Genomic DNA, 57,671 nt, shown 5'->3' with positions numbered 1-57,671 from the left:
CAAACTGGAGTTGGTAAAACGCAGCTAGCAAAGGTTTTAGCACGTGAGTTATTTGATTCTGAAGAAACATTGATCAGAATTGACATGAGTGAATACATGGAAAAATTTGCAATTTCTCGTTTGGTTGGAGCGCCTCCAGGATACGTTGGATACGAAGAAGGTGGTCAATTAACAGAGAAAGTTCGTAGAAAACCATATGCCGTTGTATTATTGGATGAGGTTGAAAAAGCACATCCTGATGTCTTTAATATGATGCTTCAAGTATTGGATGATGGATATTTAACGGATAGCTTGGGAAGAAAGATTGACTTTAGAAACACCATTATCATTATGACATCAAATATTGGTGCTCGTAAACTGAAAGATTTTGGAGCTGGAGTTGGTTTTGGAACAAGCGCTCAAAAATCGCAAGCAGACGATCATGCAAAAGGTGTGATTGAAAATGCTTTGAAGAAAGCTTTTGCTCCTGAATTCTTAAACAGAATTGATGATGTAGTAATCTTTAATGCTCTAGAACGTGAGCATATTCATAAGATTATCGATATCGAAATCGCAAAATTGTACGAAAGAATCGAAGGTTTAGGATACGATTTATTATTAAGCGAAAAAGCAAAAGACTATATCGCAGATAAAGGTTTTGATAAGCAATATGGTGCCAGACCATTAAAAAGAGCGATTCAAAAATATATTGAAGACGCGCTTGCAGAAGAAATCATTACTGCAAAAATTCATGAAGGTGACAAAATTTTCATGGACTTAGATGAAGATAATGACGAGTTAACGATTAAGATTGAAAAAGCGGAAAAGCCTGCGGAATCTTAACCAACTCACTTACTCTCAAACATATAAAATCCTGTTTTTTCGAAAACAGGATTTTCTTTTTTTACCCCTTTTCGTGTCTTTTGAAGATAAAAACAGGTCGTTTATCTAAAAAGAATACTATTCATGCATAACAAATTAGTTTTTATAGCACGCTTCATAATTTAGCCAAAAATAAAATACTACCTACATGAATATTACTGGAAAAAAGTTAAGAGATGTATATACATTCGGAGATGGGAAGTTATATCTATATAACAACTTGGTCATAGGAGAGATTAATGAGGGCGTGCATGTTACTATTGATGTGATGCTTTCCTTCTTCGAATTCTTTTTAGAAAATTATAAAATTCCTTTTGGATATGTTTCATATCGAAAAAACTCCTACTCTATCGATCCGCAAGTATACAAAATGCTTCCTAAAAACGATTTGCTCAAAGGAATTGCTGTGGTATCAGACCAAAAGTTTTCTTCATTGAATGCCTATGTTGAAAAAAGTTTCTTCAATGGACGCTATGAATTATTCCCAACTATTGATGCTGCTGTAAATTGGCTAGACAAAATTGTTCCTTTAGAGAATAATGATATCAATGTTTCAGATAATTCAGTAGCCTAAGCTATAATTTTACTATACTATTTGCAAGAGAAGAAAAAAAAGTAGTGTATTTTTGTGCAGTTCATCTATTATATTAGTAGAACGAAATTAAAAATCCTATATTTAATAAAATTCAAAAAGTGCAAGTAGCAAACGGAAATAGCAACTCATTCATTAAAAAGTATACTTTACAGATAGGTGAAGTAGAAATTTATGATCAATATATGCTTGCGCAACTTAATGAAGGCATTACTTTAAATATTGAATCTGTTGGTGAAATTATTTCAATTGCCAATAAACATTTCCCAACAGAACCTTTTGCATATATCACCATACGTAAAAATTCGTATGCTGTTGATCCGATGATGTATTTAAAAGTATTTGAAATTGAAAATTTAAAAGCCATTGCTATTGTTTCTGATAAGTTTATTGACAATCATAATGTAAAGATTGAAAAACACTTCTTCAATAAGCCAATGAATATCTTCAAAACGAAAGAAGAAGCTATTCTTTGGACCAAAAACTACTTATAATTTCTTTTTTTACTTCAAACAAAAATGCTCTATTGTATTGATACTTGTGGAAGTTTTTATTCTAAATTTTAGATGGTAAATTTTAAATTACTTCGTTCTAACAAACTCTTTTGATTCAAATAACAGAACGCACTCTTTTATTGATACTTGTGTAAGTTTTTATTTTAAACTAGTCAAATAAAACCTCGTTTTCAATAACCATATCTTGTATAAATGACAAGGTATCTCTAATCGCAATATGTAATTCTCTGTCTTCATCTACAAAAGGAACTTCTGCTCTATACATCTGTAAAAATGTTTCTATGAATTCTGAACTTTTTAACGGCGCTCTAAACACCAATGCTTGTGATGCATTCAACAACTCAATTGCCAAAACACGCTCTACATTATCAACTACTTTGATTGCCTTGGTAGCTGCATTTGCGCCCATACTTACATGATCTTCTTGTCCGTTGGAAGACACAATAGAATCAATACTTGCAGGCGTAGCATATTGCTTATTTTGACTTACAATACTTGCCGCTGTATATTGAGGAATCATAAAACCAGAATTCAATCCTGGATTGTTGACTAAGAATGCCGGCAAACCTCTCAAACCAGAAACCAACTGAAAAGTTCTACGTTCCGAAATGTTTCCAAGTTCCGCCATCGCAATTGCCAAATAATCTAACGCCAATGCCAAAGGTTGTCCATGAAAGTTTCCTCCAGAAATAATTTCATCTTCTCCAATAAAAATATTTGGATTATCAGTTACCGAATTAATTTCAGTTTCAAACGTTTTGCGAATAAAAGCCAAAGTATCTTTCGTTGCTCCGTGTACTTGTGGTACACATCGGAATGAATACGGATCTTGTACATCTTTCTTCTCTTGAGAAATCAATTCGCTACCTTCCACAAACGCTTTGATTCTTCTTGCTGTATGCAATTGACCATTGTGTGGACGAATCAAATGAATTAAATCATTAAAAGGTTCAATTCTTCCATCAAAAGCTTCCAAAGAAATAGCCGCAAAGAAATCTGCATAATAAGACAACTTATACGCCTTTAATAATGAATATACACCATAAGCACTCATAAACTGTGTACCATTCAACAAAGCCAATCCTTCTTTTGCTTTCAGCGTAATTGGTTCCCAATTAAACTCCGCCAAAACCTCCGCAGCAGGCACTTCTTTTCCTTTATAATACACACTTCCCTTTCCTAAAAGTGGCAATGACAAATGTGCCAATGGCGCCAAATCGCCTGAAGCACCAAGCGAACCTAGTTCAAAAACAACAGGTAAAATATCATGATTATAAAAATCAATCAAACGTGCTACGGTTTGCAATTGCACTCCTGAATGTCCATAACTTAACGATTGTACCTTAAGCAACAACATTAACTTTATGATTTCTTGCGGAACACGATCTCCTGTACCACATGCGTGCGATGTTACTAAATTCTCTTGCAATTTGGATAAATGTTCATCTGAAATCTTCACATTACACAACGAACCAAAACCAGTATTTATACCGTAAATCGGTGTTTTTTGATCTTGTAAACGCTTATCTAAATATGCACGACAAGCACTAATTTTTTCTATAGCTTCCGCTGATAATTCCAATTTTGCATTGGTATGTAAGATTTCTTGAATATTTGTAACATCAAGAATTTGTGAACTTATTTGGTGTATCATGATGGTGTAATCAAATTATCTTTCAAAAGTCAAAATTCAATCTGTATTAACCAAATAATTGTTAATAATTTATTGATTAAAAGAAGAATCTATTACATTTGAGTAAACAAACTTTCACAAAATGAAAAAATTATTGCTATTAGTTGCAGCATTCGCAATCTTCTCATGTAAGAATGAACCTGAAGCTCCTAAAGATTACGCAACACTTTCTGGAAAAATTGAAAACCAAAACAGCGATTCACTTGTCGTTCGAAATAGAACCTATTCTAAGACGATTAAAGTCAATAAAGACGGTACGTTTAAAGATACTTTGAAAGTCGAAAGTGGCATGTACAATATTTTTGATGGAAAAGAAGGTACAAATGTATATTTAGAGAATGATTTTGACTTAAAGCTTACCTTGGATACAAAAATGTTTGATGAAACTGTTAAGTATAGCGGAAAAGGCGCAGTTCACAGTAATTTTTTAGCGGAAGACGCGTTATTACAAGAAAAATTGCTCGATGTAGATGTATTGTCAAATCTTGATGCAGCAGGTTTGGATAAAGAGATTGCTACGATTTCCAAAAAGTTAACAGACTTTTACAATGCTAAAAAAGATGTTGATAGTACCATCATCGCTGCAAAATTGAAAGATGTTGAACCTATGCTAAAAATGTACAAGCAATTTGCTGGAGAAGCAATTTCGCTGAAAACAAAATTACCAAAAGGAAAGCCTTCACCATCGTTTAACTATGAAAATCATAAAGGAGGAAAAACTTCTTTAGCAGATTTAAAAGGAAAGTATGTATATATTGATATGTGGGCAACTTGGTGCGGACCATGCAAAGCAGAGATTCCTTCTTTGAAAAAAATAGAAGCTTCATATCACGATAAAAATATTGCTTTTGTTAGTATTTCTATAGATAAAAACAAAGCAGCATGGCAAAAGATGGTTACCGATAAATCATTAGGTGGCATTCAGCTGCATTATGGAGGAGACAACACATTTACAGGTGAATATATGATTAACACTATTCCAAGATTCATCTTATTAGATCCAGAAGGAAATATTGTAAACGCAGATGCTCCAAGACCATCAAATCCAAAATTAATTGAACTATTCAATGAACTAAATATATAAGTAACCAAACATCACAAAATGAAAAAATTATTGCTATTGATTGCGGGATTTGCAATCTTCTCGTGTAAAACAGACCCAAAAATAGAGTATGCCATATTTTCAGGTAAAATAGAAAATCATAAAAAAGGAGACACCATTACAATTTCTGGTGGCGACTTTACTCATAAAATTCCATTAACAGATGACGGAGCATTTTTAGACACCTTAACTGTTGACCAAGGATACTATATGGTATATTATGGAAGAAACCGTGCTTCCCTATTCTTATCTCCTGGAGATTCGTTACATGTAACAACGAATGGACTTAAGTTTAATGACGAAATAAAGTATATTGGAAAAGGAACTGCTTCCAACAGTTATCTTGCTCAAAAAATGTCTGAAGGCGGAAACCTCAACTTTCAAGAAGTATATGCTAAGGAAGAGGCTGATTTCTTAAAGAAAATTGAAGAAATGAAAACCGAGGCTTTAAACAGAGTCACTGGAAATAAAGACTTAAGCAAAGAGTTTGTAGACTTAGAAAAAGAAAGTATTAACTACGAATATTTAGCAAACCTTGCCAGATATCCTTCGTATCACCCATATTTTGCTAAAAAAGAAGACTACAAAGCTTCCGACGATTTTCTAAAGCCGTTAGATAAGGTTGATTATGACAATGAAGAAGACTACCGAAACTTTGATTCATACCAGCAAATAGTATCGCAACATTATATGGAAGATTACTATACTGATTCTCTAAAAGCAAAAGCGTTAGAGCAGATTAAAGGTTTAAAATCACAAAACATCAAAGATGCATTAGCTGGTGAATTGGCATATGGAATCTCTCCGTCAAACAAGGAAAATGAAGCACTTTTTGGCGCTATCAAAGAAATGGCAAAGGATGAGAAATTATTAGAAAGAATCACTAAAAAATATAACAAAATCCAAAATTTAGTTACCGGAAAAGACTCTCCTACATTTAACTACGAAAATCACGCTGGTGGAACAACAAGCTTGGCAGATTTACAAGGAAAATATGTATACATCGATGTTTGGGCAACTTGGTGCGGACCTTGTATTGGAGAAATTCCTTCTTTGAAGAAAGTAGAAAAAGATTATCATGACAAAAACATAGCTTTTGTTTCTATTTCTATTGATCAAAAAGGAGCTTACAAAACTTGGAAAGAAATGATTAAAAACAAAGAACTTGGAGGCATCCAATTGATGGCAGACAACGCTTGGAAATCTAAATTTGTAACCGATTATGCTATTGAAGGTATTCCTCGTTTTATTTTAATCGATCCAAATGGAAAAATTGTAAATGCAGATGCGCCTAGACCATCAAATCCAGAATTGATTGCATTGTTCGATGAATTAAAAATATAAGCAACTTCCAAATTATAGAAACCATGAAAAAAATATTCTTATTCATTGCGAGTTTTGCTGTCATTTCTTGTGCAAATGATCCAAAGCCAGATCCTATAGATTATACGATTCTCTCTGGAAAAATTGAAAACTCAAAAAAGGGTAAAATTTTAGTTTTCAATGATAACTTTAAAAAGGAAATTACGCTAAACAAAGACGATGGTACATTTCTAGATACCTTACGTGTACAAACTGGGTATTATACACTCATGCACGATAAAGATAAAGCGACGTTGTTTCTAACCAAAGAAAAAGATGTAAAGCTAACTACGAATGCTACCAAGTTTATTGATCGCATGAAATTTGAAGGCAAAGGTGCCGCCGAAAATAACTTTCTATTAGCAAAAACTACCAGAAATAAAAGTAGAGACGCCATCGCCATTTTTTCAATGGAAGAACCTGAGTTTATCAAAACTATCAACGGTTTTGGGGAAATCACCACAAAATTGCTCACTGAAGCAACTGATTTAGACGAGGAATTTATTGCTTACGAAAAAAAGAATATCAAATATGCCAATTTGATAAATCTTTCAAAGTATCCAATGTATTATCCGCATTACTCGAAAAATGAAGACTATAAACCTTCTGAAACGTTTAATGCATACTTTGAAAATGTAGATTATGACAATGAAGAAGATTTTAATGTATACAAAAACTTTAAGGAATTAGCTATCAGACATTATTCTGAAAAGTTAAATCCATTTGAAAATATCAAAGGAGCTATAGATACATTGAAAGCTTTAAAATCACAGAGTCTCAAAAATGTTTTAGCACAAAACTTATCATTCTTTATTTCTCCTTCTGGGAAAGATTCTGACTATTTATACAAAGAACTTTCTACAATCTCTAAAGACGACGAATTCAAAAAAGAATTAACAGAAAAGTACAATACCATCAAAAAACTAGTTGCTGGAAATGCTTCTCCAAAATTCAATTATGAAAATCATAAAGGTGGAAAAACGACGTTAGAAGATTTAAAAGGAAAGTATGTATATATTGATGTTTGGGCAACTTGGTGCGGACCTTGCATTAAAGAAATTCCATCGTTAAAAAAGGTGGAGAAAAAATACCACAACAAAAACATTGAATTTGTGTCTATTTCTATAGATGACAAAGACGATCATGCTGCTTGGAAAAAAATGGTAGACGATAAAGATTTAGGTGGAATTCAATTAATGGCAGACAACGATTGGAAATCTCAATTTGTAACTGAGTATGCTATTGAAGGGATTCCAAGATTTATTTTAATCGATCCTAATGGAAATATCGTAAATGCAGATGCGCCTAGACCGTCAAGTCCAGAATTAATTGAACTATTTGATGAATTGAAAATATAAGTTTTCAAAAACATATAGATATAAAAAAAACGCTTTGGAATTCCAAAGCGTTTTTTTGTGCTTATTGTGCTTCTTCTTCTGAAGGTTCTTCGGGTTGTTTGAATAAATCCAAATATGCATCACCAATATGATATATAATATCGCTGGCAGTCAAAGCCTGATATCCTAAACCAGATAAGGCAATATCTCCCGCTTTTCCATGCATATACACGCCAAAAATAGCTGCAGGTATCGGATCATACCCTTGTGCCAACAATCCTGTCAGCATTCCTGTCAGTACATCACCACTTCCTGCGGTTGCCATTCCAGGATTTCCTGTATTATTAATATATAGATGATTATCATAAATGATAACAGTATGCGCGCCTTTAATAATTAAAATAACACCATACTTTTTTGAAAATGCTTTCGCTTTGGTAAGCTTATCAAAATCATCCGTCCACTCACCTATCAAACGTTCCAATTCCTTTGGATGCGGTGTCAAAATAGATCCTTTTGGTACAGATTTTAATAACTTTTTATGTTCTGAAAGAATATTCAAAGCATCGGCATCAATCACCAAACGATCGTTGTTCTCCTTTAAGAATTTTTCGAAAGCTTTTACAGTTGCTTCAACAGTTCCCATACCTACACCTATACCAATGGCTCTTGGGACAATATCATAATCAATATTGGTCAAATGTTTTGCGTTTTCATCGCAAATAACCATTGCTTCTGGTAATGATGTTTGCAAAGTTGTATACCCGCATTCCGGAATATACGCCGTTACCAAGCCTGTTCCAACACGCAAACATGCAGAACTCGCTAAAGTCACGGAACCTATTTTTCCAAAACTTCCTCCAACAATCAAACTATGTCCGTAAGTTCCTTTATGTCCATATTTCTCTCTTGGAATATATAAAGGTAATACTTCAAACTTATCAATCAACTGTACTTCAGTATCTGTAGTTTGTAAATATTCCTGATCGAGTCCAATATCAATCGCTTCCCATTGTTGCATATAAATACCTGTTTCTGGTAAAAAGAAACTCAATTTTGGTGCTTGACTCGTCAAAGTAAAATTACTTTTAATGACAGCTTCTTTATCTTCTGGGCCGTGATCTGGATACAATCCAGAAGGCACATCAAGAGAAACCGTATATGCTTTTGAATCATTAATATATTTAATGAGTTCTTTAACCCAATCAGAGGTTTCTCGGTTCAAACCAATTCCAAAAATGGCATCTACAATAATATCTTCTGTTTTCATTACAGGAAATTCTTCTCCTGAACTTAGCAACTTTGGCCAAACTTTAAATTCTTTAATGCGATCATAATTCACCAAAAAACCTTTCGTTCGCTTATCGCTAAAATTTACTACGTACATATGCACATTATATCCATGGTGTAATAATTGGCGTCCTAACACCAATCCCAAACCACCATTATTTCCAATTCCACAATAAATATGAATCGGAACTTGTGCGCCATGCATGCGTGTATGAAACCAATTAAACAATTGTGTTCCTGCAAATTCTAGTAAGTCATTGGACGTAATTTGATTTTTTTCGATCGTAAGATTGATTGCTTCGTAGATTTGAGCTGCTGAATATATCTTCATGTATTCTTATATTAGTGTAAGCTATTACACATTTGATGAAATTCTTTACAATTCACTATGCTTTTTTAATGCATTTTTAAAGAAATGCTACTTTCACTAGTAATCCGTAAAAAATAAATATATAGTTTGTTTATGGTTATAAAAGTAATACTTTTGAATAACATCATACGATAAAACATGCCTTTAGTAGCAACAATTTTTTCTTCAACAACAATTATTACGAGCACGCGTAGCATCGTAACTATTGCTACTACAACCCCTTTTGGGGTCTAAACAATATATTACCAGTAAGGTGTTTATACACACCATTTTCTAAATAAGAATTCAAGAAATTACCAATAATCATACAAAACAATACTCATGAACGTACTCAAATTTGGCGGTACTTCTGTCGCCAATGCGCAAAATATAAACTCAGTCTTAGACATTATTACTAAAGCTTCTCAAGATCAAAAGATAGCAGTTGTAGTTTCTGCTTTTGGAAATACAACCAACATGCTCCTGAAAACTGCAGAGTTAGCCGCTGTAAAAGATGAATACTATAAATCTTTACTTCAAGAAATTGAAAATAGACACATTCAAGTTGTAAAAGATTTAATTCCTGTTACAGAACAAAGTGCTATTATTAGTCACACAAAACGGCTGTTAAATTATTTAGAAACCTTATATGAAGGTTGTTTTTTACTGCGCGAATTGACTCCAAAAACCTTGGCTACAATTGCTAGTTTTGGTGAATTATTGTCTTCATATATCATCTCTGAAGTCATGGCTGTTCGTGAGTTAAATAGTGCTTACAAAGACAGTCGCGAATTGATCATCACTTCTGAAAGCTATGACAATGCGCAGGTTGCCATGAAAGTGACGCAGGAAAATTGTCGCTCATTTTTTAAAACGAATGAAAAACAAATTATCATCCTACCAGGATTTATTGCTGCTACTGAAAATGGAGAAACAACAACGCTTGGTCGTGGAGGTTCCGATTATACAGCTGCCATTATTGCTGCCGCTATTCATGCTGATGAATTACAAATTTGGACAGATGTAAGCGGAATATACACTGCAAATCCACGAATTGTAAAACAAGCTACACCAATTCCGCACATTTCATATCAAGAAGCTATGGAATTATCACACTTTGGTGCGAAAGTAATTTATCCACCAACCATTCAACCTGTACTCAAAAAAGAAATTCCAATTCTAGTCAAAAACACCTTTTCGCCTGAGCAAGAAGGAACACGCATCACCAAAAATCCAAATGGAAAACAACGTGCTGTAAAAGGAATTAGTTATATAGAAAACATTTCATTATTAACATTGGAAGGAAGCGGAATGATTGGAATTCCAGGGTTTTCCAAACGCTTGTTTGAAACCTTATTGTCTGAGCAAATTAACATCATCTTAATTACGCAGGCATCTTCAGAACATTCAATCTGTATCGGAATCAACGATAAAGAAGCTTCAAGAGCTAAAATGGCCATCGATGAAACTTTCGCTTATGAAATTGCTTCTGGAAAAGTAGATCCGATTCTTGTTGAACAACAACTGGCGATCATTGCATTGGTTGGTGAAAACATGAAAAATCATCAAGGATTGAGTGGAAAAATGTTTAGCATGCTTGGAAAAAACAATGTAAACATTCGCGCAATCGCACAAGGAGCTTCTGAGAAAAATATTTCTGCGGTTATCAACAGCGAAGATGCAAAAAAAGCACTAAATGCCTTGCATGAAGAATTCTTTGAAGAAAAAATAAAGCAACTCAATCTATTTGTAACTGGAGTTGGAAATGTTGGAGAACGTTTCTTAGCACAATTGTATCAACAACACAATTACTTGCGCGAACAATTGAAACTCAACGTTCGAGTTATTGGTATTTCTAACTCAAGAACCATGCTTTTTGAAGAAGAAGGAATTGATTTAAATAACTGGAAAAACAACTTAGCGAATGGCGCAAAAGCTAGCTTAGAAAAATTTCATCAAAATGTAAAATCGCAGAACTTACGTAACAGTATTTTTATTGACATTACGGCAAGTCATAAAGTATCAAAAGTATACGGAAGCTATTTACAAAACAACATTTCGGTAGTAACCTGTAATAAAATTGCTTGTGCTTCTGAATATGAAAACTATCAGAATTTGAAACGTGTTTCACAAAAATATAATGCGCCATTTTTGTTTGAAACCAACGTAGGTGCAGGATTGCCAATTATTGATACATTGAAAAATGTAGTAGCTTCTGGAGATCGAATCCATAAAATACAAGCCGTTCTTTCAGGAAGTTTAAACTTTGTGTTTAACAATTTTAGCAATGAAAATACCTTTCATGACATTGTTACACAAGCGCAAAAAGAAGGCTATACAGAACCTGATCCAAAAATCGATTTAAGTGGTGTTGATGTTGCACGTAAAATTCTCATTCTAGCACGTGAAAGTGGTTATATATTAGAATTAGAAGACATTGAAAACAATTCGTTTTTACCCGAAGAAACTCTAGCGACAGACAATAACGAAGACTTTTACGCTTCTTTAACAAAACACGAAGCACATTTTCAACAAATATTCAAAGAAGCCAATGACAAAGACTGTCGCTTAAAATATGTAGCTACTTTTGAAGATGGAAAGGCAAAAGTTGGATTGCAACACATTCCAGCCGATCATCCTTTTTACAATTTAGAAGGAAGTGATAATATCGTATTGTTCTTTACGGATCGTTATGTGGCACAACCATTACAGATAAAAGGTGCTGGCGCTGGTGCAGAAGTTACAGCCTCAGGAATTTTTGCAGATGTAATACGAATTGGAAAGTTTTAGGAATTTTAAATGTTAAATTATAAATGTTGAATTGCTGTGTCATTTTAAACTGCTCTTCTTCAAAACCTAAAACGTCACTTCGAGTGATTTTTCAAAATGAAATGAAGAAAAATTGTATCGAGAAGTACTTTGAAAATAATAGCTGGTAGTATTGAAGCTTTCTCAATTCTCAATACTAACATCTCAATACTAAAAAAAATGAACGAACTCAAAATATTCGCACCAGCAACCATTGCAAACGTTTCTTGTGGCTTTGACGTCCTCGGACTATGCTTAGATACGGTTGGTGACGAAATGGTGATACGCAAAACTGATGAAAAAGGAATTAAAATTTCAAAACTTGTCGGACAAGATTTACCATTAGAAACTGAAAAAAATGTCGCAGGCGTTGCAGGTTTGGCAATGCTTGAAAAACTAGGCATTGATCATGGTTTTGAAATTGAAATCTATAAAAACATCAAAGCTGGAAGTGGTATTGGAAGTAGCGCCGCAAGTTCTGCAGGCACGGTTTGGGCAATGAATCAATTGCTTGGAAAACCCTTTACAGATAAAGAATTGGTTCCGTTTGCTATGGAAGGTGAAAAACTTGCCAGTGGTACAGCGCATGCAGACAATGTGGCTCCTGCCCTTTTGGGCGGATTTACCTTGGTGCGAAGTTATGATCCGTTAGATATTATTAAAATTCCAACACCTGATGAATTGTATGCCACAGTCATTCATCCACAAATTGAAGTAAAAACATCTGATTCTCGTTCAGTATTGAAGCAAAATATTTCATTGAAAAAATCAATCATTCAAATTGGGAATTTAGGTGGATTAATTAGTGGATTATATACTTCCGATTACGATTTAATCAGTAGATCATTGCATGACGAAATTGTAGAACCGTTGCGTTCTATCCTAATTCCAGGATTTGATGATGTGAAACAAAATGCGATCAATTGTGGCGCGTTAGGCGCTGGAATTTCAGGTTCTGGACCTTCTATATTTGCTTTGAGCAAAGGAAAAGAAATGGCAGAAAAAGTCGCAAAAACAATGTCTGAAACTTATAAAAATCTAACTATCGATTATGACATTCATGTTTCTAAAATAAATACGAATGGTTGTCGGGTTATTTAGGTCTTGGGGCTTGGGGCTTGGGGCTTGGGGCTTGGGGCTTGGGTCAAAATTAAATATCAAACGTCTCTTCGAGTGATTTTTCGAAATAAAATGAAGAAAAATTGTATCGAGAAGTACTTGGAAACATAAAATATAAAACATCAAAGCAGTTCTCGATATACCAAATCGCAGATTTGCCACAGGAACTGATGATAAAACAACAAACAACTAGCAAACGAATACAAAAATGAACTATTACAGTCTACATCATAAAGCACCAAACGTTTCTTTCAAAGAAGCTGTAATTCGCGGATTGGCTCCCGATAGAGGAATTTATTTCCCCGAAAATATTACACCATTGTCTGAAGAATTTATTCAAAATATTGGCAACTATTCACATGAAGAAATTGCCTTTGAAGCCATTCAGCAATTTGTCGGAGACGACATTCCAACAGAAAAACTAAAAGAAATCATTGCAGAAACGTTGAGTTTCGATTTTCCTATTGTTCCGATTGAAGAAAATATTGGAACCTTAGAATTGTTTCATGGTCCAACGATGGCATTTAAAGATGTGGGCGCACGCTTTATGGCACGTTGTTTAGGCTATTTCAATCGTGATAAAGAAGAAAAAGTGACCGTTTTAGTAGCAACTTCTGGAGATACTGGCGGCGCGGTTGCCAATGGGTTTTTAGGTGTAAAAGGTGTCGATGTTGTCATTTTATATCCAAGTGGAAAAGTCAGCGATATTCAAGAAAAGCAATTGACAACCTTAGGTCAAAATATTACAGCATTAGAAGTTGACGGTGTTTTTGATGATTGCCAAGAAATGGTAAAAACTGCCTTTTTAGATGATGAAATTGAACGTACACTAACTTCGGCTAATTCTATCAATATTGCACGTTGGTTGCCGCAAATGTTCTATTTTTTCTTTGCCTACAAAGCATTGCACCAAAAACATAAAAACATTGTGTTCTCTGTGCCAAGTGGAAACTTTGGAAACATTTGCGCAGGAATTATGGCGCAAAAATTAGGTTTACCAATTCAACACTTTATTGCTGCGACGAATGTGAACGATACGGTTTCAAACTATCTAGAAAATGGTGAATATGTTCCAAAGAAATCAATCGCGACCATTTCAAACGCTATGGACGTTGGAAATCCGAGTAATTTCATTCGCATTCAGGAATTGTATGATAATGATTTAGCAACGATCAAGCAGCATTTTTCATCGTACAGTTTCACTGATGATGAAACAAAAGAAGCTATGAAATCCATCTATGATCAATTCAATTATATTGCAGATCCGCATGGCGCTGTTGGCTATTTAGGGTTAAAGAATCACGATTTACAAGATGCTTATGGTGTGTTTCTGGAGACAGCACATCCTGTCAAGTTTTTGCCTACGGTAGAATCGACTTTAAGTCTAAAACTAGATATTCCAACGCAAATTCAAGAAATCATGCATAAAGAAAAACACGTTGTAGAAGTGGCAGATTATGACGATTTTAAACGTTTTATGAATAGTTAGTACCATTGTCATTCTTCTGCAAACAGGAATCCATCTTAGTATGAAACTAGATTCCGCAATAAATGTGGAATGACAAATCTTTATAATTAAAAAGACATTCAAAAAATCTCAAAACATTCCGCATTTGTGAAAATTTAAAAAAAGTAGTGTTAAATTAAGAATGATGAAGAAATTCATCATTTTTTTAGCCCTATTTTTCATAAATTCGCAATCAATTTAAGAAAAACAACATAATGAAGGATACTGCTCTATCAAAAATTCACGAAGCATTAGGCGCTAAAATGGTTCCTTTTGCAGGATATAATATGCCTGTACAATATGAAGGCGTTAATGTTGAACACGAAACGGTTCGTAATGGCGTTGGTGTTTTTGACGTAAGTCATATGGGAGAATTCGTAATTTCTGGACCAAATGCATTGGCATTAATCCAAAAAATTGCAACGAATGACGCTTCAAAATTGAAAGACGGAAAAGCACAATATAGCTGCATGCCAAATAATGATGGTGGAATTGTAGATGATTTAATTATCTACAGAGTGAATGAAGAAAAGTATATTTTGGTCGTAAATGCTTCTAATATTGAAAAAGATTGGAACTGGATTTCGAGCCATAATGATGTTGGTGCTGAGATGAAAGATGTGTCTGACAACTATTCTTTATTGGCGATTCAAGGACCAAAAGCGGTAGAAGCGATGCAGTCTTTGACAGAAGTTGATTTAACAAATATTAAATATTATACCTTCCAAATTGCCAAATTTGCTGGCGTAGAAAATGTAATTGTTTCTGCAACGGGCTATACTGGTTCTGGTGGATTTGAAATTTACTGTAAAAATGAAGATGTTGCCGAAGTTTGGGACAAAGTGTTTGAAGCTGGTGAAGATTTCGGAATCAAGCCAATTGGTTTAGCAGCAAGAGATACATTGCGTTTGGAAATGGGATATTGCTTGTACGGAAACGATATTGATGATACAACATCTCCGATTGAAGCTGGTTTAGGATGGATTACAAAATTCACGAAAGATTTTGTGAATCGCGAAGCTATTGAAGCACAAAAAAGAACTGGAACTGAGCGCAGATTGGTTGCTTTTGAAATGCAAGATCGTGGAATTCCGAGACAAGGATACGATATCGTGGACGGAAACGGAAATATTATTGGAAATGTAACTTCTGGAACGATGTCTCCATCTATGAAAATTGGAATTGGTTTAGGATATGTTCCTACTGTTTTTAAAGATGTTGGAAGCAATATTTATATTCAAATTCGTAAAAATAGAGTTCCTGCGAAAGTGGTAAAACTTCCTTTCTACAAGAAATAATATATATAACTTATAGTTTTTACGTTATGTAAACTATAATAAACAACGAATACAAACCCAAAAGTTAACTACAATTAACGGTTTGTCACTTCGAACGCCGTCGAGAAGTCATAGATACTTTGCTTTTATTGAATCTCGACTGCGCTCGATTTGACACTTTTGCTAAGTAGGATTAGTTCAACTTATAACATATACTTTTGAATAGAATATTAATATTAGGTGCTAGCGGATATATAGGTCAAGCGATTTATAAAGAGCTTTGCTCCTATTTTGATGTATACGGAACATTTTACAGCAACAAATCGTTTGCAAAAAATCAGCATTTTTTTCGATACGATTTGGATTATGATGGTATTGATGAAATTGTATTGCAAGTACAACCTACGATCATTATTTCTGCCTTACGTGGCGATTTTGCCGCACAAATTGAAGCGCATATTTTTTTGACCGAATATGTAAAGACAAAACCCTGTAAACTCTTCTTTTTATCGTCTGCAAATGTGTTTGATGCGTATAGCAGTTATCCTTCGTATGAGTTTGACAAAACGCTGTCGGAAAGTATTTATGGGAAGCTAAAAATTCGTATTGAAAATATGTTGATGCGTTTGCCGCAGAAAAAATATGCCATCATCCGTTTGCCAATGGTTTTTGGACATAATTCACCGCGAATTCTAGAAATAAAGCAATGTTTAAAAGAGAAGATTCCCATTGAGGTTTTTCCACATTTAGTGATGAATACGATTTCAGATAAAAAACTGACGCAGCAAATTCACTATATGATCAACCGACGTAAAAGCGGAATTTTTCATCTAGGCGCAGAAGATTTAATTCATCATGAAGAATTCTTTACGGAAATCTTAAAAAGTATGAACGTTGAAAAACCGTTGTTTAAAAACGTATATACTTCCAATTTTGATCGTTTTTTAGCAGTTTTACCGAGAGATAATAAACTTCCAAAGCATTTGGCTACCACCAACCAAGAAACGCTGGAATATATTTCTGGAAAGATTAAAGAGTAAAACAGATGAATTTTTCTCTAGCTCATAAAACCATTCTTCTATCACTTTTGGTATTATGGGTTTCTTGTTCCCCTAAAAAAGAAATATCACAAGAATATACAATTATCAATTCGGTATTAGATTCTGTTATAAAAGTATCAAGACATGATAGTATTGGATTAAATCTGACTCCAATAAATCATCAAATTTCTAAAGAAATAATCCTAAATCCTGGACTTCATTTTTATGAAAATGGAAAGGCTGTCAATAAATGTCCTGAAAATAATATTGCTAGCGAACAATTCTCTAATTTAAAGTATGAAACTTTCAAATTAGATACTGTAAAACTTGACATTACACAGATAACTAATACATATATCAATACTGATTTTACACTTAAAAAACGAGCTTCCAAGAAAAAACTAGACATTTTCTACAAATACGATAATGGATTAAACAAGCAAGAAGCTACTCAATACTTATGGGAAATAGAACGCAACCAGCTTATTTATCAAATTTCTCGTCCAATTTTTTCTAATGATAATCATATTGCGGTTGTGTTTGTTGTAGCAAGAAATCATGGTGTTCAATCGTGGACATTGAAATATGTTGATTCTGAAACTTGGCACATTTTCTGTGTTGAACAAATTACCTATGAATAATTAAATTTACTTTTTCCTATTCATTTTTTTATCTTTCACTTGTTATGGAAATTATTATCAACAAAGGAGAACACAGAAATACACTGTATTGCAAAAGAGCTGATGGTACATTTACAAGCGAGAATTTAGGACCAGAAATTCCAAACCACGATATTGCACATTTTGTCGTGGAGAAAAAATTCAATCTTACTAAAGGGTTTTATGGAAATATTGCTGCTGGAATGACTATCAAAGATTTATCTAATAAGGACATTATAAAAAACCTAGATTCCGAAAGTTGGTTGGCAGAAATTATGACCCGAAATCTACAATCACTTGGCTCTGGAGCTGCAATTATTGAGGAATATATAGAATTGGTTACTTGGGAAGCGTCTACAATGAAAAATATTCAAATTCCAACGATGAATTTACCTCAAATACATGAAATGAAAGCTGAGTATGACGCACTTTGCAAGCAATGGAAGTTACTTCCGATACATGGAGAACTTCGTCTTCAATTTTAATAAAAAATTCCTAGCTGCTGTTTATATCCTGTAATACGTACTAGTTCTCAGACATTTTCAGCTTACTTTCCTACGTAATGAGCAAAAGATTTGTTAAATTCGTAACTTTACGACACTACAAATTTCATTCGCATTCATGCATACTATTTTACGTTTTATATTGCTTTTCGTTGTCACTACAACATTTGCACAAACTGAACTTTCTTTCTGCAATAAATCAAGTTTGATTTTAGACATGTTAGAAAAGAATCATTACAAACCAAAAGCAATTGATGACGAATTTTCTAGCTATGTATTTAATAAATTATTAGAACGCTTAGATGACAGACGTTTGCTGTATTCGCAAGCAGATATTGAAGAACTCACAACTTTAAAAGATAAACTAGACGATTATTTGTTAAATGGCGAATGTGATTTTATCAATGATGTCACTGTTTTTTATGAAAAACACTTAAAACAAGCCCAACAAACGATTGAAGAAATTGAAAAAACCAAACTTGATTTTTCAGGAAAAGACACGGTTACTTATGGAAGTTTCAAAGAAAAATCACTTTTCTCAAAAACACCAAAAACACTTCAAAAACGTTGGTCAAAGAAAATTCGTGTAGACATTATTCGTGATTATTTATCATTGTCAAATCCAGCAAATTTCCCAAAAATAAAAGCTCAGTTAAAACAAAAAGTCATTGCCGAAAACAAATGTTTTATTGTTGACAAACTACAAGTCGTAAATGGATTGCAATCGTATGTAGAAACGACATTTCTGGATATCATGTGTACGTATTTTGATCCGCATAGCAGCTTTTTTGATCCAACAGACAATGCTACATTTATGAGTTCTATCGGAACAGAAAACAATTCTATTGGTGTGTGGTTTTCCAAAAATAATGACGGGAAAATTGTGGTTTCTGGCTTGCAAACAGGAAGTACTGCTTGGAAAGAAAAAGAAATTAATGCAGGTGATTTGGTGCTTTCATTAGAAGCAAACGACACCAAAATTAGCACCACATGTCTTTCGTTAGAGAGTTTGTATGACTTTGTGAACGATGAAAATAACAAAACCATTACGTTCAATGTCTTGGATGATAAAAACATCAACAAAACGATTGTGCTGCGAAAAGAAAATTTAAAAATTGAAGAAAATGCAGTGAACAGTTTTATCCTAAAAGGAGAACAAAATGTTGGTTATATTTCGCTGCCAAGCTTTTATACCAATTTAGATTATGGCTTTGGAAGTGCCAATGATATTGCCAAAGAACTTTTCAAACTCAATGCCGTTGATATTGATGGTTTAATTTTAGATTTACGTGGAAATGGCGGCGGTTCTATGAAACAAGCTATTGATTTAGCTGGAATGTTTATAGACAAAGGTCCGTTGGGAATTTACCGCGATCAGCAAGACAACAAAACCATTGTAAAAGACTTTAATCGAGGAACTTTATTTACCAAACCTTTGGTCATTCTAATCAATAATGAAAGTGCTTCTGCTTCTGAATTTATTGCTGCCGCTTTGCGCGATCATAACCGAGCATTGATTGTAGGTAGTCGAACATATGGAAAAGGAACCATTCAGCAAATTGTGCCTTTGCAAGGTGAAGAAGGTTTTTTAAGAATTACCATTGAAAAAATGTATGGTTTCAAAGGAAATTCGCATCAAGCAATTGGCATTCAGCCAGATATTGAATTTCCAAGTTTACTAACGGGCATTGAAGATGGCGAAAGTGCCAATCCAAATGTCATTATAAGCGATACCATTTACAAAGATGTTTATTTTAAAATTCCGGAAGCAGCTAATTATAAAGATTTACGTGCTAAAAGTTTGGCTAGAATTGAAAAAAACAAAGCTTCTTCAACCATCAAAGAAATCAATTCCAACTTAAGAAACTACTTAAACAGCGAACGAAAATTACCGTTATCAATTAATGGTTTACAAGAAGATAGAGATACTTTCAATGCAATTTTTGAAAAATCGGATGATATCGAAATGACACATGAAACCTTTGAAGTTGTCAACTTAGCGGATTACAAAGAAATATTAGCTTACAATAAAAACAAAGCCAAAGAAAACTCACATGCGATTAAAAGTATTCAAACCGATCATGAAATTGAAGAAACCTATCGTATTGTGTCTGATTATATTAAACAACTAGCCAACTAAATCCATGAAAAAAAACTACCAAAGCCTACTTTTTGTGTTCCTCTGTGTCTTTATGTTTCAAGCTGGAACTTCTCAAAATTTTAAAAATCCGAATGAGTACTTGTCTTTTATTGGAAAAGAAAATAAAAAGATTAGCCGAAGCATGTGGAAGTATACCAAATCGGTGGCGCACAGCAAAAGTCCTCGAAGAATTGAAGGCGATCGAAAACGTTTGGTAAAATCTTTAGAACGTGCAATGATCAAAATCAAAAAAGCAAAAGCCTACGAAGGAGAAGATGCATATAAGCAGCAAGTATTGGAATATATGGATTTGCGCACCAACATCTTAAAAAATGACTATGCTAAAATTGTAGATATGAAAGAGGTTGCAGAGCAATCTTATGACTTTATGGAAGCCTATATTTTGGCACAGAAAAAGGTAGATGAGCGCATGCAAGAAGCACAAGAAAACTATACAAAAACCTTAGAAGCGTATGCTGCGCGAAACAATATTAGATTGACTGATGATGAGAGTGATTTAGGGAAAAAGATGAAAATCTCAAACGAAGTATTTGAACACAGAAATGATGTCTACTTATTATTCTTTAAAAGTAATATTCAAGAACGTTTTCTGTTAAGTGCTTTGTCTTCTGCTGATATCAGCGCCATGCAACAAAACCAAAATGCGCTTCAAACATTTGCTCAAGAAGGTATACAAGCATTAGATACAATTACCTTATACAAAGAAGATGCTACGCTAGTAAAAGCCACTAAAAAAGCGTTGGAATTTTATTTAGAAGAAACTCAAAACGAAATTCCAAAAATGATTGAGTTTTTCCTATTCAATGAAAAATTCAACGCGATCAAAGAAGCAATTGACAAGAAAAAACCAAAAGATCGTACGCAAGAAGAAATTGACAAATACAATGGTATGGTCAACGATTTTAACAAAGCGGTGACCGATTTCAACAAAAGAAATGAAGAATTAAATAAAAAACGAACCAAAATTATTAATCAATGGAATGAAGCTTCTGGAAAATTTTTAAGCCGACATATTCCAAAAGACTAATACAAAATATATATTTGTAATCCTTAAATAAAAGTACACGCATAATGGGAAGAGCATTTGAATTTAGAAAAGCACGAAAAATGAAACGTTGGTCAGCAATGGCAAAAACCTTTACACGTATTGGTAAAGATATTGTCATGGCTGTAAAAGAAGGAGGACCAAATCCTGAGACAAATTCTAGGTTGCGTGCAGTAATTCAGAATGCAAAAGCTGCCAACATGCCAAAAGATAATGTTGAGCGTGCTATAAAGAAGGCTTCTGATAAGAATACCGATAACTATAAAGAAGTATTGTTTGAAGGATATGGACCGCACGGAATTGCCGTTTTGGTAGAAACCGCTACCGACAATAATAACAGAACTGTTGCTAACGTTCGTAGTTATTTTAATAAATGTGACGGAAACTTAGGAACACAAGGTTCGGTTGAATTCATGTTTGATCATACTTGTAATTTCCGAATTCCTTCAGAAGGACAAGATCCTGAAGAACTTGAATTGGAATTTATTGATTTTGGTGTAGAAGAAGTCTTTGCAGATGAAGATGGTATTCTATTGTACGGACCGTTTGAAAGCTTTGGAGCAATTCAAAAAGAGTTAGAAAACCGAGAAATTGAAATCTTATCTTCTGGTTTTGAGCGCATTCCACAAGTCACCAAACCTTTGAATGAAGAGCAAGTAGCTGATATTGAAAAGCTATTAGAAAAGTTAGAAGATGATGATGACGTGCAAAATGTGTATCACACTATGGCTGAATAAAAACAATTTATAACTCATAAAAAAACCACGCTATTATAATGATAAGCGTGGTTTTTTGTTTTAAGAATTATGGTTTTACCCTACTAAAAATTCTCACAATTCCTTAATTTTAAGCTTATTAACTCAAATTCTTAAATCATGAAAAAAAAGAAGTTACACAAATTAGAATTGCATAAAAAATCTATTTCTAAATTACAATCACAACTGGTAAAAGGTCAATTCAACAACCAAGAGGAAGATGATAAATTTCAATCTTGGGCGTGTACATTCAATTTTGCTTGTTGGTCAATTGTATGTCCAACTGACTTATGTTCTGCTAATTGTTAGAAATTATACTATAAATACTATAAAAGAGTTCTAATTATTATGGTTACCTGTTAAATACATATAATGTTTCATTATGTATCAATCTAACCCCAAAAAAGGGGAAAACAATCTAAATAAAAAACAATACACATAATAACATATCATAAAGTCGTTTGCTAAGCAAGCGACTTTTTTTATGGTATTCCCGTAGTAAGCTGGGTTTAAGATATCATATCTTCAATCAGAATTAAATCAAACCTAAAAAATTATGAAAAAAAGAAGTCTAACATTTTTACAACTAAACAAAAAATCAATCTCTAATTTATCAATGTATAAAGGAGGAAATGAGGAACCTTCAGGACGTTCAGTAACTGTATGTACTTTTAATGATGAATGCTTTACTGTGGACGACAAAAGTAATCAGGCAACACAGTGTAGAAATAACCAATGTGTTTCTGAAATTAATAGCTGCTTCCCAGTTGCGGCGTGTACTTGGTAAGTTTTACACAAAATATTATTGTATTAAAAAACCACGCTGAAATAGCGTGGTTTTTCGGTTTATAAAGTATGTGTCTTTTATTGTTTAATGATTTTGTCAACGAATACACCTTTTTCAGAAGTCGCTTTTAAAATATACAAACCTTTGGAAAGTGATTTTAATGAAAAATTTACAGCTGTTTGATTCCCAATAAACTTTTTTGAAAGTACTAGTCTGCCTTGCAACGAATACACATCAATTGACTGAATCGAATTTTCTGCTGAAATAAATAATGTTTCTGTCGCTGGTTTTGGAAATGCTACAATACTTTCGTCTATCTGTGTTTCATTAATACTCAATGGTTCAGCAACGGTGGTCATTTCATCATTCGTAATAATTGGCGCATTGAAATCGAAGAAAATTTCAGCTTTATTCATAAAAGTATCATTTACTACCAATGTAGATTTTGTTTTTATTTTAAACAAAACATAACCGTCTAAATATTCTAAATTAGTAAATGCCTCTATACCTACAATAGAGTTGATTGACTCAGAAGATATTATCAAATTATTTACCACTTCTGCTTCACTTAGTTGTACTTGACCATCATTAAAAAAATTACCTCTACTACTTCATCGTATTCAAAGCGCAAATTTGCTTCTCCATTTTCACACTTATTTATTTACAAAAATTAGTAGTAAAAATCTATTAATAGTGTTAAAACTCAAATGCAATAGTAAAACTACGGATTCACCGTAAATAACTGATAATTAGAATATATACTTTTATCGTATAACCAACAACCTATACACCATGTTAAAAAATATTCGAAATCTAAAAGGTGCAAAAACACTGTCGAAATCTTCACAAAGAGAAATTTTAGGAGGACTAAGAAAGCTAAGACAATGCAACTCACAATCTGATTGTACTATTAATCAAATCTGTTTGAATGGTGCATGCTTTAATTGTTATGATCCATTCACAGGATCGTGGTTTTGCTAGTATTTTAAAACCGTTACTCATTTTTAAACGAAAAAATATACGGTTTTACCTTACAAAAGGTATCAGTTTATAAATCGTTTTAGTCAAAAACTAAAGTACTTTTACAGTAATATAATTAGTTTATTTAAATTTTATAGAACTTAAAATTTGAGTGTTAGTGCATAAAATATTTAAGGAGAGAAACTGTCTAGAATTTGTATCATTTTTTCATATGTGAATTATTAAGTTAATACTAAGTTTTCTTCAAATTTAATCGAGACGTTTCTCTTCTTTTTATGCTAAAATAGTACTTCGTTCTATATTCGAAGAATTCTTCTACAACAGAATAAATTCAACTTACAGTTTCATTAAAAAAAGCAGGCCGTAAGCCGAATCCTGTCAAGCCTTATCATTTATCTAAAATTACCGTTACCAATAACTTTTATCTGCCTACCCTTGAGCATCGAACGTGCCGTTCTCAAACGCTCATTTACATGGCATTGCACCTCGTAGAGTTTACCTGATTTCACTACAGCATTACCTGTACATTCTTTCTGCTGCACTTGTCCTCGCCTTACGACGGACGGATGTTATCCGCTACAATTGCACTATGGTGTTCGGACTTTCCTCTCCTTCCTAAAGAAGCAGCGATAAGGTAGCCTGCTTATCGGCAAAAGTACACAATTGCTTTAGATGACAAAATAATTATGTACTACTCTTTATCTTCTATGCCTTTTTTTAAATTAAATAAACGCCATGACGTCAATTATTGATACAATCACGAAATACGTTTTTCTTGAAATCATTCAGAATTTTATTTGTAATAATCCTAGAAGCTCTTATATAAGAAGCCAATTCATCTTGATTGATTGGAATCGTTTTATGAATCGTTTCTGCATTGAAAGGAAAAACTCCCAAACTGTCACCAAACTCAGATATGGTTTTACAAAGTCGTTTTTTAATAAATCGATTTTGTAATATCATAATTCTTTTTTCTAATAAACTATATTCTTTCCCAACACTAAAAAACAATTCACTTTTAGAAATAGCATTCGTATCTAGCATTAAATTAACATGCGATATGTAAAATTCATGAAGTACTGTGCCATCTAAAATAGCTTCATAACTATAATTTATATTGGAATCACAAAAAAACTGTGCAAATCCAAAAAATTGATCCTTCATTAAAATGATAGATGTAATTTTTTCTCCTAGTTCATTAGGATAACTAATTTTTAAAATTCCACTTTTTACAAGATATACTTTCCTAGAGTTCGTTTGATAAAAATGCTTGACGGTTTCATTTTGCGAATAGGTATTACACTTATACAAACCTTTCATTTCAAGAGCTTTAAACAATTTATGAGCCATATATATTTATTTCTGTTTTTTCGACTTATAAATGCAATACTTATATATAACAGGAATTCAGAAAATTATCCTACTTCAAACACCTACAACTCCATAGAATCGTAAGAAAAAATAAACTCAAAAAATGTTAGAATTTTTACAACACAATGAAAGATGTTGATCTAATTTTCCGCTTTATAACCAAACTTAATTACCAAAATGAAAACTATTAATTACAAGAGTTTATTACTGTTGAGCGCCGTAGTTACGGGCACTATTTTATTGATGTCACTTGTTTCAAACCCTACTTCAGAAACCGTTGAAATCAATTACAAAAACTCCGTAGTGAGTTATTATGGACCTCAAAAAGTAACAGAAAAAGAGCTGTTGAAAGCCGCTAAACTAATTGACGTTGCCGATCGTAGATTTGAAACAAAATGGGTAAACAAAGATCCTAAAGGTATTTCGGAAGAATATACCACAGAAGGAGCCGTGTTTATGAAACCAGGAAAGAAACCTAGACTGGGACGAAAAGACATTGAAAAAGAATTTTCTCTAAGCGTCAAAGATGTGGATCGTGTAGCGTTTTTTCAAGATGAATTAGAATTCTTTGGAGAAATGAACGTTGCCTTTCAAAGATGTCATATGCTAGGCTATGTAAACTCAAAAAAAGAGCACATTTTTGAAGGTTCGTATGTAATTCTCTGGAAAAAAGAAAACGGAGAATGGCTGATAGAATACGACATGTTCAATTCTGACAAATAAGCTTTCTACAGAAAATCACACACATCTTATTTAAAATCTTCAATCTAAGAATAGTTATTCAACACTACTCTTACCCATAGCTTGTACCCAAACATGAACCAAGCTATTAAAAACACTGTTACACAAAATGAATAAATCGCAAATAGTCGCTGCCGTAAACAAATACGGCACTCCAGCATACGTTTATGATGGAGCACAATTACTCACCAACTATACAAATCTTAAAAATGCTTTGCCCGATTTTGTAGATGTTTTCTATGCGTTAAAGGTAAATCCAAATGTATCTTTAGTAAAATTATTACGATCCAAAGGAGCTTGCACCGAAGTATGTTCTGTTACCGAAATGGAAATTGCGCTAAAAGCCGGATCAACTCCACAAGACATAGTATACTTAGGTCCTTGCAAAAAAGATTATGAATTAAAAAGAGCCATTTCTTTACAAATTTTTGCCATTGTTATAGAATCTGAAATCGAACTTCAGAGAGTCTCCAATTTTGCAAAAGAATTAAACACAGTTGCAAATATTGCTATTAGAATAAATCCAGATTTCTCCGCAGAAGGTTCTCCATGGAAAATGGGCGGAAGACCTACACATTTTGGAATTGAAGAACAACGCGCTGTTGAAAATTTCGGGAAGTATTTAGCAACACCTTATGTGAATATAAAAGGAATTCATGTATACAATGGCACTAATATTTTAGAAGCTTCTTCTGTATTTGAAAACACGAGATATATTTTAAAATTATATGATAAAATTGTTCAAAAATATCAGTGCAAATTTACGATGGTAGATGTTGGTGGCGGCATGGGAATTCCGTACTTCCAAAATCAAGAAGCGCTGCATCTTGGAGAATTCAAAGATCTTATGGTTCCTTTGTTTACTGAGTTTAACGAGAAATATCCAAGGACTCGAATTATTATGGAATCTGGTCGTTTTATTATCGGAACAGCTGGAGCTATGGCAGTTCAAGCAAATAACATTAAAGTAAATCACGGAAAAACGTTTGTTGTTACGGATGGCGGAACCAACTGTCATTCAGCCGCAGCTGGATCTGGAAGAGTTGTAAAAAGAAACTTTCCGATGGAAAATATTTCAGCTCATGAAACTGCGGAAACACATACCTATCAAGTTTCAGGTCCTTTATGCAGTCCTGATGATATCATTGGTAGAAATATCGTGCTTCAAGAGGTAAAGTTGAATGATATTTTACTTGTAAAACTCTCCGGAGCCTACGGTCCTACTTCATCGCCCGTACTTTTTCACAGCCATGGTTATCCATCCGAAATTCTGATTTATCAAAATGAAATACAATTAATTAGAGAAAAAGACTGCGCAGCAGACATCATAAATAAGCAGATTGAAGTCGATTTCAAAAAAAACGAATTAATCAACCACTAATGAACCTACACATGGACACACATACAATTTTAGACACTATAAAAGACGGATTGCTTGACAGTATTCCAAACATCACTAAAGACCAAATCAAATTAGATTCTCATCTCAAAAATGATTTAGGAATTGACTCACTTTCCTCCATGTTCTTCTTAACCTATCTTGAAGATAACATCCGCGGATTTGTCGTCAATGCTGATACCATTGAAGCCAGACATTTTAATACATTACAGACCATTTTTGAATATGTTTTGTCTGAAATGAACATTGAAATTCCTTCAACACTCGCATAACTTTTTATCACCACTTACTAAAAAATAATTTTCATACAACATTGTAGTCCTTAGCCAAACAAGGACTGCAATGCTTGTCATGCATTTATAATACACAAACTATGATACCAACATTGCAAAATTTCTTGGAGGCATCTGCACATACCTATTCTCACAAAACAGCAGTATCATTTTCAGGAAACTCTTATACATTTTTAGACATTCAGAAACAATCTGATATACTTGCCACTTATTTTCAAAAACAAGGCGTTCAACGAGGTGATAGAATCGTATTACTTTTGGGAAATACCATTGAAACGGTCATTTCTTTTTGGGCAATTTTAAAAGCCGGCGCGATTGTAATTCCCGTGGGAACAGAATTAAAACCGAGTAAAATTGAATACATTCTAGATGATTCTGGCGCAACATTGCTGATTACAACCAATAAAATTGCTTTACAGAACAGTACACTTTTAGCAAATTCTGCACTTACCGAAATTTTGGTCGTTGACAAATCTGAGGAACTCATACATGAGAAATTTACTAGTTATCAAAAAGTGTCAATAGCAAATCATGGGCAAAAGCAAGCTTCTCGATTAATTAGCAAAGATTTAGCCGCTATTATTTATACATCTGGATCAACAGGTGAACCGAAAGGTGTCATGTTATCTCATGAAAATATGATTGCTGCCACCAATTCCTTAAATGCATATCTAGGATATCAAAACAGCGATAAAGTCCTTTGTGCATTGCCTTTGTCTTTTGATTATGGTTTGTATCAAATGATCATGTCTATCTCAACAGGTGCAGAATTAGTCCTAGAAAAAGAATTTACGTGGCCCATTTTTCTTCTCAAAAAAATCATTAAAGAACACATAACCATCGTTCCTGCAGTACCAACCATGGTCATGCTACTTCATGAACAGAATAAAAAATATCAATTTGATTTACAAAGTGTTCGCGCGGTCACCAATACTGGTGCAGCACTTACTCAAAGTAACATTCAAATGGTGAAAGAATTGTTTCCAAAAACAAGCATTTTTTCTATGTATGGACTTACCGAATGTAAACGATGCACGTATCTTCCGCCAGCCGAAATTGATACAAAACCTGCCAGTGTTGGCATTGCGATTCCGAATACAGAATTATGGTTGGTGGATGAAAACAATCAAAAAATAACAACTCCAAATACAATTGGACAATTGGTAATTAGAGGCGCTACAGTGATGCAAGGTTATTGGAAGAAACCCGAAAAAACTGCTGAAAAGTTGAAAGAAGGCATCTATCCGAATGAAAAAGTGCTGTACACTGGCGATTACTGTACTCTTGATGAAGATGGCTATCTGTATTTTAAGGCGCGAATGGATCAAATGATTAATTCCAGAGGCATCAAAGTAAGTCCTAAGGAAGTAGAAGATTTCATTGGTGCAATTCCGCAAGTAAACTCCGTAGTTATTACCAGTGTTCCTCATAAAGATTATGGAGAAGCTTTATTTGCTTTTGTGGTGTTGAATGAAGAAACTATGATTACAAAAAGTGAGATTCTAAAAGTATGCGCAGAAAGCTTAGAAACATACAAAGTCCCTGAATATCTGAACATTATTGCATCCATTCCTAAAACACCAAATGGAAAATTCAATATTCTTTCTTTGAAAGAACAAGCGCTCGATTTTATCAATTCTGATGCAAATGCAATGCCTGTTTGATAATGAAAGAAATAGAATTTAACATCCATGGATTTGTATTGAAAGCAAAAACTTGGGGCGACAAAAACGGGCAACCTATATTAGGCATTCATGGCTGGCTAGATAATGCAAACAGCTTTGATAAAATTGCGCCGCTTTTAGCTGCAAACACCTACTTTATTGCTATTGACTTGGCTGGTCATGGATTATCGAATCATCGGAAAAAAACGAGTTCGTATTATTTATGGGATTATGCTTTAGATATTTTAGAAATTATAGAACAGCTTCAATCACAAAAAGTAAACATCATAGCCCATTCTATGGGAACTGGAGTCGCTGCAATTATTGCAGGAGCATTCCCGAAACTGATTCATAAACTTGTTTTTATTGATGGTTTAGGCGCTCCATTTGTGGTGAAAGAAGAAAATATGGTTCACAGTTTTCATCAGTCCGTTCGGCAATTAAAAATGGCTAGAAAAACCAAACTATATGGCTTTTCCTCAAAAAACAGCATTCAATTTGCCTCCAAAGAAGAAGCTATTCAAGATCGTATGAAGAATCAAATAAGTACTATTTCTTATGATGCTTCTGCCTGTTTAACAGCGCGTTCTTTAACACAAGTTTCTTCTGGATATAGATGGCGAAATGATCCGCGTATTGCTTTACCAGAATGTTACAAAATGACCGAAATGCAAGCACAATTATTTATTGAAGCTATTGCCTGCGAAACCCTGATTATACTTGGAAAACAAGGATTATTTTCAAAAGGTATGTTTCTTTCTAGAGTTGACAAGTTTAAAAATGCAACACTGCATTGGCTTGAAGGCGGACATCATTTACACTTAGAAGAACAACACGCTAACACAGCACAACTTATCAACGATTTTTTATAAAACTTATACTATGAAAACAATAAAAATTACCCTAATATTATTCCTAACAGCGACTACGTTTTTATTTGCTCAGGAGAAAGAGAAAGAAACTGATACGCCCAAAAAAGCAACTTTTGCTACAAAAATTATTCACAATAGCGTTGCTGGGTTCTACCCTATTTTCTTTGGGAATTTTGAAACAAATAAAAGTTTCGATATTACATTTTACACGATTTTCTGGACAAATCCTTCGTTTGGAAATTTACAATCTGGAAGTGATCTTCTTTTAGAAACTTCTGTCGGATTGGGTTTTAAATTTTTAAATAAATCACTGTATGTAAATCCTTCTTTTGGAATTACAAGCGGAAAATTCTCATCCAACAGTACAGGAACTAAAATTGCGGAAGGACTCGTTCCTAGTATTTATATCAATTACCAGAAAGGTATTTTTGACTTTGAAGGATATATCGCGTATTATAAATCGATTCGAGAAGATGACAATATCATTACTAAAGACTATTTGCTCAATTGGATGGCGCCAGGAATAAAAGTAGGGAACAGAGTAACGTTGGGTGCTTTTTATGAATCCTTTGGAATCACACGCCAAGAAGATGCCGATCCTCTATTGGTATATCAATGGTTGGGTGCTTCTGTAAAACTTAAATTTGACAGCAATATTATTTTTAGAATATCTGCAGGTTCTACACTAAATACAGATGTAGGAACTTCGGATGAATTTTACAAAGTTTCTGCATTTATTCCACTATAAAACGAGTTTAAAACTTTTTTTAAAATGCAACATAAACCAAGCACTCAGGTGTTTGGTTTTTCTTTTATAAGAGGAAGTAGTGAAAAAATTATAATCAAACTTACTTATCAAAATCTGTTAATAAAAAAGCAGAACTATCTGCATATTTACTATGTTTGATTAGATATGTATTGCTATATTTGTCCTTGTAAGATTACCCGAATTCTATGGAACATTTCATTGTATCAGCTCGTAAATATAGACCGCAAACATTTAAAGATGTTGTCGGTCAGCAAGCGATTACAAATACTTTAGAAAATGCCATCAGAAGTAATCATTTAGCACAAGCTTTATTATTTTGCGGACCGCGTGGTGTTGGAAAAACAACCTGTGCGCGAATTTTAGCAAAAAAGATCAATCAAGATGGTACGGAAAATCCGGATGAAGATTTTGCTTTCAACATTTTTGAATTGGATGCTGCTTCAAACAATTCCGTAGATGACATCCGAAGTCTCATTGAACAAGTCCGCATTCCGCCACAAGTAGGAAAATATAAAGTATATATTATTGATGAGGTACACATGTTGTCACAAGCAGCTTTTAATGCGTTTTTAAAAACCTTAGAAGAACCGCCAAAACATGCTATTTTCATTCTGGCAACGACCGAAAAACACAAAATTATTCCAACGATTTTATCTAGATGTCAAATCTTTGATTTTAAAAGAATTGGTGTTAAAGATGCGAAGGAATATTTAAAGTATATCGCCGAAAGTCAAGGTGTAGAAGCCGATGATGATGCACTGCATATTATTGCACAAAAAGCAGATGGCGCCATGCGTGATGCATTGTCTATTTTTGATAGAGTTGTGAGTTTTTCTGGAAAACAATTAACACGACAAGCCGTTACCGAAAACCTGAACGTTCTCGATTATGAAATCTATTTTAAAGCCACTGATTTGATGTTGGAAAACAACATTCCGCAATTATTGGTTGACTTTAATGAAACCTTATCGAAAGGATTTGACGGACATCATTTTATCGCAGGAATCGCATCGCATTTTAGAGATTTATTAGTCTGTAAAAATCAAGCTACGATTGCACTTTTAGAAGTAGGCGATCAAACCAAACAAAAATACTTAGAACAATCGCAAAAAACGTCACAGCAGTTTCTTATGAAAGGAATTGAGTTGGCAAATGATTGTGATTTAAAATATAAAACCAGTCGAAATCAGCGACTTTTAGTCGAATTATGCTTGATGCAATTGGCCTCTATCAATTATGATGGAGAAAAAAAAAATAGCAAGCGGTTCATAATTCCTGCCACGTTTTTTATAGCACATGGCAAAAAAATTGATCCAATTGCCAAAGTTACCTCAGCAAATACAGCAGCTTCAATTCCGCAAGAACAAACACAGCTCAATACAACAGCTTCTCATCAAGTAGCTGAACCTGCAACACCTGTTCAAGCTACGCCACCAAAAGTAGAAACGCCGCCACCGCCAAAACCAAAAATTGATATTTCCATGATGCGAAATAAGGTTTCTGGGTTGTCACTTTCGAGCATCAAAGCAAAGCAAGAACATTTAAAGAAACAACAGAGTAAAGTTGTGGATCAGAAAGCATTGCCAAAAGATCCATTTACAGAAGAACGTATGTTGGAAGTGTGGAATGCGTATATAGAAAAGATTGATAAGAAAGGGGAAAAGATTATGGCTTCCTTATTGGCGACCGATGTTCCAAAAATGAAGGATGACGTAACAATTACTATTGAATTGCCTAATGAAACCATGAAAATTGAGATTGAGCGTGCACAATATCCTTTATTAGAATATGTGCGTTCTGAATTGAACAATTATGATGTTTCGCTAGAAATTGATGTCAACGAATTGACCGTAAAGAAATATGCGTTTACTACACGTGATAAATACGAAAAGTTAAAAGAAATTAATCCGTTAGTAGAACGACTCCGAAAAGATTTTGATTTAGAAATTTAATACATACAATGATGTTAGGATTAAAATTACCAACCGATCCACGTTGGGTAAATATTGCAGAAAAAAATATTGAAGAGATTTTAACAGATCATGCTTTTTGTGAACAGAAAGCTACCAGTACTGCAATTTCCTTGATTGTAAGTTTTCCTGAATATTCTGAATTGGTCGAAGATATGATTGCTTTGGTAAAGGAAGAAATCAGTCATTTTAAAATGGTGCATGATCGAATTCTTGCCAGAGGTTGGAAATTGGGTCGCGATCGAAAGGATGAATATGTTTCTAAATTGCTGCAATTTTTCCCAAAAGGCGGAAGTAGAACGACACAATTAGTCCATAGATTGTTGTATGCAGCACTGATTGAAGCCCGAAGTTGCGAACGTTTTAAATTGTTATCTGAAAACATTAGCGATCAGGAATTGGCAACTTTTTATAAGAATTTGATGGTGAGTGAAGCCAATCATTATACAATGTTTCTTGGTTATGCCAGAAAGTATGGAGATCGTTCAGAAGTGGATGAAAAATGGCAAGCTTTGCTAGATTTTGAAGCTGAAATTATGAAAGATTTGGGCACTAAAGAAACGATGCATGGGTAGTTTAGACGCGCTTTGCTTTTAGACGCGACTTCGCCTTTAGATTTTTAGACTTGCTTCGCTTTTAGTACTAATTGAAGCGTAATTAATTATTTGATACTACTTTTTTAGCAATCTCACTTTTTTCTTAATAGTTATTCAACGTCAATTCGAGTGGTTTTCAAAATGAAATAAAGAAAATTGTATCGAGAATATTTTTGAATTGCTGATGCTTTTAGATTTTAGACTTACTTAAATTTTGATGCCTTTCTTTCCACTTATACCTCAATTTGTTCGTGATTTATAAATTGTGACTAGTAACTCGATAGTAACAGATTAAAATTCTCCATAGATAGTGATCTTTGTTGTAGTTTTATGGTAATAAACATTACTAGTTTACTATGAAACACATCTACATTTTATTTTTAGTATTATTTGCTTCTTATTCCCTCAAAGCACAAGACGATCCAGATCTTTTGGGACAATGGTATTTGCATTATATTGAAAGTAATGGCGCCACCATATATGTCCCTAACGGAAATGCGCTTACTATTACTTTTAGCAATCTTGATCCTAATCCATTTGCAGAGAATGTAGTTGGTTTTGGAACTTGTAATGAATTTTTTGGCAAATATGAATTAAACAATGGTAATACTTCACTGGATATTGTTGATCTTTCCCAAACACTTGTAATGTGCGATGGTGATACTTTTGAGTCTGTTTACTTTAGCATTTTAGGAAATAGTAGTACTAACTTTTTTGACTACACTATTAATCTTACTGATGAAACCTTAACTATGATCGATTTACTAGGGGAAAAACTCGTGTACGGAAGACAAATTTTATCTACTAAAGACAACAAATCATTCTCAAGCAATATTAAAATTTATCCAAATCCTGTTCAGGAAAAATTTTCTATAACGGGAATTTCTACGAATTCTAAAACAAGTTATTCCATTCATAACCTTGTCGGAAGTGTCATTATTTCGGAACGTTCTATGACGCAAGCCTCTTTGGATGTTTCACAGTTAAAAGCTGGAATTTATTTTATAAAATTTCAACAACAAGGAAAAACGGCAGTGAAGAAGTTTGTGAAGATATAGTTTTTAGACGCGCTAGCGCTTTTAGATTGTTAGACACGCTGCGCTATAGATCGCTTCGCTCTTAGACATAAAAAACGTCAAACTGAAAATTTCAGTTTGACGTTTTTTATGTTTTATAATTTGTCTAAAAATCTAAGAGCAAAGCGATCTAACATTCTAAAGGCAAAGCCGTGTCTAAAAGCTCAGCGCGTCTAGAGTCTATACGTTAATCCAATTTGAATGACTGCATTTTTTCCTTCTATATTTGGAGCTCTGTCTTCATCAAACATATCTGCTAGTCCAAGATTATAACGTGCTTCAATAGCTACATTTTCTAAGATTGTCAATCCAATTCCGCCATTGACACCAAAGTCAAAGTTTTTAAAATTGTCTTCAAACTCGTGAATTTTCACACCTATTTGTGGTCCTAATTGAATGTTTAAGAAGTCTGTAAGTTCGTACTTCAACATTAACGGTACTTGCAAATAATCTGCTCGCAAGTTTTCTTCTTTCGCACCTTGTGCAGAATATAAAAATTCTGGTTGAAAGCGTATTTTTTCAGTCAAACTCATGTCAATAAAGAATCCGGCAACAAAACCAATTCTCGAATCATTCAAACCATCTTGAATGTCATTTAAATTGGTGCCGCTGTAATTAGAAATGTTGACTCCCAATTTGAATCCATAACGCGTTTCTGTATCAGCACTTACGTAATCGTTTACGTCTATTGACTCATCCGATTCTTTGATGGTCTCTTGTGAAAAGACTGTGAATGAACATAGTAAAAACGAGAAAAGTATTAGTTTTTTCATCTGTAAGATTTATTTTAGGTTGTTCAGATTCTATTTTCTAAAGGAATCTGTTGAATTATTTAGTTAATTCTTAAAAGTAACTATCCGTTTTTCAAAAATTTAAAATATTCGATCCTAATTTCGTTTTTTTCGATGTTTCGAAGAATAATGTCTTTATAATACCATCTGAAAGTCCAATTTTAGGTACATATATTTTACGCGCGCCGCTCCATTTACATGCAGAAAGGTAAATTTTAGTCGCAGGAATGATAACATCGGCTCTATCTGGGTTTAACCCTAATTCAGAAATACGCTCTTCATAGGTAAGACTTTGCAAGAATTGATATTGCGCATTTAAGTAGATATACGACAACGGTTCTCCAATAGGAGTTCCTGACATTTTGTATAGTTTATTGATGTTTCCGCCAGAACCAATTAACGATAAACGTTTTAAGTCTTTGGTATTTTTCTTAATCCATTTTTCAATATCTTCCCAAAAAGTTTCTGTAATCATCCCATTCAACAAACGAACTGTACCAATTCTGAAAGACCTAGATGTTTTTATTTTTCCATTCGAGAAAATCGTAAATTCTGTACTTCCACCACCAACATCTACATAGAGATAGTCTTTTTCTTTGGCAATGACATTGTGAAGATCGGTAGAAGCAATGATTTCTGCTTCGCGTTTTCCGTCAATAATATCTATTTTGATACCTGCTTTTTTCTTGATTCTTTCCACAACAGCAGCTCCATTTTTTGCATCACGCATTGCGGAAGTAGCACATGCCATATAATTTTCAACACCATGAACATCCATTAATAAACGGTAGGATTTCATCGCATTGGTCATACGATCTATGTTATGTTTAGAAATTTCGCCGTTGGTAAAAACATCTTGCCCTAAACGAATTGGCACACGTACCAGTGAACTCTTTTTGAATTTTGGTGCTTTATCTTCCTCTTCAATCACATTTGCAACTAACAATCGTATAGCATTCGATCCAATATCAATGGCAGCAAATTTTCTAATTCTCAAAATGGGGTTGTTTTATAAATTAATTTGACATTTTTTCTAAATAGTAATCATACGTGGCAAATTGTGAACGCACTTTTATCAATTGATTTTTTCGGTATGCATTGTCTTGTTTTTCAGAGAATACACGTGCTTTCACATTATCGCTCCAACCAATATTAAACGTATCTAGCAATTCTTTTTTAAGGTCCTCATCGTATATCGGACAGGTAACTTCTACCCTTTTGTCTATATTTCGCGTCATCCAATCGGCAGAAGATATATAGATTTTTGGATCTCCATTGTTGCCAAAGATAAACATTCTTGGATGTTCTAAAAACTTGTCAACAATACTTATGGCTTCTATGTTTTCGCTCATTCCAGGAACTCCGGGAATTAAACAACAGATTCCACGAACAATCAACTGAATTTTTACGCCTGCTCTGCTGGCATCATACAATTTATCTATGATTTTATAGTCTGATAAACTGTTGACTTTTATTTTGATATAAGCTTCTTTTCCTTCTTGTGCATTTTTGATTTCCACATTGATCAATTTATTGAGCGAATTTCGCGTATAATGTGGCGATACTATTAAATGCTTGTATTTAGCAACTTTGTAATTTGTTTCAAAGAAATCGAATACTTTAGATACTTCTTTTAGTATGTTTTGATCGGACGTGAAAAGCGTATAATCCGTATAGATTTTTGCCGTAGATTCATTTACATTTCCAGTACTTACAAAACCATAGCGTACAATTTTCCCTTCTTCCTTTCGCTCTATCACACAGGTTTTGCTATGTACTTTTAAACCTTGCACACCAAAGATGAGATTTACACCTTCGCTCTGCATTTGTTCTGCGTATTTGATATTGGCAGCTTCATCAAATCGTGCTTGTAATTCAATTTGAACCGTTACTTTTTTACCATTTTTTACGGCATTTACTAGCGAACTCGCTACATGCGAGATTTTTGCCAAACGATATACCGTAATTTTTATGTTTTCTACTTTTGGATCTAAGGCAGCTTCACGCAAAAAACGAACTACGTAGGCAAACGTGTGATATGGTGCGTATTGCAGGTAATCTTTTTGCGCTATTTTTTCAAAAATACTACCTTCTCTACTGAGTCCTTTTATTGGCAATGGCGGATACGATTTGTAGAGTAAGTCTTCACGACCTAAACTTGGAAAAGACATATAATCTTTACGATTGTGATAGCGTCCACCAGGAATTAAACTATCAATATCATCAATTCCCATTTTTTGTAGTAAGTATTCAAAGGTATCTTTTTCGATGGTTTTATCGTATACAAAACGTACAGGTTCACCACTTTTTCTTCCTTTGACACTGCTCGATATTTTTTGGATAAAACTTTTCGTTAAATCGTTATCAATATCCAATTCGGCATCACGTGTAATTTTGATCATGTGTGCCGATAAGCTTTCGTATTCAAAAATACTGAAGATATTCCCAAGAGAGTGACGAATTAAATCATCTAGAATAATGATAAATTGTTTTTCTCCTTCACTTGGCAATACAACAAAGCGATCGATTGTTTTTGGAATTTCAATCAATGCATATTTTACTTTGTTTATTTTCGGTTTGAAAAAGCGCGTTACTTTTTTAGTGTTTTTCGTTTGCTCTTTTAGCACCATCCGAATTGCCAAATATGCAGCTTTGTCTTTTAGACTTGGCATTTCATCAATATCATCTAAAATGATCGTTACCAGCGCCGGACTTACTTTTTCGAGAAAGTATTTTTCGATGTACGTACTCTGACTTGGCGAAACTTTTTGTTCATTGATGACAAATATGTTTTCTGTTTCTAAGGTTTTTTGAACTTCGTTTAGAATGCGCAAACTTTCCGTTTGCTGCTTGATTACGATTTTAGTAATTTGTTCTAACAGGTCTTTGGCTTTGGTACCTCCTAGTACGCTTCTTCCGCCTTTTCCTGCTTGTGCAATACGTTTTACGGTTGCATAACGTACTTTAAAAAACTCATCTAAATTGTTTGAAAATATCCCAATAAAACGCAAACGTTCAATAAGCGGAACAGTTTCATCAGCGGCTTCTTGCAATACACGTCCGTTGAATTGTAGCCAGCTTATTTCTCTGTTAATATACTTGTTTTTGGTATGCTGCATTATTTTAAATCTTTAGGAAATACTTTTAAAATTGTTTTACCTTCATTGATACTTCCCCAGGAATCTGTATTAAATTGTATTACGACAACGCCGCTGGTTGGGACATTGTCAAAAAATTGACTTCCGTATGTGTTTGCGACTGCTGTAATGGCGTGATTGTGTCCAAAAACCATTAATGTGTTTACTTCATCATCACAAGATTTTACAGTGTTCACCAATCCTGAACCGCCAAAATCATACATATCTTCTTTGATGATGACTTTATCAAAAAGATATTCAAGATTGCGCGTAAATATGGCACAAGTATGCAACGCTCGGTTTGCGATACTTGAATAAATTACCTCAGGTGTTTCTATTTTATCAGCAATGTATTTTGCTACTAAATGTGCATCTGTTATTCCGCGTAATTTGAGAGTACGATCTTTGTCATCTACAGGATATTCCCAAGATGATTTTGCATGTCGTACGATGATTAAGGTTTTCAATATGCTAGTTTTTAATTAAGGCGCTAAACGTTCAATTTTCCATGAGTAATCGGTTTGTAATTGGTAACGCATTCTATCGTGCAATCGGTTTGCTCTGCCTTGCCAAAATTCGATTTCTTGTGGTTTTACAATATATCCGCCCCAATATGCTGGGCGTTCAATTTCTTTGCCCTCGTAAGCTGCTTCTAAAGCTTTCAATTTGTGCTCTAGATACGTCCTGGATGGAACTACCGAACTTTGATCAGACACTAAAGCTCCAAGTCTACTTCCTCGTGGACGCGATTCAAAATATCCATCCGATAAGTTTTCTGCGATCTTTTCAACCTTTCCTTTAATGATGATTTGTCGTTCCATAGCTGGCCAGAAAAATGAAATACAGACATTCTGATTTTCTGCCATTGCCAATCCTTTTTCACTTTCATAATTCGTGTAAAAGATAAATCCTTCGTGGGTATATTTTTTTAATAGCACGACTCTACTTTTAGGAAATCCGTCCAAACCAATCGTGCTTAAAGTCATTGCATTGACTTCGGCAACAGTTTCAGAGCGTTCTACTTCTAAAAACCAATTTCGAAACATCTCTATAGGATTTTCGACACAGTTTTCTTCTAATAGTTCGCTTTTTTCATAGGATTTTCTGTAATCACTTAAATCTTGTTTCATTCGTTTTCTTTAACGTACGTATCTACAAATTATAGGCACTGCAATTTACAGCTTTTCGTTTGCATTGAGAAGTAAAAACAAGTGCTTTTATATTAATTTATTATAAAATTATTCAACAATTTTTGCCCATAAAAAAAGGGAAAACCGAAGTTTCCCCTTTTCTCAACATAAATTTAAGTAGCTTATTTTTCTTGTTCAAACGTACAACCGCCTCCAAACTCACTCGGCGCACCATCACAACCCAATATTGTTGGCGGCAATGTCGATGTACATGTTTGCCCAATTGTATGTGGACAAGGATAGGTTTCGCCTCCACCAATAATGCGGTTTAGTTTGAATGAAGAAATATTCTTTTTGTTCAATCTAAGTTTCGTTTTTTTAACTTTTTTCATAATATAATGTTTTATAATGCCTACGTTTTTATAGGTTTTCGGCAATACCTTTTCAATCGATTGTTTCACCAAATTAAGAAGGATTTGACATGAAAAAAAGAGTCTTTAGCGTAAATTGGATGATTTAAGGGCATAAAAAAAGACAACTAAAAGCTGTCTTTTCTTTTCGCTATTCTTTATTGTATAGCATAACAAATACCATTTTCATCTGGTACTTGCGACATTTCATATATTGGCGGATAAATAATTGGTTCGTTATGCGAATCACATTCTGAAATCGTGTCCGTATGCACTTGCCCACCTTCTATTGTTTGCTGTGTAAGCTTATCAATTCGCGCGATTGCCATTTTGGACAATTGTAATTTTCTTGTTGTTGTTTTCTTCATAATAATCAAATTTTAATTAAGTACTAAAGCTATTAAATATGAACTGATAGTTGAGTCAAAAGAAGCTTAAATCATCTAATTTAAGCATGCCGGAAACGCCCAAAAATCACTATATATCAACACTTTAAACCTAAATGCACAGATTTTAGTTTATGTAATTTAATTCTATAAAAAAAGGAGCGATAAACGCTCCTTTTAAACATATTGCTTTGTTTTTTAGTGACACTGCATGTTTCCGCAACGAGAATACAATGCTGTTTGCGTACATGTTGGCGTACATGAATAGTGTCCACCTTTTACTTCTGTTGCATCTAATGTTGATACTTTCTTCTTGTTCAATCCTAATTTTAAAGTTCTTGATTTTTTCATGGTTATAATTTTAAACGTGCCTACATTTTAAAAAGGTTTTCGGCTTTACCTTATCAATCCTTATAGGTTAAATTGATAAGTGCAATCTATTGAAGATATCATTACTTTAAAAAGCAAGATTCCGTAAATTAGATGATTTAAGGCGGTATTAATGACACATTTGATTTCCACAATGTGAACCGTGTGCAGAGAATATCCCATCTGAAATAGGATCCGTTCCTCCTTTTAGTTTTACAGAAAGTTGTGTGTTGATTTTTGAGATTAACTTTTTTGAGAATTGGAGTCGTTTAGGCTGTCGATTTTTCATTATTCTAATATTTTAAATGAGGTTAGTAATGGTTTTTTTGTGTGTTTAAAGCTATTGAATAAGATTTGTTTATTAATTTTCTCAAACCTTAAATTGTCTAATTTAAGGCAATGAAGATTGCTTTAAAACATAAGGTTACACCTTGTTTTCTAATCGTTTTTCTAATTCTTTGATATAGTATGAAGGATTTATTCCTGCAGCCTTTTTAAAGTGCTTTGTGAATGATTCTGGACTTTTATAGCCAACTTCTAATGCAATGTGCTTGATAGCGTATTTACGAAATTGATGATCTGTATTTAAGCGATCAATCGTATAATTGATTCGTAATTCATTCAGATATTGATAGAATGTTTTTTCCTTGTATTGTTTGAGTATTTGTGTGAGATAGGTTGTATTTGTTTTTGTTTTTTTTGCCATATTCGCTAAAGAACAAGACGATTCTAAAAAATAATTTTGTTCCTCTAGCTTTTCTAAACGTTTTAAAACGGCTTCTACTTTTGAGTCCGTAATGACAATTTCTTTAGGTTTGGATCGCTCTTGATTTTCTTTTTCTTTCTTTTCTTGTGATTGTACTAGTTTTTCAAAAATTTCCTTGTTCTTTTTTGCTTCATTTTTATAATGGAATAAAAAGTAGATCGAAGCCAAACATATAATTCCAATAATAATTAAGATACCTTGATATCTTGACAACGTTTGTTTATTGGCAGCCAATACCGTTTGAATAAATTCATTATTAATATTGAAATCACTTTCGTGCATCGCTCTCGCTATTTCATTATTTTCTTTGTTTTTAACTCTGCTTATTTGATCTCGTTTTGTCTCATACATCGTTGACTTTACTACATCTTGTTTTGCCAAATAACATTTTGACAATAAATCATACATGTCTTCCAAGTAGATAGGATCAAAACCTTTGCTGTTTAATTTTTCTGCCTGTTTGATGATGGTATTTACTTGATTAAATTGATCAATAGCAGTGTCATACTCTTGTAGTTTGTAGTAACATCTTCCAATATTGAATAGCGTTTCCGACAAACGTTCGTCATTTTTTAAATAGGTAATGTATGTCTTTGCGGTATCTAAATGCTGCAATGCTCTCGAATAGTCTTTCTTTAAATAGTAAGCCACTCCAAAGTCATGTTGAAAAAAGCTTTTTCCCGATTTATCATTGATAGATTCACTAAGTTTAAATCCCTTTCTACTGTAATATAATGCGGAATCTGGCTCTTGCATTTTTAGAAAAGTTCCACCAATTCCCATCAAAACTCGAGCAACATTTTTGGGTTGAATGTTTAGTAATTTTCTTTGTTTGTAGGACTGTTTGTAAATTGCGAGTGCTTCATCAAAACGTTTTGCATTCCGCATGATTTTTGCCATGTTCGCATGTGCTAAAAAAATTTCCTTTTTATTGTTTTTAGTAGATGCATCTTCATACACTTTCGTATAATAGTTCATTGCAATGTCACTTTCGTCATCAAGCGCATATACATTTCCAATACGCAATAAGAACAAATTTTTTAAAGGCAAATCTTTAATGTCTTTAATCATATTTACTCCACTAATTAAAGTATCGCGCGCATTGATAAATTCTCCTTTTTTTGTGAGTAATACACCGCGTTTTAAATACACATTTGCTTTGAGCAATAGATCATTGTTTGTTTCTGCTTTTTGAAGTAATTCTTCAATCAATAGATCTGCTCTTTCAATATCTTCATTGATCATATTTCCGATGACAGACAATTGTTTTTTATCTTCATTTGCTATTTTTAGCGAAGTTTTTTCTTTGTTACAATTCCACAAACAGAAGAGCATAGCGATTGCGATAGTAATTCTTAGAATTCTATACTTTATGATACTTAATGTCATAAACATGTTAATTAATTAAACTCAAAAACTTTTCCATCGTCTGCTAATACTACATTTTCAAATACCGTTTCGGCTTCTTCTTTGAATGCATCAAAGCCATCGTAACGCGTTGAAAAATGTCCTAATATTAGCTGACCAACATTCGCATCTTTGGCAATCATTGCTGCCTGTTTTGCGGTTGTATGCTTCGTTTTAGCTGCTAAATGATCGTGCTTATCTAAAAAAGTAGCTTCGTGATATAATACATCTACTTCTTTGATTTGATCAATTATTGGTGGGAAATATATGGTGTCGCTACAAAAAGCGTAGCCTTTGGATTTTGGAGGATCAAAAGTTAGTTTTTCATTAGGAATCACTTCTCCTGAATCTAACGTAATGTCCTTGCCGTTTTTTATGTTTTGATAGTAGCATTTTTCTATTTCATGATTCAACACCGCATTGATATTGAGCTTGCGTTCTTTTTCTTTTTCTTTGAATAGAAAACCATTGGCATATACACGATGTTCTAACGGAATGGTGGAAACCGTGACTTTATCATCTTCAAATAAAACCTCCGATTCATCGCTTTCTAACTCGTGAAAACACAGTTTATAATTTGTCCACGATTTCGACAGTTTAAGCTGTAATAACGTCAGCTCTTTGAGTCCTTTTGGACCGTATATATGCAAGTCTGTATTTCTACCCAATAACATAAATGTAGAAATTAATCCTATCAATCCATAGAAATGATCTCCATGTAAATGTGAAATGAATATATGCTTTATTCTATAAAATTTTACTTTGCTACGACGCAATTGCACTTGTGTTCCTTCACCACAATCTATAAGAAAGATGTGATTTCGAATTTCCAGTACTTGTGCAGTAGGATTTGTATGTTTTGTTGGTGTTGCTGCATAACAGCCTAGTATTGTTAACTTCATTCAGTTGTTGTTCTATACACTAAAATCCTAAATCGCGTTCGATTTCTTCCATTTCAATGATGTCAAAAGCTTCTTGCAGTGTTGGCACTGTCATAATGGCTTCTGGCAAATCGTCTGTACTTATTTTATTGGTGACAATGACAAACGAATGTTTGGCTGCACGGTGTTTTTTTGATAGTTGTAAAAATTCTACCAAATTGCTTTTTGTTAAGTTTCCAAATGAAAACAAATTGACGATAATATTGTCGTTTTTAACTTCGTCGTAGCGCGCTTCTATTTTTTGCACAAGTTCCACAGTATCTGTAGATTCTTGTGTGATGATCAGTATGTTTTCTTGTTTATCTAAAATCATAAGTTCAAAGTTTAGAGGTTTTTGGCTGTTTTATGATATGTTTTATAACAATTTACAAAATTTACCGCATACTTTCGAATTCAAAATACGTTTACCTCTATTTTAATATAAATAATAAGAAAACCAAGAATTATACTATTTTTTAATTTTTGCAGCTAATAGATAAATTACTGCCATACGGACTGCAACTCCATTTTCTACCTGATTTAGGATGATGGATTGTTTGGAGTCTGCCACATCACTGGTAATTTCCACTCCACGATTGATCGGTCCTGGATGCATGATTACAATTTCCTTACTTAGCGAATCTAACAAAGCTTTCGTGACTCCATATTGTTGTGCATATTCACGTGTTGATGGAAAGTAACTGATGTCCATACGTTCGTTTTGAACACGCAACATATTAGCGACATCGCACCATTCTAACGCTTTTCTCAAATTCGTTTCTACACCAACACCTAAGCTTTCAATGTATGTTGGCAACAAGGTTTTTGGTCCGCATACTTTTACATTGGCGCCTTGTAATTTGAGTGCGAAAATATTTGATAACGCAACTCTACTATGCAAAATATCACCTACAATCACGACATTTTTTCCAGCTACATCACCTAGTTTTTCGCGGATAGAATACGAATCTAACAATGCTTGTGTTGGATGCTCATGTGCCCCATCACCAGCATTTACAATACTTGCGCTTACATTTTTTGATAAAAATACACCTGCACCAGGGTTTGGATGTCGCATCACTACCATATCAACCTTCATCGATAGGATGTTGTTTACAGTATCAATCAACGTTTCTCCTTTTTTCACAGAAGACTGAGAAGCTGAAAAATTAATGACATCTGCAGACAAGCGTTTTTCCGCTAGTTCAAACGAAAGTTTTGTACGTGTGCTATTCTCAAAAAATAAATTTGCAATCGTAATGTCTCGTAAAGAAGGTACTTTTTTTATAGGACGGTTGATCACTTCTTTAAATTGATCGGCCGTTTCAAAAATGAGTTGTATATCTTCTTCTTTAAGATATTTAATTCCTAGCAAGTGGTTTACACTTAATTCACTCATTTCTAATTGTCTTTTTCTTGATTAATAAGATATACCATGTCTTCTCCTTCATTTTCAGACCAGTTCACTTTTACTCTTTCTTCATTGATGGCATCTACTTGTCGTCCGCGATAGTTAGGTTGAATTGGCAAATGTCTGCTAAAACGTCTATCGATCAATACCAATAACTCAATTTCTTCTGGTCTTCCAAACGATTGAATAGCCGTTAATGCTGCACGAATACTTCTTCCTGTGTATAGTACGTCGTCAATAAAAACAACTTTTTTATTTTCTACCACAAAGTTGATATTCGTTTTGTTGGCTTCTAGAATTTTCTCGCTACGGCGGAAATCATCTCTAAAAAAGGTAATATCAAGATAGCCTAATTCAATATCTTTTACCTCATATTCATCGCGTAGAATACTTGCTAAACGTTCCGCGAGGTAAATTCCTCTAGGTTGAATTCCAACCAAAACTGTATTTGAAAAATCAAGGTGATTTTCGATGAGCTGACATGCCAATCGATGCAGAATAATTCCGATCTCTTTTGAGTTCAATAAGGTTTTTTGACTCATAGTGTTTGTCCAAATGGTATTTGGAATACAAAAGTACAGATTTATTTTTTATTAAACCTATTTTCTAATTTGGTTATCGTGAATAAGATATCATTCCAAACGAATTTTCAATATGCTACTTATTGTATTTTTTCGGTGTTACTCGTAGATTTTTCTTTGAATTTAATTCGTTCTACCTCTCTTTTCACGCCATGAATAGTTGCCGTTTTTAATATTTCTATCAATGTATTATTAATATCATATTGCAAATAAAATGTATTGTGCAAATCTTTGTATTCAAGCAACTTCCCTGTTTCATCATATATAAACTTAATATTTGCAGAATACCCTGAGCCAACTCCATTAAACTCCACAACTTTTTCCAAACCTTTATTAACAACATGCTTTTGCTGTTCAATGCAAAGTTCTGTTATTAATGTATCTTTCACTGGTTGGCAAGCACCTAATCTTAATGTTGCGTATGTCCATTCGTTACTGTAAAGTGTATCAATAGATTTCCAAAAATCTTCTCCAAAACTAATATACTCAACAGACATTTGTTCTAGATAGTATAGATGATTTGTTGCTAATAAAGCTTCAAAATTTGATAAGGTATCTGCCACTTCTACCCAAGTTATTTTTAAAGAATCTTTACTTTTCGATATACTTTTTGAAGCATTTTTCATCGAGTTGTTAGAACAAGAAAAAATACTTATCAAAGTGACTATTAGTATACATTTTTTCATTGTGGTGGATTGTTTGAAAATTGAATCTATAATTTTAATTGGGTTTTCATTTCTAAAGTAGGTATTCTGATAGATATATATTGTAGAATTTCATTAAATCTCCATTTTATATTCCAAAAAAAAATATTTTCAGAAAAAGTTTGGTTACCTTTTTGTGGTTATACCATTAAGTATATAAACAGATTCAGATGAAAGATAAATTCGTATTACAAATGCTAACTTCTACACAGAAAGAAAAAGCCTTTGTAAAGATTTACAAATACTTTCCAAAAGTATCGCGCTTTATATGCAAATATGGAGGAACCAAAGAGGAAGCTCAAGATGTGTTTCAAGAAGCTTTGCTTATTTTTTATAAGAAAGCGAACACTCCCGATTTTAAATTGACTGCACGTATTGAAACTTATATTTTCAGTATTTGCAAGTATTTGTGGAAAGATCAATTACAACAAAAAAATAAACAGATAAACGCCTTTGAAGAAACGTTTGTAAGAGACGAATCCATTCCTGCAGATTTTCATTTGCAAGAAGAAGAAAAATATCAATTGGCTGAAAAAGCTTTGCGATCTATTGGAGAAAAATGCCTAAAACTGCTCTCGTTATTTTATATCGATAAAAAGAAGATGCGAGAAATTGCGCATGCATTAGGTTTTACTTCCGAATCATCTGCCAAAACACAAAAATACAAGTGTTTGGAACGTGCTAAAAATGAATTACGAACCTTAAAAGCAAACAGATGAGAGCAGAATTAGAAACGATTGCATTGATAGAAAAGTACTTACTAAATGTACTTTCTGACGCAGAAACCAACCAATTTGAAGCACGCATGGCAACTGATCCCAATTTTAAAAATGAGGTAACGTTACAAGAACAACTGATACAAGGTTTGGAACATATTTCAGTACAACAAAGTATTCAAAACGCACAGCAAACCTATCAATTTTGGAAACTTATAAAAGGGATTGGACTGATTCTTCTTCCAATTATACTCGCACTTGTGACTTGGTATTTTGTGAATGCTTCCGCAGAAAGTTCAATAGAAGCTGAGACCATTCCAACGAAAGTTGAACAAACCATACAACAAAACAAAAAAGTTGACGTCGTAAGAGAAGTTGTAATAGTTCCTGATACGATTGTAAAAAAGAAAACTCCAAAAGTGACACCGTTAAAGACTTCACTTATTGCAGCAAATTTTAAAAACGATCCTTTGGAGCTGATTCCTTCCGAAATTTTCACCATTTCCTCTAAAAAAGATACGATTATAGAAACACAGCACGGAATTGTGTTTTTAATTCCTGAGAATGCTTTTGTGGATGCAGATCAGAATGTAGTTACAGAAAATATTACGTTGGAAATCAAAGAAGCAGTTACCTCAGAAGCGATTATGTTTGCTGGCTTGGGAACACTTCACAATGAAAAACCTTTGGAAACTGGCGGTATGTTTTTCTTGAAAGCTTTGAAAGATGGCGAAAAATTACAAATTCATCCAGAAAAGGAAATTACCGCAGATATTCCGACACAAGATTATAAAGAAGGTATGCAATTGTTTGATGGCGAAACTGCTCCTGACGGAACTATCGATTGGGTGAATCCAAAACCATTGAACGTCGCATTGATTCCGGAAGATATTGCTAGTTTAAATTTTTATCCACCAGCATATTTGGAAACGCTTGCCGAGAAAGGATATGATACTAGCAATAAGAAATTTACGGATAGTTTGTATTATTCCTTTGGAAAAATGAAAGATACTGTCAAAACAAAGAATTATATTCTAGATCGTATTTTTAAAGAGGAAAAAAGAGGAAAAAATCGAAGAAGACGAAGAAATGATATTCCTAAGGATACGATCAGACAAACTTATGATTCTGTTCGTAAAACGACTAAAACTAAAGAAACACTTTTAGGTTTAGATCCCTTAAAAGTGAAAACTATTTGGAATGAACGCTACCAAAATACATTTATAGCTACCAAAGCTTTTGAGGAACGTTTGGCAGTGATTCATCAAAATTGTAAAGAAGCAAATACTATTTTTAATCTGTATGCCCAAAATCTTAATTACAATTTATATGAAGTAGATAAAATGGTTGCAGCCACCATACACAATGCTTCAATTCGCGAACAATTTAACTTTTTCGCTGCACAAAATTTAACAAATGTTGCAACGCTAGATACCGATATTTCTAAATTGAATCAATATTATATAGCACAGCAACAAGTATATCGTTTGGCATTGGAAAAAACACAACACACTATGGATTCTATCTTAGCTGTTGATACAAAATATCAAGCATTTTCAAAACAGCAATTAGATAATTATTATCAACAAGAATTAGCGATCACTACAAAAAAAGTTGCCAAAGAATTAAATACGAATTTACCACGTATATTCAATCAAACTCCAATAAATCGAAGTGCTGTTTCTACTAGAAATACAGTAACTCGTGTTCGTAATGTTGAGCAAGTTTCTGTATCAAAAATCATTAAAAAAGAAAGAAAAAAACGTCGTTATAGAGCGCCCATTCGAACGACAGGCTGGAAAAATATTGACCGAATTATTTCAGAAGACATCATTCCAAGTCTTAAAAACAGAAAAACTGTCACCGTTAAAAACAAATCCAAAAGTACCACAATTAGCTATTCTAATTATGAAGTAACTATTGAAAACTCCCAACGTTTTGAGCGCCTGTTTGTATATCTTGTTCCGGCAGAATTTAATAGTTTTATTCGATTGGAAGCCAATAATGATCGCTTTACATACAGCGTAAATGATTTACTAAGTTATCGTGTGCATTGTATTGGATATTTGAATTCGGTTCCTTTCTATTTTGAAAAAACTGTCCAAAATGCTTCTGATAAGATTCAACTTCGTCAAATTACTACGGAAAAATTACGGGAGAAACTTGCGAAGATCAATACTGAACAAAGTTCTCTAGAAACCGAAATTTTCTATCATTATCATCAACAAGAAAACAAGCAAACCATCAAAAAGTATCGTGAAATTGTACAACTTAAAAAAGAGATTGAAGCTGTTGTTTTTCCATGTCAGCAAACTAAAGTCAGTACATTATTTACAAAAAAAGCGATTTTGGCAGAACCTGTTGAAGTTATACTAGCTGATGAACCAGATGATACAACAATTCCTTTTGAACTTGTTGAGCAAGTACCTATTTATCCGGGTTGCGAAACTTTAGAAACCAAAGTTGAACGTAAAAAATGTATGAGTGATAAGATTCAGAAACTTGTCAATCGTCAAACGGATGTAAGCATTCTTTCAAAACATCAAAAAACCAGTGGAAAATTTAAAATTCTCTCATCATTTGTAATAGACACATCAGGAGTCGTTACAAATATTAGAATTCGGGCAAATCATCCTGAAGCAGCAGCGGAAATACAACGCGTTTTAGAGTTGATTCCTAAAATGATCCCTGCAAAACAAAAAGGAAAAAACATCAATGTCAAATACATGTTACCAATTATCTTTCAAGTAAGTAATTAAAACAAAAGATCCGTTTCAATTTGAAACGGATTTTTTGTGTTGAAAACCTAACGAAACACCTTAAAACACTTCAAAAGGACATTTTCAAAATATCGTATTTGAAACATTTCTAAGCGAATATGAAGAAGCTTTCCGCAGTTTAGCATTGTCTATTTTAAACAGCATTTATAGTAAGTACATTTAAAATAAATACTAACATTTCTAATTTTTATATGATGAAAAAAAAATATTTATTTCTAATCGTACTGTTATTTACTGGCATGTTATCTGTGACAGCTCAAAACAGAGAACAGCTTCAAAAAATGACTAATGCGTATGTTGAAACTGAAATCGTTAACTATGACATTTCAAAATTAAACAATCGTGAAGTTTCTGGGTTAAAGTCAAAGTTGAAGCTAGAATTTCAACAAAAAAACAAACATTTATTCTCTCAAGAAAAAAACGCAAACCGTGGTGGATTCATTGCGACTCCTGTAGGCGATGGTGTTTTAGGACCTGCTTTGTTGGTGCAACAATTATTCACAAATAGTTGTGCTACATTTACAAACATCGAATCAACATCAAGTGGTGATTCTCAGTTTGGGAGCTTGCCTGAAAGTTTGGGAAGTTTTACAAATGGCTCTTCTAACATACCTTTTAACAGCGGAATGATTTTATCTACTGGGTTTATAAATCAAGTGCAAGGTCCTAATGATCCTGATAATCCTTCATCAAATGGAAACGCTGGTGCTTGGGCATCATATGCAGATCCATTCATTACTCAGTTTGGAGAACCAGGTAGTAATTATAGAAACGGAACTACGATTTCTTTTAATTTTACACCGATTGCCAATCATATTTCTTTTGATTTTATGTTACTTTCAGAAGAATACAATCAACAGTATGAATGTAATTTCGCTGATTTATTTGTGTTTGTTTTAGAAGATTTATCTAATGGAACAGTTCAAAATTTAGCCGTAGTTCCAAACTCAAATACACCTATTCAAGTAACGAGTATTAGACCTACTATATATTTTGATGACGGAACTGGAGGCGTACAATGTGTAGCTGTTAATGAACCGTTTTTCTCGAATTATAATTACGTAATCAATCCAAATCCAGATAGTGTATTAACGATTCCTGCCGCTCAATCACCAACATCCTTTAACGGGCAAACTCACGATTTTACTGCTTTTGGTGATGTAATACCAAATCAACAATATAGAATCACGATAGCAATTGCTGATGAAGGAGATGCTACGTATGATTCTGCAATTCTTATAGAAAATGGTTCATTTAATGTGGGTATTGAATTAGGTCCAGATATTGTAGCTTGTGTTGGGGAAAGTAGTGAAATTGGAGTCCCAGCAATTCCAAATGCTACCTATCAATGGCAAAAATTAACGAATGGGAACTTTGTGAACATTTCTGGAGCAACACAAAATACTTATACGGTAACTGAAAGTGGCGAGTACCGTATTTTGGTGACTGCAAATGGTTGCTCGTATGAAGATACAATTACAGTAACGATTTCAGCTGCTCCTGTGGCACAAATTCCTGATGATATTACTATATGCGATGAAACACCTAATGATGGTTTTGGTATTTTTGATTTGACTTCCGTTTCTACAATTATTCAAAATGGTCAAACAGATGCTACCGTTAGTTTTCATACAAGTTTAGCCGATGCTAACGCTAATGTTGGCAGTATTGCAAGTCCTGGTAATTATGAAAATACAACTTCTGATCAGCAAACAATTTATGCTAGACTTACAGGACCAAATGGTTGTTATACTGTTATTAATTTCAATATTATTGTAGAAGTTTGTTGTACTACGGTTCGCTGCCCAGATATTTATTTGAGCAAAACCGTTCGAACGATATCTCCAAAATGTCCGCGTTTTGATCCAGGCGATCAAATCACATTTAATATTTGTGTTAGAAATGATGAAGTAGATAGTTGCCCAATCAGCACAACGATTGAAGATACTTTAGATCCACAATTCTTTGATATGACTTCATTCAATCCAGTTAATTTTTCTGCATCTATTGTAAACAACAGTTTTGAAATTCAAGTAGATGATTTAGCGTATCAAGAACAAAGATGCTATACTTTTAGAGTTAATTTTAGAGACGACGTACTTCCTGCAGAAGGTCAAAACTGTACGTCAATTACAAAACTTGCGTGTCAGACTATTGAAAGTTGTGCTCAATTTTGTCTCAATTTACCTAACAAGTTATGGCCAAGAACTTTTGGAGCTAAAACTACAGTGAAAAGATATCCGTATGATCTTGAACAAGATGATCTTGGAAATACGTATGTGGTTGGATTGCTAGCCAATGGAGATACTTCTTTTGAAGATCCTAATTTTACAGCTACTAGCAGCAATTATATTATGAAATTTGATATGGATGGAAACTTGCTTTGGACAAGATATCTGACGAATACTATTGGAAATGGTAAAAAAGTAAAATACTTTAACAACCATATTTTCATAACTACTAGTAATGGATATATACTTAAATATAATTTGAATGGTACTCAAATTGACAGTTATAAGTACGGATATAATGAAGCGAATATTGATATTGACACTTCTACAGGAAATATATTTTTAACATCATTATTCACCCAAAATTTCCCAAATAATGGAGACTACTTTGTAAATGTTGGTGCTGGATTAATTAGAAGGTATGAAACCAAAGTATTTAAGTTTGACCAAAATTTTAATTATATACATAGTGTTGAATTTGAAGCTTTGTCGCCAAGTAATGCCAACAATCATTTTTATCGTATTCATGATATTGCATATATAGAAAGTACCAATTCCTTATATGTTACAGGAGAAATGAACGGAAATGTTTTTATCCCAGAAAACACAGCACATGAAGTGGGTATCGATTATTTTACAATTGCCATCAATGATAATCCTAATGACGGTCCTGAACTGGAAATTTCTACAAATAACATCTATGAAGACGAAATGACTTCAAGTATTACGCATGATAATAATACCATTTATTTATCTAGAGATAATGAAGTGTATACGTACGGAATTAACTTAGCTACGGATCCTGTAAATTTTTATGGACGCATCAATGATCCTTTGACTTATACCACAAAACTAGTATACGACAGTAACACCAATAGTATTTTTGCAGCTTTCAACAATAAGAACTTCTTTACATATCAAAATAGTTCTGTTGCCAAATTAGGAAATACACAAAATATCAATGGTTTGTTCTGGCAAGAAACCGCTACTGACAAAAGAGTATTTAGCATTTGTTTAGGTGTTCAGAATCATATTATGGTCGCTGGAACATATAATACGGATACAAATTTTGACACTTCTTACAGAGAAAGTTATAGTAATTTTCATGATGCTTTTGTAGCGAGATTGCGAGATGAAGGCGGAAGTAGTATTTTTGACAGAAGTCAAACAAGTACTGAAACACCTTTCTTCAATCAGTATAAATTTACATTGTATCCGAATCCTGTTTCTAGTAATACTACATTATCTGCGAAAGATAAAAGTACACATATTGAAAATGTTATTGTTAGAGATTTTTACGGAAAAACCGTATTAGAAATGACAAACGTTCAAAGCACGAGTATTTCTTTTGATACATATAAACTGAATCCTGGAATTTACTTTGTCAAAATCTATGATGAAAATCACAAACAAGAAACCATAAAAATGATCGTGAAATAATTCTCAATCAAAAAAAACTAAGTACAAAAAAAGCCGTTTCAAATTGAAACGGCTTTTTGATATATGATAAAATGTTCAGAATTATTTTCCTTCCATTTTGTCTTTTAATTGCTGTAAAGCATTTAAGTCTCCAAGAGTTGTTCTCTCGTTAGCTTGTTGCTTCTTAGCAGCAGCTTGAACATTACGTTGCTCTTCTTCTCTAAAGATTGCAGTGTGAGAAGCTACTACTCTTTTGAATTCTTTATTGAACTCAATTACTTTGAACTCAGCAGTATCACCTTTCTTCAATTTCTTTCCGTCTTCTTTTTCTAAGTGACGAGAAGGAATGAATGCTACTACATCTTCATTTAATGCTACGGTAGCTCCTTTATCATTAGTGTCAGAGATTTCCGCTGTGTGCGTTGTTCCAACACCAAACTCATCTTCGTACTTATCCCAAGGATTTTCAGTAGTTTGTTTGTGACCTAAACTTAATTTACGTCCTTCTACGTCTAATTCTAATACAAGTACTTCTAATTTGTCACCAACAGTAACAAACTCAGATGGATGCTTCACTTTCTTAGTCCAAGATAAATCAGAGATATAAATCAATCCGTCAATTCCTTCTTCTAATTCTACGAATACACCAAAGTTAGTGAAGTTACGTACAGTTCCTGTGTGCTTAGAACCTACAGGATATTTTGTAGTAATATCAGTCCATGGATCTGGCGTCATTTGCTTGATACCAAGAGACATTTTACGATCTTCTCTATCTAATGTTAAGATTACCGCTTCTACTTCATCTCCAACTTTTACGAAATCTTGTGCAGAGCGTAAGTGTGTAGACCAAGACATTTCAGAAACGTGAATTAATCCTTCAACACCTTCTGCTACTTCGATAAATGCACCGTAATCAGCAATAACAACAACTTTTCCTTTTACTTTATCTCCGATTTTTAATTCAGAATCTAAAGCTTCCCATGGATGAGCGCTTAATTGCTTTAATCCTAATTGGATTCTTGATTTGTTATCATCAAAGTCAAGGATTACAACATTTAATTTCTGGTCTAATTCAACAACCTCATTTGGATGGTTGATACGAGACCAAGAAAGATCTGTAATGTGGATTAATCCGTCAACTCCTCCAAGATCAATAAATACACCGTAAGAAGTAATGTTTTTCACAATTCCTTCTAGTACTTGACCTTTTTCTAATTGACCAATAATTTCTTTCTTCTGTAATTCAATATCTGCTTCAATAAGTGCTTTGTGAGATACAACCACGTTTTTGAATTCATGGTTAATTTTAACCACTTTGAATTCCATAGTTTTATTCACATACTGATCGTAATCTCTAATTGGCTTCACGTCAATTTGAGATCCTGGTAAGAACGCTTCAATTCCGAATACGTCTACAATCATACCTCCTTTAGTTCTGCATTTTACAAAACCATTAACGATTTCACCTTTGTCATGCGCAGCGTTTACACGATCCCATGCTTTGATTGTTCTCGCTTTTCTGTGAGATAACACTAACTGTCCTGTTCTGTCTTCACGAACGTCAATTAATACTTCTACTTTGTCTCCTACTTTTAAGTCTGGATTGTAACGAAATTCGTTTAAAGAAATTACTCCTTCAGATTTAGCATTGATATCAATAATCGCTTCTCTGTCAGTCATTCTTACTACAGTTCCATCTACTACAGCGTCATCATCTGTATCAACGAAATTTGCCGCTACTAATTTTTCGAACTCTTCTAACTTTTCGTCTTCTACTTGGTCAATTCCTTCTTCGTAATTGTGCCAGTTAAAGTTTGCTAGAAATTCTTCAGGATTTTTAACGTCCTGAACGTCTGTGTTTGTGTTTTCTTCAGCCATTTGCTGATGTAAAATTTGTATACTGCTCATTTAGAGATTCTTTGCATGTAAAAGCAGTAGATTGTTATGTTTCTTAAAATTTTCTTTGTCCCTTTTCCGATTCTCCATCATGCTAAAAAGGAGTGCAAAAGTATGATTATTATTTTGATTTACAAACAAATAGTACTTCAAACAGAAGCGTTTTTTTCAATTTAGCTATGAAATATGATTTTTATCGAAAAAAAAGATTGTAACACTGTCATAACACGAAATTTATTTTTTTGCTTTATATTTATGATATTAATAATTAAAATAACAAAAGAATGAGTGTAAAAGCGAAATATCAAGGAGTTCTAGATCTTGGACAAGAGTTAAATATTCAAAACGGAAATGTAGAAGAAGCAGATGGTGTATTAAAAGTAAGTGGTACAGCTGGTACGCAGTATGAAAAAAACTTGATGTGGGATAAAATTAAAGAACTTGGAGGAGAACTTCCACAAGACATTGAAGCTAATATTGAAGTAGCTGATGAAACTGTTTTTCACCGCCACACAGTAGCAAGTGGAGACACGTTAGGTAAGATTGCAAAGCAGTATTATGGAAAAGCTGGTGAATACCATGCTATCTTTAAAGCAAATGGAGATATTCTTGAAAATCCAGATGTAATTCATCCAGGACAAGAATTGATAATTCCACATTTATCATAAAGAAATAAAAAAATCGGAAAAACCGCCTTATTTTAAAGTAAGGCGGTTTTTTATTTATCTCATTTTATTAAAGGTAACCTTTGTCTCAAAATCCCAAGTTTCTCCAATGGCAAGGTCTACATTTTGAAGGTATCTGTAATACTTACTGTAATATTGAGTATCCCATATATATTGCTTTGAAGAATTGTCATTGATACTAAAGATACTTTCTATTTTTGTAGAAAGTTGATTGGTTTCACTCCATAAGAAAATTTTATTGTTGACTTCTTCCATTTTTCGATCGCCATTTTGATTGAATGTAACAGATTCATCGAAGTTGTCCGTATATCCATTTTGGCCAATATCAATACTTACCGACACTAAAGAACCATAACAAGTACTCAAGGAAATATTTTCCTTTCCTATTAAGGTATTTTTTGTAGTATAACCGCCGTCTTTTATCGTTGTTTGTTTTATGTGCTCTGCTTCTTCTCCATGAGACATGTCATCTTTATGCATCATGCTTTTTTGTTTATATGAAAATTCTTCACACGGTTTCATAGCAAAAGCAGTAGATAGATCGGTCATTACTGTATTGTCAATAAAGAATTCTATTTCTTCTAATGTTTCATTTCCATGAAAACCTCCTGTAAAGTTTGAAGCACCATTTTTTCTATATGTAAACTCCGATTCGCCAAAATGCAGTAAGGTAATTTCTGTTGGAATCATTTCCTCTCCATTGTACCTAAATTCTTCACAATAGGTAATTCTGAATTGATCAACATATACATCATCAGACAAATTTTGTTCATGTCTAATGGTAAAACCCCAATAATAATCAGGTTTTGCTTCACTTTGTGTAAATACGGTAAAAACAGCATTGCCCTGATAACCTACAGGATCATAATTTATATAGCCTTTACGAAAGTCTTCATAAAACGCTCCTTGACGAACTTCAACTTCATAAATATCTCCCGTCGTTTTAATTTTGATCTTCCCTTCTCGTGAAGAATAATCTTCATTTTCAAAAACTGTGATGTGTAGTCTATTGATATTATAATCAACTTCTTTTACGACTTCTAGCCAGTCAGGATTTGATATTATCTTCCAATCAGTATTGGTAGAAATATCAATTTCAAATTCAGTTTCTTCAGGTGGAGAAAATAATTGAGTTTCGGTAATTTCAAAATAGGACTCAATTTCTATTTCAGTTTCTTCTTTTGAACAGGAAGATATAAAGAGTAAAATAAGGGTGTTAATGGATATTAAAAATATCTGTTTAGCAATTTTCATACAGTTTGGTAACTTAATCGATTTTCTTTTTCGATTTGAAGATAGAACAATAATTTTTATTTTCCTAAAATACTCTGTATGAGCAGTATTTTATCAGACTTAAAACACTTTTTAAGCGTTTATGGTTCGCTTGACTAAATTGAGAATGCGTTCAAATTGTTCTTTCAGTCCCATGTCACTATT

The 57,671-nt window shown here is 33.5% G+C and carries 53 protein-coding genes and 1 other RNA gene (2 of these 54 only partly in view); 31 read left to right on the top strand and 23 right to left on the bottom strand.

What is annotated here, in order from left to right; translation table 11 throughout:
• The 3 genes from Q0845_RS11450 to Q0845_RS11440 all read left to right on the top strand — a co-directional run.
• Positions 1 to 822, top strand: partial view of an ATP-dependent Clp protease ATP-binding subunit gene (locus Q0845_RS11450; protein WP_298513062.1) — the 3' end only. Its footprint begins 1,734 nt before the window's first position; the window shows 822 of its 2,556 coding nt (coding positions 1,735-2,556); its start codon lies off the left edge, out of view; the stop codon is at positions 820 to 822.
• Positions 823 to 1,009: 187 nt separating this feature from the next.
• Positions 1,010 to 1,435 (top strand): hypothetical protein, encoded by a 426-nt coding sequence (locus Q0845_RS11445; RefSeq protein WP_298513060.1) that lies wholly within the window; start codon positions 1,010 to 1,012, stop codon positions 1,433 to 1,435.
• Positions 1,436 to 1,554: 119 nt separating this feature from the next.
• On the top strand, positions 1,555 to 1,947 hold the full coding sequence (locus tag Q0845_RS11440) for an STAS/SEC14 domain-containing protein (RefSeq protein ID WP_298513058.1): 393 nt from the start codon (positions 1,555 to 1,557) through the stop codon (positions 1,945 to 1,947).
• Between the two features lie 169 nt (positions 1,948 to 2,116).
• Here Q0845_RS11440 and hutH read toward each other — a convergent pair whose 3' ends face one another.
• Positions 2,117 to 3,622 (bottom strand): histidine ammonia-lyase, encoded by a 1,506-nt coding sequence (hutH, locus tag Q0845_RS11435; RefSeq protein WP_298513056.1) that lies wholly within the window; start codon positions 3,620 to 3,622, stop codon positions 2,117 to 2,119.
• A 121-nt stretch (positions 3,623 to 3,743) separates the two neighbouring features.
• On the opposite strand from hutH, the gene Q0845_RS11430 reads away from it, so the two are divergent.
• The 3 genes from Q0845_RS11430 to Q0845_RS11420 are packed head-to-tail and all read left to right on the top strand — an operon-like array spanning position 3,744 to position 7,483.
• Positions 3,744 to 4,745 (top strand): TlpA disulfide reductase family protein, encoded by a 1,002-nt coding sequence (locus Q0845_RS11430; RefSeq protein WP_298513054.1) that lies wholly within the window; start codon positions 3,744 to 3,746, stop codon positions 4,743 to 4,745.
• Between the two features lie 18 nt (positions 4,746 to 4,763).
• Complete coding sequence (locus Q0845_RS11425; protein ID WP_298513052.1) at positions 4,764 to 6,107, top strand: TlpA disulfide reductase family protein; 1,344 nt, start codon at positions 4,764 to 4,766, stop codon at positions 6,105 to 6,107.
• Positions 6,108 to 6,130: 23 nt separating this feature from the next.
• Positions 6,131 to 7,483 carry a TlpA disulfide reductase family protein gene (locus tag Q0845_RS11420; protein WP_298513035.1) on the top strand — a complete coding sequence of 451 codons (1,353 nt, stop codon included), beginning with the start codon at positions 6,131 to 6,133 and terminating at the stop codon, positions 7,481 to 7,483.
• Between the two features lie 61 nt (positions 7,484 to 7,544).
• On the opposite strand, the gene Q0845_RS11415 is transcribed toward Q0845_RS11420, so the two are convergent.
• Positions 7,545 to 9,083 carry an NAD(P)H-hydrate dehydratase gene (locus tag Q0845_RS11415; protein ID WP_298513033.1) on the bottom strand — a complete coding sequence of 513 codons (1,539 nt, stop codon included), beginning with the start codon at positions 9,081 to 9,083 and terminating at the stop codon, positions 7,545 to 7,547.
• A gap of 360 nt (positions 9,084 to 9,443) precedes the next feature.
• Between Q0845_RS11415 and thrA the strand changes: the two genes are divergently transcribed.
• The 12 genes from thrA (at position 9,444) to Q0845_RS11355 (ending at position 22,762) form a co-directional block, all read left to right on the top strand.
• The gene (thrA, locus tag Q0845_RS11410; RefSeq protein WP_298513031.1) at positions 9,444 to 11,891 is read left to right on the top strand and encodes a bifunctional aspartate kinase/homoserine dehydrogenase I; all 2,448 of its coding nucleotides are present in this window, start codon (positions 9,444 to 9,446) and stop codon (positions 11,889 to 11,891) included.
• 198 nt (positions 11,892 to 12,089) lie between these two features.
• The gene (locus Q0845_RS11405; protein ID WP_298513029.1) at positions 12,090 to 13,010 is read left to right on the top strand and encodes a homoserine kinase; all 921 of its coding nucleotides are present in this window, start codon (positions 12,090 to 12,092) and stop codon (positions 13,008 to 13,010) included.
• 226 nt (positions 13,011 to 13,236) lie between these two features.
• Positions 13,237 to 14,517, top strand: coding sequence for a threonine synthase (gene thrC, locus Q0845_RS11400; RefSeq protein WP_298513027.1), 1,281 nt, complete (start codon positions 13,237 to 13,239; stop codon positions 14,515 to 14,517).
• 233 nt (positions 14,518 to 14,750) lie between these two features.
• Positions 14,751 to 15,833 carry a glycine cleavage system aminomethyltransferase GcvT gene (gene gcvT / locus Q0845_RS11395; RefSeq protein WP_298513025.1) on the top strand — a complete coding sequence of 361 codons (1,083 nt, stop codon included), beginning with the start codon at positions 14,751 to 14,753 and terminating at the stop codon, positions 15,831 to 15,833.
• Positions 15,834 to 16,030: 197 nt separating this feature from the next.
• The gene (locus Q0845_RS11390; protein WP_298513005.1) at positions 16,031 to 16,852 is read left to right on the top strand and encodes a sugar nucleotide-binding protein; all 822 of its coding nucleotides are present in this window, start codon (positions 16,031 to 16,033) and stop codon (positions 16,850 to 16,852) included.
• Positions 16,853 to 16,857: 5 nt separating this feature from the next.
• The gene (locus Q0845_RS11385) at positions 16,858 to 17,493 is read left to right on the top strand and encodes a hypothetical protein (protein WP_298513004.1); all 636 of its coding nucleotides are present in this window, start codon (positions 16,858 to 16,860) and stop codon (positions 17,491 to 17,493) included.
• Between the two features lie 44 nt (positions 17,494 to 17,537).
• Entirely contained in the window at positions 17,538 to 17,996 is a 459-nt protein-coding gene (locus Q0845_RS11380; RefSeq protein WP_298513003.1) for a hypothetical protein, read from the top strand.
• A 136-nt stretch (positions 17,997 to 18,132) separates the two neighbouring features.
• Entirely contained in the window at positions 18,133 to 20,154 is a 2,022-nt protein-coding gene (locus Q0845_RS11375; RefSeq protein WP_298513002.1) for a S41 family peptidase, read from the top strand.
• 4 nt (positions 20,155 to 20,158) lie between these two features.
• A complete protein-coding gene (locus Q0845_RS11370; RefSeq protein ID WP_298513001.1) occupies positions 20,159 to 21,202 on the top strand; it encodes a hypothetical protein in 1,044 nt (347 codons plus the stop codon).
• Positions 21,203 to 21,246: 44 nt separating this feature from the next.
• Entirely contained in the window at positions 21,247 to 21,957 is a 711-nt protein-coding gene (locus Q0845_RS11365; RefSeq protein WP_298513000.1) for a YebC/PmpR family DNA-binding transcriptional regulator, read from the top strand.
• Between the two features lie 138 nt (positions 21,958 to 22,095).
• Complete coding sequence (locus Q0845_RS11360; RefSeq protein ID WP_298512999.1) at positions 22,096 to 22,284, top strand: hypothetical protein; 189 nt, start codon at positions 22,096 to 22,098, stop codon at positions 22,282 to 22,284.
• Between the two features lie 247 nt (positions 22,285 to 22,531).
• The gene (locus Q0845_RS11355; RefSeq protein WP_298512998.1) at positions 22,532 to 22,762 is read left to right on the top strand and encodes a hypothetical protein; all 231 of its coding nucleotides are present in this window, start codon (positions 22,532 to 22,534) and stop codon (positions 22,760 to 22,762) included.
• Positions 22,763 to 22,839: 77 nt separating this feature from the next.
• On the opposite strand, the gene Q0845_RS11350 is transcribed toward Q0845_RS11355, so the two are convergent.
• The 3 genes from Q0845_RS11350 to Q0845_RS11340 all read right to left on the bottom strand — a co-directional run bounded on the left by Q0845_RS11350 (position 22,840) and on the right by Q0845_RS11340 (position 25,093).
• The gene (locus tag Q0845_RS11350; protein ID WP_298512996.1) at positions 22,840 to 23,178 is read right to left on the bottom strand and encodes a T9SS type A sorting domain-containing protein; all 339 of its coding nucleotides are present in this window, start codon (positions 23,176 to 23,178) and stop codon (positions 22,840 to 22,842) included.
• Between the two features lie 914 nt (positions 23,179 to 24,092).
• Positions 24,093 to 24,389: RNase P RNA component class A (rnpB, locus tag Q0845_RS11345), an RNA gene on the bottom strand.
• A gap of 95 nt (positions 24,390 to 24,484) precedes the next feature.
• Positions 24,485 to 25,093: a Crp/Fnr family transcriptional regulator gene (locus tag Q0845_RS11340; RefSeq protein ID WP_298512994.1), complete on the bottom strand. Its 609-nt coding sequence runs from the start codon at positions 25,091 to 25,093 to the stop codon at positions 24,485 to 24,487.
• Between the two features lie 198 nt (positions 25,094 to 25,291).
• On the opposite strand from Q0845_RS11340, the gene Q0845_RS11335 reads away from it, so the two are divergent.
• The 9 genes from Q0845_RS11335 to Q0845_RS11295 all read left to right on the top strand — a co-directional run bounded on the left by Q0845_RS11335 (position 25,292) and on the right by Q0845_RS11295 (position 34,476).
• Positions 25,292 to 25,837 carry a nuclear transport factor 2 family protein gene (locus Q0845_RS11335; RefSeq protein ID WP_298512992.1) on the top strand — a complete coding sequence of 182 codons (546 nt, stop codon included), beginning with the start codon at positions 25,292 to 25,294 and terminating at the stop codon, positions 25,835 to 25,837.
• A gap of 127 nt (positions 25,838 to 25,964) precedes the next feature.
• Positions 25,965 to 27,236, top strand: a complete 1,272-nt coding sequence (locus Q0845_RS11330; RefSeq protein ID WP_298512990.1) for a hypothetical protein — start codon at positions 25,965 to 25,967, stop codon at positions 27,234 to 27,236.
• Between the two features lie 11 nt (positions 27,237 to 27,247).
• Positions 27,248 to 27,526, top strand: coding sequence for a phosphopantetheine-binding protein (locus tag Q0845_RS11325; RefSeq protein WP_298512988.1), 279 nt, complete (start codon positions 27,248 to 27,250; stop codon positions 27,524 to 27,526).
• A 101-nt stretch (positions 27,527 to 27,627) separates the two neighbouring features.
• Positions 27,628 to 29,211 (top strand): class I adenylate-forming enzyme family protein, encoded by a 1,584-nt coding sequence (locus Q0845_RS11320; RefSeq protein WP_298512985.1) that lies wholly within the window; start codon positions 27,628 to 27,630, stop codon positions 29,209 to 29,211.
• Between the two features lie 2 nt (positions 29,212 to 29,213).
• The gene (locus Q0845_RS11315) at positions 29,214 to 30,083 is read left to right on the top strand and encodes an alpha/beta hydrolase (RefSeq protein WP_298512982.1); all 870 of its coding nucleotides are present in this window, start codon (positions 29,214 to 29,216) and stop codon (positions 30,081 to 30,083) included.
• A 10-nt stretch (positions 30,084 to 30,093) separates the two neighbouring features.
• Complete coding sequence (locus Q0845_RS11310; protein WP_298512979.1) at positions 30,094 to 30,831, top strand: DUF6733 family protein; 738 nt, start codon at positions 30,094 to 30,096, stop codon at positions 30,829 to 30,831.
• A 206-nt stretch (positions 30,832 to 31,037) separates the two neighbouring features.
• The gene (locus Q0845_RS11305) at positions 31,038 to 32,804 is read left to right on the top strand and encodes a DNA polymerase III subunit gamma/tau (RefSeq protein WP_298512978.1); all 1,767 of its coding nucleotides are present in this window, start codon (positions 31,038 to 31,040) and stop codon (positions 32,802 to 32,804) included.
• Between the two features lie 11 nt (positions 32,805 to 32,815).
• Positions 32,816 to 33,397 (top strand): tRNA-(ms[2]io[6]A)-hydroxylase, encoded by a 582-nt coding sequence (locus Q0845_RS11300; protein ID WP_298513337.1) that lies wholly within the window; start codon positions 32,816 to 32,818, stop codon positions 33,395 to 33,397.
• A gap of 377 nt (positions 33,398 to 33,774) precedes the next feature.
• Positions 33,775 to 34,476, top strand: coding sequence for a T9SS type A sorting domain-containing protein (locus tag Q0845_RS11295; RefSeq protein WP_298512977.1), 702 nt, complete (start codon positions 33,775 to 33,777; stop codon positions 34,474 to 34,476).
• A 191-nt stretch (positions 34,477 to 34,667) separates the two neighbouring features.
• Here Q0845_RS11295 and Q0845_RS11290 read toward each other — a convergent pair whose 3' ends face one another.
• From Q0845_RS11290 to Q0845_RS11220, 15 genes are all read right to left on the bottom strand, one after another.
• Complete coding sequence (locus Q0845_RS11290; protein WP_298512974.1) at positions 34,668 to 35,267, bottom strand: porin family protein; 600 nt, start codon at positions 35,265 to 35,267, stop codon at positions 34,668 to 34,670.
• Positions 35,268 to 35,358: 91 nt separating this feature from the next.
• Positions 35,359 to 36,285 (bottom strand): Ppx/GppA phosphatase family protein, encoded by a 927-nt coding sequence (locus tag Q0845_RS11285; RefSeq protein ID WP_298513335.1) that lies wholly within the window; start codon positions 36,283 to 36,285, stop codon positions 35,359 to 35,361.
• A 16-nt stretch (positions 36,286 to 36,301) separates the two neighbouring features.
• Entirely contained in the window at positions 36,302 to 38,404 is a 2,103-nt protein-coding gene (gene ppk1, locus Q0845_RS11280) for a polyphosphate kinase 1 (protein ID WP_298512973.1), read from the bottom strand.
• Complete coding sequence (locus Q0845_RS11275) at positions 38,404 to 38,889, bottom strand: histidine phosphatase family protein (protein ID WP_298512972.1); 486 nt, start codon at positions 38,887 to 38,889, stop codon at positions 38,404 to 38,406. Before Q0845_RS11275 ends, ppk1 begins: the two co-directional genes overlap by 1 nt.
• 15 nt (positions 38,890 to 38,904) lie before the next feature.
• Positions 38,905 to 39,552 carry a pyridoxamine 5'-phosphate oxidase gene (gene pdxH, locus Q0845_RS11270; protein WP_298512971.1) on the bottom strand — a complete coding sequence of 216 codons (648 nt, stop codon included), beginning with the start codon at positions 39,550 to 39,552 and terminating at the stop codon, positions 38,905 to 38,907.
• A 182-nt stretch (positions 39,553 to 39,734) separates the two neighbouring features.
• Positions 39,735 to 39,944: a hypothetical protein gene (locus tag Q0845_RS11265; protein ID WP_298512970.1), complete on the bottom strand. Its 210-nt coding sequence runs from the start codon at positions 39,942 to 39,944 to the stop codon at positions 39,735 to 39,737.
• Between the two features lie 176 nt (positions 39,945 to 40,120).
• A complete protein-coding gene (locus tag Q0845_RS11260; RefSeq protein ID WP_298512969.1) occupies positions 40,121 to 40,330 on the bottom strand; it encodes a hypothetical protein in 210 nt (69 codons plus the stop codon).
• Positions 40,331 to 40,546: 216 nt separating this feature from the next.
• The gene (locus tag Q0845_RS11255) at positions 40,547 to 40,699 is read right to left on the bottom strand and encodes a hypothetical protein (RefSeq protein ID WP_298512968.1); all 153 of its coding nucleotides are present in this window, start codon (positions 40,697 to 40,699) and stop codon (positions 40,547 to 40,549) included.
• Between the two features lie 148 nt (positions 40,700 to 40,847).
• Entirely contained in the window at positions 40,848 to 41,006 is a 159-nt protein-coding gene (locus tag Q0845_RS11250) for a hypothetical protein (RefSeq protein WP_298512967.1), read from the bottom strand.
• 135 nt (positions 41,007 to 41,141) lie between these two features.
• Positions 41,142 to 42,872 carry a helix-turn-helix domain-containing protein gene (locus Q0845_RS11245; protein WP_298512966.1) on the bottom strand — a complete coding sequence of 577 codons (1,731 nt, stop codon included), beginning with the start codon at positions 42,870 to 42,872 and terminating at the stop codon, positions 41,142 to 41,144.
• Positions 42,873 to 42,883: 11 nt separating this feature from the next.
• The gene (locus tag Q0845_RS11240) at positions 42,884 to 43,792 is read right to left on the bottom strand and encodes a ribonuclease Z (protein ID WP_298512964.1); all 909 of its coding nucleotides are present in this window, start codon (positions 43,790 to 43,792) and stop codon (positions 42,884 to 42,886) included.
• A gap of 19 nt (positions 43,793 to 43,811) precedes the next feature.
• Complete coding sequence (locus Q0845_RS11235; RefSeq protein ID WP_298512963.1) at positions 43,812 to 44,144, bottom strand: ribonuclease Z; 333 nt, start codon at positions 44,142 to 44,144, stop codon at positions 43,812 to 43,814.
• A 135-nt stretch (positions 44,145 to 44,279) separates the two neighbouring features.
• Positions 44,280 to 45,209 carry an aspartate carbamoyltransferase catalytic subunit gene (locus Q0845_RS11230; protein ID WP_298512962.1) on the bottom strand — a complete coding sequence of 310 codons (930 nt, stop codon included), beginning with the start codon at positions 45,207 to 45,209 and terminating at the stop codon, positions 44,280 to 44,282.
• Positions 45,210 to 45,211: 2 nt separating this feature from the next.
• Complete coding sequence (gene pyrR, locus Q0845_RS11225) at positions 45,212 to 45,763, bottom strand: bifunctional pyr operon transcriptional regulator/uracil phosphoribosyltransferase PyrR (RefSeq protein ID WP_298512961.1); 552 nt, start codon at positions 45,761 to 45,763, stop codon at positions 45,212 to 45,214.
• A gap of 119 nt (positions 45,764 to 45,882) precedes the next feature.
• Entirely contained in the window at positions 45,883 to 46,428 is a 546-nt protein-coding gene (locus Q0845_RS11220) for a hypothetical protein (protein WP_298512960.1), read from the bottom strand.
• Positions 46,429 to 46,676: 248 nt separating this feature from the next.
• On the opposite strand from Q0845_RS11220, the gene Q0845_RS11215 reads away from it, so the two are divergent.
• From Q0845_RS11215 to Q0845_RS11205, 3 genes are all read left to right on the top strand, one after another.
• Positions 46,677 to 47,225, top strand: coding sequence for a sigma-70 family RNA polymerase sigma factor (locus Q0845_RS11215; RefSeq protein ID WP_298512959.1), 549 nt, complete (start codon positions 46,677 to 46,679; stop codon positions 47,223 to 47,225).
• Entirely contained in the window at positions 47,222 to 49,981 is a 2,760-nt protein-coding gene (locus Q0845_RS11210) for a hypothetical protein (RefSeq protein WP_298512957.1), read from the top strand. Before Q0845_RS11215 ends, Q0845_RS11210 begins: the two co-directional genes overlap by 4 nt.
• A gap of 212 nt (positions 49,982 to 50,193) precedes the next feature.
• Positions 50,194 to 53,673, top strand: a complete 3,480-nt coding sequence (locus tag Q0845_RS11205; protein WP_298512956.1) for a choice-of-anchor L domain-containing protein — start codon at positions 50,194 to 50,196, stop codon at positions 53,671 to 53,673.
• Between the two features lie 81 nt (positions 53,674 to 53,754).
• On the opposite strand, the gene rpsA is transcribed toward Q0845_RS11205, so the two are convergent.
• Complete coding sequence (gene rpsA / locus Q0845_RS11200) at positions 53,755 to 55,530, bottom strand: 30S ribosomal protein S1 (RefSeq protein ID WP_298513333.1); 1,776 nt, start codon at positions 55,528 to 55,530, stop codon at positions 53,755 to 53,757.
• 302 nt (positions 55,531 to 55,832) lie between these two features.
• On the opposite strand from rpsA, the gene Q0845_RS11195 reads away from it, so the two are divergent.
• On the top strand, positions 55,833 to 56,216 hold the full coding sequence (locus Q0845_RS11195; RefSeq protein ID WP_298512955.1) for a LysM peptidoglycan-binding domain-containing protein: 384 nt from the start codon (positions 55,833 to 55,835) through the stop codon (positions 56,214 to 56,216).
• A 54-nt stretch (positions 56,217 to 56,270) separates the two neighbouring features.
• On the opposite strand, the gene Q0845_RS11190 is transcribed toward Q0845_RS11195, so the two are convergent.
• Together Q0845_RS11190 and cmk are read right to left on the bottom strand one after the other, a co-directional pair.
• A complete protein-coding gene (locus Q0845_RS11190; RefSeq protein WP_298512953.1) occupies positions 56,271 to 57,488 on the bottom strand; it encodes a BACON domain-containing protein in 1,218 nt (405 codons plus the stop codon).
• A gap of 111 nt (positions 57,489 to 57,599) precedes the next feature.
• Positions 57,600 to 57,671 carry the end of a (d)CMP kinase gene (gene cmk / locus Q0845_RS11185; RefSeq protein ID WP_298512951.1) on the bottom strand. 618 nt of this gene lie beyond the right edge of the window, so the window shows 72 of its 690 coding nt (coding positions 619-690); the start codon falls outside the window, past its right edge; its stop codon occupies positions 57,600 to 57,602.

The sequence above is a fragment of the uncultured Kordia sp. genome (assembly GCF_947489565.1).
In the GTDB taxonomy this organism is placed as follows: domain Bacteria; phylum Bacteroidota; class Bacteroidia; order Flavobacteriales; family Flavobacteriaceae; genus Kordia.
This window is presented reverse-complemented; position numbering and strand designations above follow the sequence as displayed.

Bases quoted from the DNA above. Each gene is read 5' to 3' on its own strand.
- Q0845_RS11330 (WP_298512990.1), top strand. From the start codon at position 25,965: ATGAATAAATCGCAAATAGTCGCTGCCGTAAACAAATACGGCACTCCA.
- Q0845_RS11255 (WP_298512968.1), bottom strand. From the start codon at position 40,699: ATGAAAAAATCAAGAACTTTAAAATTAGGATTGAACAAGAAGAAAGTA.
- thrA (WP_298513031.1), top strand. From the start codon at position 9,444: ATGAACGTACTCAAATTTGGCGGTACTTCTGTCGCCAATGCGCAAAAT.
- Q0845_RS11415 (WP_298513033.1), bottom strand. From the start codon at position 9,083: ATGAAGATATATTCAGCAGCTCAAATCTACGAAGCAATCAATCTTACG.
- Q0845_RS11265 (WP_298512970.1), bottom strand. From the start codon at position 39,944: ATGAAAAAAGTTAAAAAAACGAAACTTAGATTGAACAAAAAGAATATT.
- Q0845_RS11385 (WP_298513004.1), top strand. From the start codon at position 16,858: ATGAATTTTTCTCTAGCTCATAAAACCATTCTTCTATCACTTTTGGTA.
- Q0845_RS11420 (WP_298513035.1), top strand. From the start codon at position 6,131: ATGAAAAAAATATTCTTATTCATTGCGAGTTTTGCTGTCATTTCTTGT.
- Q0845_RS11235 (WP_298512963.1), bottom strand. From the start codon at position 44,144: ATGATTTTAGATAAACAAGAAAACATACTGATCATCACACAAGAATCT.
- Q0845_RS11245 (WP_298512966.1), bottom strand. From the start codon at position 42,872: ATGACATTAAGTATCATAAAGTATAGAATTCTAAGAATTACTATCGCA.
- Q0845_RS11445 (WP_298513060.1), top strand. From the start codon at position 1,010: ATGAATATTACTGGAAAAAAGTTAAGAGATGTATATACATTCGGAGAT.
- Q0845_RS11190 (WP_298512953.1), bottom strand. From the start codon at position 57,488: ATGAAAATTGCTAAACAGATATTTTTAATATCCATTAACACCCTTATT.
- Q0845_RS11365 (WP_298513000.1), top strand. From the start codon at position 21,247: ATGGGAAGAGCATTTGAATTTAGAAAAGCACGAAAAATGAAACGTTGG.
- Q0845_RS11220 (WP_298512960.1), bottom strand. From the start codon at position 46,428: ATGAAAAATGCTTCAAAAAGTATATCGAAAAGTAAAGATTCTTTAAAA.
- Q0845_RS11350 (WP_298512996.1), bottom strand. From the start codon at position 23,178: ATGAATAAAGCTGAAATTTTCTTCGATTTCAATGCGCCAATTATTACG.
- Q0845_RS11340 (WP_298512994.1), bottom strand. From the start codon at position 25,093: ATGGCTCATAAATTGTTTAAAGCTCTTGAAATGAAAGGTTTGTATAAG.
- Q0845_RS11215 (WP_298512959.1), top strand. From the start codon at position 46,677: ATGAAAGATAAATTCGTATTACAAATGCTAACTTCTACACAGAAAGAA.
- Q0845_RS11300 (WP_298513337.1), top strand. From the start codon at position 32,816: ATGTTAGGATTAAAATTACCAACCGATCCACGTTGGGTAAATATTGCA.
- Q0845_RS11315 (WP_298512982.1), top strand. From the start codon at position 29,214: ATGAAAGAAATAGAATTTAACATCCATGGATTTGTATTGAAAGCAAAA.
- Q0845_RS11290 (WP_298512974.1), bottom strand. From the start codon at position 35,267: ATGAAAAAACTAATACTTTTCTCGTTTTTACTATGTTCATTCACAGTC.
- Q0845_RS11260 (WP_298512969.1), bottom strand. From the start codon at position 40,330: ATGAAGAAAACAACAACAAGAAAATTACAATTGTCCAAAATGGCAATC.
- Q0845_RS11230 (WP_298512962.1), bottom strand. From the start codon at position 45,209: ATGAGTGAATTAAGTGTAAACCACTTGCTAGGAATTAAATATCTTAAA.
- Q0845_RS11430 (WP_298513054.1), top strand. From the start codon at position 3,744: ATGAAAAAATTATTGCTATTAGTTGCAGCATTCGCAATCTTCTCATGT.
- pyrR (WP_298512961.1), bottom strand. From the start codon at position 45,763: ATGAGTCAAAAAACCTTATTGAACTCAAAAGAGATCGGAATTATTCTG.
- Q0845_RS11370 (WP_298513001.1), top strand. From the start codon at position 20,159: ATGAAAAAAAACTACCAAAGCCTACTTTTTGTGTTCCTCTGTGTCTTT.
- Q0845_RS11210 (WP_298512957.1), top strand. From the start codon at position 47,222: ATGAGAGCAGAATTAGAAACGATTGCATTGATAGAAAAGTACTTACTA.
- gcvT (WP_298513025.1), top strand. From the start codon at position 14,751: ATGAAGGATACTGCTCTATCAAAAATTCACGAAGCATTAGGCGCTAAA.
- Q0845_RS11195 (WP_298512955.1), top strand. From the start codon at position 55,833: ATGAGTGTAAAAGCGAAATATCAAGGAGTTCTAGATCTTGGACAAGAG.
- Q0845_RS11310 (WP_298512979.1), top strand. From the start codon at position 30,094: ATGAAAACAATAAAAATTACCCTAATATTATTCCTAACAGCGACTACG.
- Q0845_RS11295 (WP_298512977.1), top strand. From the start codon at position 33,775: ATGAAACACATCTACATTTTATTTTTAGTATTATTTGCTTCTTATTCC.
- ppk1 (WP_298512973.1), bottom strand. From the start codon at position 38,404: ATGCAGCATACCAAAAACAAGTATATTAACAGAGAAATAAGCTGGCTA.
- Q0845_RS11325 (WP_298512988.1), top strand. From the start codon at position 27,248: ATGGACACACATACAATTTTAGACACTATAAAAGACGGATTGCTTGAC.
- Q0845_RS11355 (WP_298512998.1), top strand. From the start codon at position 22,532: ATGAAAAAAAGAAGTCTAACATTTTTACAACTAAACAAAAAATCAATC.
- Q0845_RS11360 (WP_298512999.1), top strand. From the start codon at position 22,096: ATGAAAAAAAAGAAGTTACACAAATTAGAATTGCATAAAAAATCTATT.
- Q0845_RS11240 (WP_298512964.1), bottom strand. From the start codon at position 43,792: ATGAAGTTAACAATACTAGGCTGTTATGCAGCAACACCAACAAAACAT.
- hutH (WP_298513056.1), bottom strand. From the start codon at position 3,622: ATGATACACCAAATAAGTTCACAAATTCTTGATGTTACAAATATTCAA.
- thrC (WP_298513027.1), top strand. From the start codon at position 13,237: ATGAACTATTACAGTCTACATCATAAAGCACCAAACGTTTCTTTCAAA.
- Q0845_RS11335 (WP_298512992.1), top strand. From the start codon at position 25,292: ATGAAAACTATTAATTACAAGAGTTTATTACTGTTGAGCGCCGTAGTT.
- Q0845_RS11425 (WP_298513052.1), top strand. From the start codon at position 4,764: ATGAAAAAATTATTGCTATTGATTGCGGGATTTGCAATCTTCTCGTGT.
- Q0845_RS11305 (WP_298512978.1), top strand. From the start codon at position 31,038: ATGGAACATTTCATTGTATCAGCTCGTAAATATAGACCGCAAACATTT.
- rpsA (WP_298513333.1), bottom strand. From the start codon at position 55,530: ATGGCTGAAGAAAACACAAACACAGACGTTCAGGACGTTAAAAATCCT.
- Q0845_RS11205 (WP_298512956.1), top strand. From the start codon at position 50,194: ATGATGAAAAAAAAATATTTATTTCTAATCGTACTGTTATTTACTGGC.
- Q0845_RS11250 (WP_298512967.1), bottom strand. From the start codon at position 41,006: ATGAAAAATCGACAGCCTAAACGACTCCAATTCTCAAAAAAGTTAATC.
- Q0845_RS11380 (WP_298513003.1), top strand. From the start codon at position 17,538: ATGGAAATTATTATCAACAAAGGAGAACACAGAAATACACTGTATTGC.
- Q0845_RS11405 (WP_298513029.1), top strand. From the start codon at position 12,090: ATGAACGAACTCAAAATATTCGCACCAGCAACCATTGCAAACGTTTCT.
- pdxH (WP_298512971.1), bottom strand. From the start codon at position 39,552: ATGAAACAAGATTTAAGTGATTACAGAAAATCCTATGAAAAAAGCGAA.
- Q0845_RS11320 (WP_298512985.1), top strand. From the start codon at position 27,628: ATGATACCAACATTGCAAAATTTCTTGGAGGCATCTGCACATACCTAT.
- Q0845_RS11375 (WP_298513002.1), top strand. From the start codon at position 18,133: ATGCATACTATTTTACGTTTTATATTGCTTTTCGTTGTCACTACAACA.